Annotated in this window: 49 protein-coding genes (1 of these 49 running past the window's edge); 35 read left to right on the top strand and 14 right to left on the bottom strand. The window is 37.5% G+C overall.

Features of this window, described 5'->3' with window-relative positions:
- Positions 1–627: 627 nt before the first annotated feature.
- From gyrA to dnaA, 7 genes are all read right to left on the bottom strand, one after another.
- On the bottom strand, positions 628–3,156 hold the full coding sequence (gene gyrA / locus PQ479_RS20025; protein WP_047986600.1) for a DNA gyrase subunit A: 2,529 nt from the start codon (positions 3,154–3,156) through the stop codon (positions 628–630).
- A 15-nt stretch (positions 3,157–3,171) separates the two neighbouring features.
- Complete coding sequence (gene gyrB / locus PQ479_RS20030) at positions 3,172–5,112, bottom strand: DNA topoisomerase (ATP-hydrolyzing) subunit B (protein WP_047986601.1); 1,941 nt, start codon at positions 5,110–5,112, stop codon at positions 3,172–3,174.
- Between the two features lie 59 nt (positions 5,113–5,171).
- The gene (gene remB / locus PQ479_RS20035; RefSeq protein ID WP_047987016.1) at positions 5,172–5,444 is read right to left on the bottom strand and encodes an extracellular matrix regulator RemB; all 273 of its coding nucleotides are present in this window, start codon (positions 5,442–5,444) and stop codon (positions 5,172–5,174) included.
- A gap of 4 nt (positions 5,445–5,448) precedes the next feature.
- Positions 5,449–6,573, bottom strand: a complete 1,125-nt coding sequence (gene recF, locus PQ479_RS20040; protein WP_047986602.1) for a DNA replication/repair protein RecF — start codon at positions 6,571–6,573, stop codon at positions 5,449–5,451.
- A gap of 11 nt (positions 6,574–6,584) precedes the next feature.
- Positions 6,585–6,800: a S4 domain-containing protein YaaA gene (gene yaaA, locus PQ479_RS20045; RefSeq protein ID WP_047986603.1), complete on the bottom strand. Its 216-nt coding sequence runs from the start codon at positions 6,798–6,800 to the stop codon at positions 6,585–6,587.
- A gap of 164 nt (positions 6,801–6,964) precedes the next feature.
- Positions 6,965–8,107, bottom strand: coding sequence for a DNA polymerase III subunit beta (gene dnaN / locus PQ479_RS20050; RefSeq protein WP_047986604.1), 1,143 nt, complete (start codon positions 8,105–8,107; stop codon positions 6,965–6,967).
- 160 nt (positions 8,108–8,267) lie between these two features.
- Positions 8,268–9,620, bottom strand: a complete 1,353-nt coding sequence (gene dnaA / locus PQ479_RS20055) for a chromosomal replication initiator protein DnaA (protein WP_047986605.1) — start codon at positions 9,618–9,620, stop codon at positions 8,268–8,270.
- 677 nt (positions 9,621–10,297) lie between these two features.
- Here dnaA and rpmH point away from each other — a divergent pair.
- The 12 genes from rpmH to PQ479_RS20115 all read left to right on the top strand — a co-directional run bounded on the left by rpmH (position 10,298) and on the right by PQ479_RS20115 (position 22,544).
- Positions 10,298–10,435 carry a 50S ribosomal protein L34 gene (rpmH, locus tag PQ479_RS20060; protein ID WP_047986606.1) on the top strand — a complete coding sequence of 46 codons (138 nt, stop codon included), beginning with the start codon at positions 10,298–10,300 and terminating at the stop codon, positions 10,433–10,435.
- A gap of 65 nt (positions 10,436–10,500) precedes the next feature.
- On the top strand, positions 10,501–10,869 hold the full coding sequence (gene rnpA, locus PQ479_RS20065; RefSeq protein WP_047986607.1) for a ribonuclease P protein component: 369 nt from the start codon (positions 10,501–10,503) through the stop codon (positions 10,867–10,869).
- Between the two features lie 75 nt (positions 10,870–10,944).
- A complete protein-coding gene (spoIIIJ, locus tag PQ479_RS20070) occupies positions 10,945–11,709 on the top strand; it encodes a YidC family membrane integrase SpoIIIJ (RefSeq protein WP_047987017.1) in 765 nt (254 codons plus the stop codon).
- A complete protein-coding gene (jag, locus tag PQ479_RS20075; protein WP_047986608.1) occupies positions 11,710–12,342 on the top strand; it encodes an RNA-binding cell elongation regulator Jag/EloR in 633 nt (210 codons plus the stop codon). It abuts the gene before it with no gap.
- A 732-nt stretch (positions 12,343–13,074) separates the two neighbouring features.
- On the top strand, positions 13,075–14,451 hold the full coding sequence (gene mnmE, locus PQ479_RS20080) for a tRNA uridine-5-carboxymethylaminomethyl(34) synthesis GTPase MnmE (RefSeq protein WP_047986609.1): 1,377 nt from the start codon (positions 13,075–13,077) through the stop codon (positions 14,449–14,451).
- 22 nt (positions 14,452–14,473) lie between these two features.
- Positions 14,474–16,360: a tRNA uridine-5-carboxymethylaminomethyl(34) synthesis enzyme MnmG gene (gene mnmG, locus PQ479_RS20085; protein ID WP_047986610.1), complete on the top strand. Its 1,887-nt coding sequence runs from the start codon at positions 14,474–14,476 to the stop codon at positions 16,358–16,360.
- Positions 16,361–16,373: 13 nt separating this feature from the next.
- Positions 16,374–17,093, top strand: a complete 720-nt coding sequence (gene rsmG, locus PQ479_RS20090; RefSeq protein ID WP_047986611.1) for a 16S rRNA (guanine(527)-N(7))-methyltransferase RsmG — start codon at positions 16,374–16,376, stop codon at positions 17,091–17,093.
- Positions 17,094–17,312: 219 nt separating this feature from the next.
- Positions 17,313–18,170, top strand: coding sequence for a nucleoid occlusion protein (noc, locus tag PQ479_RS20095; protein WP_047986612.1), 858 nt, complete (start codon positions 17,313–17,315; stop codon positions 18,168–18,170).
- A 436-nt stretch (positions 18,171–18,606) separates the two neighbouring features.
- On the top strand, positions 18,607–19,380 hold the full coding sequence (locus PQ479_RS20100; RefSeq protein ID WP_047986613.1) for a ParA family protein: 774 nt from the start codon (positions 18,607–18,609) through the stop codon (positions 19,378–19,380).
- Entirely contained in the window at positions 19,361–20,215 is an 855-nt protein-coding gene (locus PQ479_RS20105; RefSeq protein WP_047986614.1) for a ParB/RepB/Spo0J family partition protein, read from the top strand. Before PQ479_RS20100 ends, PQ479_RS20105 begins: the two co-directional genes overlap by 20 nt.
- 126 nt (positions 20,216–20,341) lie before the next feature.
- Complete coding sequence (locus PQ479_RS20110; RefSeq protein ID WP_047986615.1) at positions 20,342–21,490, top strand: aminotransferase class V-fold PLP-dependent enzyme; 1,149 nt, start codon at positions 20,342–20,344, stop codon at positions 21,488–21,490.
- 346 nt (positions 21,491–21,836) lie between these two features.
- A complete protein-coding gene (locus tag PQ479_RS20115; RefSeq protein ID WP_047986616.1) occupies positions 21,837–22,544 on the top strand; it encodes a DUF554 domain-containing protein in 708 nt (235 codons plus the stop codon).
- A 374-nt stretch (positions 22,545–22,918) separates the two neighbouring features.
- Here PQ479_RS20115 and yyaC read toward each other — a convergent pair whose 3' ends face one another.
- Positions 22,919–23,587: a spore protease YyaC gene (gene yyaC / locus PQ479_RS20120; protein WP_047986617.1), complete on the bottom strand. Its 669-nt coding sequence runs from the start codon at positions 23,585–23,587 to the stop codon at positions 22,919–22,921.
- Between the two features lie 104 nt (positions 23,588–23,691).
- Between yyaC and PQ479_RS20125 the strand changes: the two genes are divergently transcribed.
- From PQ479_RS20125 to PQ479_RS20160, 8 genes are all read left to right on the top strand, one after another.
- Positions 23,692–24,723, top strand: coding sequence for a YkvI family membrane protein (locus tag PQ479_RS20125; RefSeq protein ID WP_047986618.1), 1,032 nt, complete (start codon positions 23,692–23,694; stop codon positions 24,721–24,723).
- A gap of 69 nt (positions 24,724–24,792) precedes the next feature.
- Positions 24,793–24,981 carry a DUF951 domain-containing protein gene (locus PQ479_RS20130; RefSeq protein WP_047986619.1) on the top strand — a complete coding sequence of 63 codons (189 nt, stop codon included), beginning with the start codon at positions 24,793–24,795 and terminating at the stop codon, positions 24,979–24,981.
- Positions 24,982–25,119: 138 nt separating this feature from the next.
- The gene (gene ychF / locus PQ479_RS20135; protein WP_047986620.1) at positions 25,120–26,220 is read left to right on the top strand and encodes a redox-regulated ATPase YchF; all 1,101 of its coding nucleotides are present in this window, start codon (positions 25,120–25,122) and stop codon (positions 26,218–26,220) included.
- 145 nt (positions 26,221–26,365) lie between these two features.
- A complete protein-coding gene (rpsF, locus tag PQ479_RS20140) occupies positions 26,366–26,653 on the top strand; it encodes a 30S ribosomal protein S6 (RefSeq protein ID WP_047986621.1) in 288 nt (95 codons plus the stop codon).
- Between the two features lie 23 nt (positions 26,654–26,676).
- Positions 26,677–27,186, top strand: a complete 510-nt coding sequence (gene ssb, locus PQ479_RS20145) for a single-stranded DNA-binding protein (protein ID WP_047986622.1) — start codon at positions 26,677–26,679, stop codon at positions 27,184–27,186.
- Between the two features lie 69 nt (positions 27,187–27,255).
- A complete protein-coding gene (gene rpsR / locus PQ479_RS20150) occupies positions 27,256–27,489 on the top strand; it encodes a 30S ribosomal protein S18 (RefSeq protein WP_003323774.1) in 234 nt (77 codons plus the stop codon).
- Between the two features lie 510 nt (positions 27,490–27,999).
- Positions 28,000–28,794, top strand: coding sequence for a MerR family transcriptional regulator (locus tag PQ479_RS20155; RefSeq protein WP_047986623.1), 795 nt, complete (start codon positions 28,000–28,002; stop codon positions 28,792–28,794).
- Between the two features lie 107 nt (positions 28,795–28,901).
- Entirely contained in the window at positions 28,902–29,732 is an 831-nt protein-coding gene (locus PQ479_RS20160; protein WP_047986624.1) for a CPBP family intramembrane glutamic endopeptidase, read from the top strand.
- Between the two features lie 293 nt (positions 29,733–30,025).
- Here PQ479_RS20160 and PQ479_RS20165 read toward each other — a convergent pair whose 3' ends face one another.
- On the bottom strand, positions 30,026–31,939 hold the full coding sequence (locus PQ479_RS20165; protein ID WP_047986625.1) for a right-handed parallel beta-helix repeat-containing protein: 1,914 nt from the start codon (positions 31,937–31,939) through the stop codon (positions 30,026–30,028).
- A gap of 427 nt (positions 31,940–32,366) precedes the next feature.
- Here PQ479_RS20165 and PQ479_RS20170 point away from each other — a divergent pair, with 427 nt between their 5' ends.
- On the top strand, positions 32,367–35,786 hold the full coding sequence (locus tag PQ479_RS20170) for a glycoside hydrolase family 2 TIM barrel-domain containing protein (RefSeq protein ID WP_047986626.1): 3,420 nt from the start codon (positions 32,367–32,369) through the stop codon (positions 35,784–35,786).
- Between the two features lie 51 nt (positions 35,787–35,837).
- Here PQ479_RS20170 and PQ479_RS20175 read toward each other — a convergent pair whose 3' ends face one another.
- Positions 35,838–37,700 (bottom strand): sialate O-acetylesterase, encoded by a 1,863-nt coding sequence (locus tag PQ479_RS20175; protein WP_047986627.1) that lies wholly within the window; start codon positions 37,698–37,700, stop codon positions 35,838–35,840.
- Positions 37,701–38,060: 360 nt separating this feature from the next.
- On the opposite strand from PQ479_RS20175, the gene PQ479_RS20180 reads away from it, so the two are divergent.
- Positions 38,061–40,067: an alpha-amylase family glycosyl hydrolase gene (locus tag PQ479_RS20180; protein WP_053070242.1), complete on the top strand. Its 2,007-nt coding sequence runs from the start codon at positions 38,061–38,063 to the stop codon at positions 40,065–40,067.
- Positions 40,068–40,221: 154 nt separating this feature from the next.
- Here PQ479_RS20180 and PQ479_RS20185 read toward each other — a convergent pair whose 3' ends face one another.
- Both PQ479_RS20185 and PQ479_RS20190 read right to left on the bottom strand, forming a co-directional pair.
- Positions 40,222–40,521 carry a hypothetical protein gene (locus tag PQ479_RS20185; protein WP_047986628.1) on the bottom strand — a complete coding sequence of 100 codons (300 nt, stop codon included), beginning with the start codon at positions 40,519–40,521 and terminating at the stop codon, positions 40,222–40,224.
- Positions 40,522–40,705: 184 nt separating this feature from the next.
- Positions 40,706–41,224 carry a hypothetical protein gene (locus PQ479_RS20190; RefSeq protein WP_047986629.1) on the bottom strand — a complete coding sequence of 173 codons (519 nt, stop codon included), beginning with the start codon at positions 41,222–41,224 and terminating at the stop codon, positions 40,706–40,708.
- Positions 41,225–41,466: 242 nt separating this feature from the next.
- On the opposite strand from PQ479_RS20190, the gene PQ479_RS20195 reads away from it, so the two are divergent.
- Complete coding sequence (locus PQ479_RS20195) at positions 41,467–41,655, top strand: hypothetical protein (protein WP_273717178.1); 189 nt, start codon at positions 41,467–41,469, stop codon at positions 41,653–41,655.
- A 126-nt stretch (positions 41,656–41,781) separates the two neighbouring features.
- Here the strand turns inward: PQ479_RS20195 and ku are convergent, their stop codons facing one another.
- A complete protein-coding gene (gene ku, locus PQ479_RS20200; protein ID WP_047986631.1) occupies positions 41,782–42,618 on the bottom strand; it encodes a non-homologous end joining protein Ku in 837 nt (278 codons plus the stop codon).
- A gap of 94 nt (positions 42,619–42,712) precedes the next feature.
- Between ku and PQ479_RS20205 the strand changes: the two genes are divergently transcribed.
- The 6 genes from PQ479_RS20205 to PQ479_RS20230 all read left to right on the top strand — a co-directional run bounded on the left by PQ479_RS20205 (position 42,713) and on the right by PQ479_RS20230 (position 49,881).
- Complete coding sequence (locus PQ479_RS20205) at positions 42,713–44,524, top strand: DNA ligase D (RefSeq protein ID WP_273717180.1); 1,812 nt, start codon at positions 42,713–42,715, stop codon at positions 44,522–44,524.
- 95 nt (positions 44,525–44,619) lie between these two features.
- On the top strand, positions 44,620–45,564 hold the full coding sequence (locus PQ479_RS20210) for an ABC transporter ATP-binding protein (protein WP_047986633.1): 945 nt from the start codon (positions 44,620–44,622) through the stop codon (positions 45,562–45,564).
- Entirely contained in the window at positions 45,564–46,295 is a 732-nt protein-coding gene (locus PQ479_RS20215) for an ABC transporter permease (protein WP_047986634.1), read from the top strand. Before PQ479_RS20210 ends, PQ479_RS20215 begins: the two co-directional genes overlap by 1 nt.
- Positions 46,292–46,981, top strand: a complete 690-nt coding sequence (locus PQ479_RS20220; RefSeq protein ID WP_047986635.1) for an ABC transporter permease — start codon at positions 46,292–46,294, stop codon at positions 46,979–46,981. The genes PQ479_RS20215 and PQ479_RS20220 overlap by 4 nt, the downstream gene beginning before the upstream one ends.
- Before the next feature lie 1,197 nt (positions 46,982–48,178).
- Positions 48,179–49,267, top strand: coding sequence for a sensor histidine kinase (locus PQ479_RS20225; RefSeq protein ID WP_047986636.1), 1,089 nt, complete (start codon positions 48,179–48,181; stop codon positions 49,265–49,267).
- Positions 49,264–49,881 (top strand): response regulator transcription factor, encoded by a 618-nt coding sequence (locus PQ479_RS20230; RefSeq protein ID WP_047986637.1) that lies wholly within the window; start codon positions 49,264–49,266, stop codon positions 49,879–49,881. The genes PQ479_RS20225 and PQ479_RS20230 overlap by 4 nt, the downstream gene beginning before the upstream one ends.
- A gap of 35 nt (positions 49,882–49,916) precedes the next feature.
- On the opposite strand, the gene ytvI is transcribed toward PQ479_RS20230, so the two are convergent.
- On the bottom strand, positions 49,917–51,044 hold the full coding sequence (gene ytvI, locus PQ479_RS20235) for a sporulation integral membrane protein YtvI (RefSeq protein WP_047986638.1): 1,128 nt from the start codon (positions 51,042–51,044) through the stop codon (positions 49,917–49,919).
- A 149-nt stretch (positions 51,045–51,193) separates the two neighbouring features.
- Here ytvI and PQ479_RS20240 point away from each other — a divergent pair, with 149 nt between their 5' ends.
- The 6 genes from PQ479_RS20240 to dnaB all read left to right on the top strand — a co-directional run.
- Entirely contained in the window at positions 51,194–51,517 is a 324-nt protein-coding gene (locus tag PQ479_RS20240) for an MGMT family protein (RefSeq protein WP_047986639.1), read from the top strand.
- 809 nt (positions 51,518–52,326) lie between these two features.
- The gene (locus PQ479_RS20245; protein WP_273717179.1) at positions 52,327–53,148 is read left to right on the top strand and encodes a DUF368 domain-containing protein; all 822 of its coding nucleotides are present in this window, start codon (positions 52,327–52,329) and stop codon (positions 53,146–53,148) included.
- 283 nt (positions 53,149–53,431) lie between these two features.
- Positions 53,432–54,367, top strand: coding sequence for a YybS family protein (locus tag PQ479_RS20250; protein ID WP_047986640.1), 936 nt, complete (start codon positions 53,432–53,434; stop codon positions 54,365–54,367).
- 11 nt (positions 54,368–54,378) lie between these two features.
- Positions 54,379–56,343 carry a DHH family phosphoesterase gene (locus PQ479_RS20255; RefSeq protein WP_047986641.1) on the top strand — a complete coding sequence of 655 codons (1,965 nt, stop codon included), beginning with the start codon at positions 54,379–54,381 and terminating at the stop codon, positions 56,341–56,343.
- 1 nt (position 56,344) lies between these two features.
- Positions 56,345–56,788 (top strand): 50S ribosomal protein L9, encoded by a 444-nt coding sequence (gene rplI, locus PQ479_RS20260; protein WP_047986642.1) that lies wholly within the window; start codon positions 56,345–56,347, stop codon positions 56,786–56,788.
- A 42-nt stretch (positions 56,789–56,830) separates the two neighbouring features.
- Positions 56,831–57,671: the 5' portion of a replicative DNA helicase gene (gene dnaB / locus PQ479_RS20265; RefSeq protein WP_047986643.1), read on the top strand. It continues 524 nt past the right edge of the window; the window shows 841 of its 1,365 coding nt (coding positions 1–841); it begins with the start codon at positions 56,831–56,833; its stop codon lies off the right edge, out of view.

Raw genomic sequence — 57,671 nt, forward strand, 5'->3', positions numbered from 1 at the left:
AAAATGTGACTAACAATTGACGAGATACCTTGTATCTCTTTAATTCGCTTGGCTTTTGTTCAGTTTTCAAAGAACTTTTTATCGCTCATTGGCGACTTATCTAATATATCATTTTCAGCATTCTGAGTCAATAACTTTTTTAAAAATTTTTTAACCGTTAGCTTCTTATAGTAAACTAAGAAGCTTCAATAGCTGATGTCTTAGCGACGTATATTAATATAACATTCTACTATCAGAAACGCAATGTTTTTTTAAAAATAATTTTATTTAAATTATATTATTATAGGTTTGCAAGTGATTCTTTAACTTTATTTACCCTTTAAAACTTTTATTCTCTATATAAATCACTTAGGTGCTGGATGATATGTTTCATTCCGGTTCGGTCTGATAACTACTTATAATTTCTTTTCCTCGTTCGAAAAATTTATAAACTAAATATGATCAATGTTTATAGCGAACTAGGCATTGCCCTCATGGCGGTGAACTTAAGAAAGTTCACCATTACACGTCACCAACTAAGTCCATTTGCACCTAAAATGAAACAAAAAACGAGTCTCCTGAACAACATTCTGTTCACACGACTCGTTTTTTTGTATTTAAAGAGGGTTATATCCCTCCCTCTTTGAGTTATTCCTCTTCTTCTGTATCTTCTTTCACCTGTTCTACTGGTGAAGCTTCATCAGCGTCTGTTGTATCGTTGACTTCCTCTAATTCCTCATCAACAACATCATCTTCATCGATATCTACTCTTGCCACGGTTGCAACCTCTTCGCCTTCTCCAATACGGATGACCTTTACCCCTTGAGTATTACGTCCAGTAATAGAAATACCTTCTACCTGCGTACGGATAATAACACCTGATACGGTAATAATCATAATATCATGATCATCTGAAACAATTTTAAGAGCGACTAAAGCTCCGTTTTTATCCGTAATATTTGAGGTTTTAATTCCTTTACCACCACGGTTTTGAATTCGATATTCTTCTATAGGTGTACGCTTTCCGTAACCTTTCTCCGTCACGATCAGTACTTGATGGCCATCTTCAATAATATCCATTCCAACAACGTAATCATCTTCTTTTAAGGAAATCCCTTTTACGCCACCTGCTGTACGTCCCATTAGACGAACATCATTTTCATGGAAACGAATGGCCATTCCATTTTTAGTACCAATGATGATCTCTTGTTCACCATTCGTAAGTCGAACACCATGTAATTCATCATCTTCTCTAATATTAATGGCAAATAGGCCACCTTTTCGAATATTAGCAAATGACGATAATTGCGTTCTCTTAGCAATACCTTTTTTCGTTAAGAAGAATAAGAACTCATCATCCTTAAACTCTTCAATGGGAATAACGGTACTAATAAATTCATCCGAATCTATTTGTAAAAGATTTATAATCGGAATGCCTTTTGCCGTTCTGCCTAACTCAGGAATCTCATAGCCTTTTAAACGATACACCTTACCCTTATTTGAGAAAAAGAGAATCGTATGGTGTGTATTCGTAGTAAAGAGCTGCGAAACGAAATCATTATCGTTTGTGCCCATACCTTGAATTCCTTTTCCACCTCTTCTTTGGCTACGATACGTCGAAATAGGTAAACGTTTAATATATCCATTATGAGTGAGCGTAATAACAATATTTTGACGTGGGATTAAATCCTCATCCTCAAATTGCTCCTCATTCATGGAAATAATCGTACGACGCTCATCATTAAATTTCGCTTTAATTTCAAGTAACTCTTCACGAATAATTTCAAGAACCTTCTGATCATCTGCTAAAATCGCTTGTAACTCAGCAATTCGAGCTAATAATTCTTGATATTCACCTTCGATTTTATCACGCTCTAAACCAGTTAAACGCTGTAATCGCATATCTAAAATCGCTTGCGCTTGCTCATAGCTTAATTGATAGTTTTCCATTAAACCATTTCGAGCTATATCTGTTGTCTGCGAAGCACGAATCAAACTAATAATCTCATCAATATGATCAAGAGCAATTCGTAACCCTTCTAAAATATGAGCACGTGCCTCTGCTTTACGCAATTCGAATGAGGTACGACGGCGAATAACCTCAACTTGATGCTTTAAGTATTGCTCTAAAGCTTCTTTCAAATTCAGTAGTTTCGGTCGTCCATCAACAAGAGCAAGTAGATTAATACCAAAGCTAGTTTGTAGAGAAGTTTGTTTATATAAATTATTTAATAAAACATTGGCATTTACATCACGACGTAACTCGATCACAACTCTTAATCCGTCACGATCAGACTCATCACGCAGATCCGTAATACCTTCTATTTTCTTTTCCCGAACAAGTTCAGCAATTTTTTCAATTAATTTTGCTTTATTCACCTGAAAAGGAATTTCAGATACAACAATCCTTGGTTTTCCATTATGTTCTAATATTTCTGTTTTGGCACGAAGAGTAATTGAACCTCGTCCCGTCTGGTAAGCTTTACGAATACCTGATCGACCAATAATCTCTGCCCCCGTAGGAAAATCAGGACCCGGGATGTATTCCATAAGCTCAGGGATATCAATATCGGGATTATTTGATAAAGCTAAAACTCCATCAATGACTTCACCTAATTGATGTGGTGGAATATTCGTAGCCATACCAACGGCAATCCCTGAAGCACCATTCACTAAAAGGTTAGGAAATCTCGCTGGTAATACAACAGGCTCTCTTTCTGAGCCATCGTAGTTATCCGTATAATCAATCGTGTCTTTATTAATATCACGGAGTAGCTCCATTGATATTTTCGACATTTTTGCCTCTGTATAACGCATCGCAGCAGCAGAATCGCCATCAATCGAACCAAAGTTACCATGCCCATTTACAAGCATATAACGGTAACTAAAATCTTGGGCCATCCTTACCATCGTTTCATAAACGGCCGAGTCACCATGTGGGTGATATTTACCAATAACTTCACCAACAATACGAGCAGACTTTTTATAAGCCTTATCCGCTGTCATACCTAGATCATTCATCGCATAAAGGATACGACGGTGCACCGGCTTTAAGCCATCACGGGCATCTGGTAAGGCACGACTCACAATAACACTCATCGCATAATCCATAAACGATGCTTTCATTTCATTGGCTATATTTATTTCTTTAACTCTTGATTGTTCCTGTTCAGCCATTCCTTAAACCTCCAACTAGATATCAAGATTCTCAACGTATTCCGCATTTTCTTGTATAAAATCACGACGCGGCTCGACTCGATCCCCCATCAGTACTTCAAAGATTTCATCCGCTTTTATCGCATCCTCTAAAGTTACTTGTAAAAGTGTACGATGTTCTGGGTCCATCGTCGTTTCCCAAAGCTGGCCAGGGTTCATCTCCCCTAAACCTTTGTAACGTTGAATCCCTAATTTTGCACCTTCTGGGAAAGACGCAATCAGTGGTTCTAGTTCTTTTTGTACATAAGCATAACGAATATCCTTGCCATGTGAGACTTTATACAATGGCGGTTGAGCAATATAAATATATCCGTAATCTAATAACGGCCTCATGTAACGATAGAAAAATGTCAAAAGTAATGTACGAATATGAGCACCATCAACATCTGCATCCGTCATAATAATAATTTTATGATATCTAGCTTTTTCTATATCAAAATCACCACCAACACCTGTACCAAATGCTGTGATCATCGCTCTAATTTCATTATTTGCTAAGATTTTATCTAAACGAGCTTTTTCGACATTAATAATTTTACCTCTTAAAGGCAGAATAGCTTGGAAATGTCGATCGCGACCTTGTTTAGCCGAACCTCCAGCTGAATCACCCTCTACGATATATATCTCACTAATGGACGCATCTTTTGAAGAACAGTCTGCTAGTTTCCCTGGTAAAGCACTTACCTCTAATGCACTTTTTCTTCTTGTTAATTCACGAGCTTTTTTAGCCGCTTCACGAGCTCTAGAAGCCATTAAACCTTTTTCGACAATCTTTCGTCCAACCTGTGGATTTTCAATTAAGAAACGAGCAAAATGCTCTGAAAATAGTGAATCCGTAATCGTACGAGCTTCACTGTTTCCTAGTTTTGTTTTCGTTTGCCCTTCAAATTGAGGATCAGGAATCTTAACAGAAATAATCGCTGTTAAGCCTTCACGAACATCGTCCCCTGTTAAATTAGGGTCATTTTCTTTCAATAAACTATTTTTTCTAGCATAATCATTAATAACACGAGTTAACCCCGTCTTAAAACCAGATTCATGCGTTCCACCTTCATGCGTACTAATATTATTAGCAAAAGAATATAAGTTGCCGACATACCCATCGTTATATTGAACAGCAACCTCAACCGTTAAACCATCCTTTTCACCTTCAATGTGGATGGGCTCTTCATGTAAAACTTCTTTTGAACGATTTAGATGCTTCACAAATGAAGCGATTCCGCCTTCGTAATAATACGTATCAGATTTTCCACCTTCACGTTTATCCGTAATCGTAATCGTTAAGCCTTTATTTAAAAATGCTAACTCTCGTAAACGTAAAGCTAATGTATCATAATCATAAACGATTGATTCTTGGAAAATCTCAGGATCCGGTTTAAAGTGTGTTTTTGTACCAGAATTTTCACTATCGCCAATAACCGCCAAATCAGCTGCAGGCACTCCACGATGATATTGCTGGTGATAGACTTTCCCATCTCTTTCAATTTCAACTTCAAGTAGTGTTGATAAGGCATTTACAACCGATGCACCAACACCGTGCAGTCCACCAGAAACCTTATAGCCTCCACCGCCAAACTTACCCCCTGCATGCAGCACCGTCATAATGACTTCAACTGCAGGTCTGCCCATCTTCTCATGAATTCCAACAGGGATACCTCGTCCATTATCCTGCACAGTGATACTATTATCTTCCTCAATTAAGACATCAATTTGGTCACAGTATCCCGCCATCGCTTCATCAATACTGTTGTCTACAATTTCCCAAACGAGATGATGTAGGCCTCGAACACTCGTAGAGCCAATGTACATACCAGGTCGTTTCCTAACGGCCTCAAGACCTTCTAAGACTTGTATTTGACTCGCATCATAGGATTGTTGTTCAGAAAGCTGTTCATTCGACAAGTTCTTCACCTTCATTCTCTATTCTTTCAAACATGAATTCATACTTCTATATGTGAACTCTATTCAAGCTAGAGCTAGTGCTTTTCTTCTAATTGTAAATCTAAATCAGACGTTGCTACCGCTCGTTTTTTTAACGTACCGGAAGAAACAGGTGAGTAGTATACAACATGGTCGGTTATAACAATAGATTTAATAAAATCCTCACTAATGACAACTGATTTCTTCCGTTTTTTCTCTTGCTGCAAATAAGCACTTGTCAAATTCGAGGATTCTTGCACATCTCGACTTAATATTGCAATCACTTCTTTTGCTCTTACAACCATATCGCCACCTAAATGGATAAACAATCTATCACTCACCCTCTCCTTGTAATTGTATCGTACCTTGATGAACGTCAAAAATCTTCGCTTGCTCCAACGCTTGTTTATGTACTCCAGCCAAATTTGTTGTTGTAACAAAAGTCTGCACCTTTTTTTGAATGGTATCGATTAAATGGGACTGACGATAATCATCTAATTCAGATAAAACGTCGTCTAATAAAAGGATCGGGTATTCACCAATTTCTTCATGAATTAATTCAATCTCTGCTAATTTTAAAGAAAGTGCTGTCGTTCTTTGTTGCCCTTGTGAGCCATAGGTTTGAACGTTTCGACCGTTGACCTCAAAACCTAAATCATCACGATGAGGTCCAAACAAAGTAACACCACGCTGAATTTCCTTTTGTTTTTTCTCCGTATATGTTTGATAGAGTATATCTTTTATTTTCGTCAAGTCTTGCTCTTCTGATACGTTAGTAGATGATAAATATGCGATTTCTAATTCTTCTTTATCACGGCTAATATCAGCATGAATTCCTTTTGCCCAAGCTTGTAGTTGCTTCAAAAAACGAAAACGTTTATGAATAATCTCGCCTGCTAAAGGAATCATTTGCTCAGTTAAAATATCAAGCATGTCCTTAGGGCCTTTATTTACTTGGAGCTGCTTCAATAATTGATTACGCTGCAACAATACTTTTTGATATAAACCTAAGTGATATAAATATAACGGATTTATTTGCCCAAGCTCTCTATCAAGAAATTTACGTCTACCTTGTGGGCTACCCTTTACGAGGTTTAAGTCCTCTGGTGCAAACATGACAACATTTACAGCCCCAATATATTCACTTAACTTTCTTTGCTCAAGTCCATTTATTTTTACTTTTTTCCCTTTGGTTGAGATAATGACATCTAATTTCACAGATGAATTTTTTCTCACGAATTCTCCTTCAATTCTAGCAAAATCCTCTCCCCAACCTATTAATTCCTTGTCATTAGACGTTCGATGTGACTTGGCTAGGGCAAGAACATAGATAGCTTCAATCATATTCGTTTTCCCTTGGGCATTTTCACCGATACAAACATTTACTTTAGGGTCAAATACAGCTTCAGCACTTCCATAATTCCGAAAGTGCTTAACGGATAGTGATTTAATATACATTCAACAACCCTCTATATCGATTGAATCTCATATTTGGCTCCATCATGAAGTCGTACGATATTCCCATGAACTAGTTTTTTTCCACGACGATTTTCAAGCTCATCGTTTACGTAGACGTCATATTCACTTAAATACCATTTGGCCATCCCACCTGTGTCAATGGCACCAACTTCTTTTAGTAATTGTCCTAAGGTGATATAAGGGCTAGAAATAGAAATCGTATCCATGTTCCCACTCTACTTTCTTTCTAAAATATTGAGTATCAAAGGCAAGACAGCAAATCAATTAGTGAAATGCTGTCTTTTCATTCGTCGCTTTTATCTTGTCTCTATTGTACTAAACGAAATGATTCTCGCCAAGTCTCATCTAAAAAATGTGAGTCTACCAACGATTAATACGTACGAACAGGCGAGAATAAGTGTAAATAATGCTCCTGTTCAATCGGTCTAATCACAAAAGGACTCATCGCTCCAGTAAATTCTACCTTCATCTCTTCACTATCAATTACTTTTAAAGCATCAATGACATTTTTTCCATTAAAGGAAATACGCATTTCCTCGCCTTCGAGTGATTGACTTTGAATTTTTTCTGTTACTTTACCTACCTCAGCAGAAACAGACGTAATTTCAATCATTCCATCTTCTAATGTTTTTAAAGTAATGACATTATTTTTGGCTTCTTTTGAAAGTAATAAAGCACGTTCCAACGCTTGTAACAACGGCTTCGTTTGTAAGAAAATCGTCGTTTTACTTTGGTTTGGAATCATATTTTTCGTTACAGGGTACTTTCCCTCTAATAATCGCGAGAAGAATAATAAATTATTTAACTTAAATAAAATTTGGTTTTCCGTTACAACAACATCGATCAACTCTTGACTATCTTCAATAATCTTATTTAATTCATTCATGCTTTTTCCTGGGATAACCACATTCTCAAAATTGAGTTCATCATCATTTCGTTCTATCTTCGTTTTCCTTAAAGCCAAACGATGACTATCTGTTGCAGTACAGACCAATTCCCCGTGAGTCGATTCTAAGTTTACACCTGTCAATACGGGGCGTGTTTCTTGAGTGGACACAGCGAACACAGTTTGACGAATCATATTTTTTAACATGTCTTGTGGTAGGCGAAATAATAAATCTTCTTCTAACTGCGGCAAGCGTGGATATTCTTCTGGATCTAAACCATTAAGATTAAAGACAGCCGATCCTGATTTGATTGTGGCTGCAAATTGATCTTGTACGATGATCTCAACTTCGTCACCAGGTAATTTCTTTACGATATCAGGGAAATATTTAGCTTGTAAAACAATACTACCTTCTTGTTTTAATGTGATGAATTGTTTGTCTCCATCTTCTAGGGGAATAAAGGTCTCAATAGAAATATCAGAGTCACTTCCTGTTAAAGTGACACCATCTGAATTGGCGACAATTTTAATACCCGTTAAGATAGGAATCGTTGTTCTTGATGAGACAGCTTTTGCCACATGCTGAATATCATGAACAAATCGTTCGCGGTCAATAAAAAAATGCATAGAAAAAAGCTCCTTTTAATATAATTCTTTTAAAAAAATATAGTAGTAATAGTAATAGGGCCTGTGATTATGTGGATAAGACCAAAAAACTGATAAATAGCAAGTTATCCAGATGTGGATATCCTGTGCGCGAATGAAAGGAAGTTATAAACAGTTTCCACTACGCTTTTAATCGTTCATTAATTTCTTGAACGGTCTTTTGTAGCTCATGATCAGCAGATAGTAGCTTAGAAATCTTTTCATGGGCATGAATGACCGTCGTATGATCGCGGCCACCGAATTCACTACCTATCTTAGGTAAAGAAGAATCGGTTAATTCTCTTGATAGATACATCGCAATTTGTCGTGGAAATGCGACAGATTTCGTTCTCTTCTTTGCTTTAAAATCTTCTAACTTCACTTGAAAATACTCACCAACGGCTTTTTGAATATCAATAATCGTGATCACTCTTGGTTTTGAATTAGGAATAATATCTTTTAATGCTTCAGCAGCTAGGTCAGCATTCATATCTTGATTAATGAGAGATGAATAGGCGACAACACGAATAAGTGCTCCTTCTAATTCACGGATATTTGTATCGATCTGATTAGCGATATATAACATCACTTCATTAGGGATATCTAAATTCTCTGCTTTAGCTTTTTTTCGGAGGATCGCAATACGCGTTTCTAAATCTGGTGGTGTAATATCTGTTATTAATCCCCATTCAAAACGAGAACGCAAACGGTCCTCTAGTGTTGGTATTTCTTTTGGTGGTCTGTCACTAGAAATGACAATTTGTTTCGATTCCTCATGTAAGGCATTAAATGTATGGAAAAATTCTTCCTGTGTTTGTTCTTTTCCCGCTAAAAACTGAATATCATCAATTAATAAAACATCAACATTTCTATATTTATTCCGGAAGTTGACTGCTTTATTATCTCGGATCGCATTAATGAACTCATTTGTGAATTTTTCAGAGGACAAATAAACAACTTTAGCATTTGGATTATGATCCATCACATAATGACCAATTGCATGCATTAAATGTGTTTTCCCTAAGCCCACTCCTCCATAAATAAATAAAGGATTATAGGCTTTCGCTGGTGCTTCTGCTACAGCGAGAGAAGCCGCATGGGCAAAACGGTTGCCAGAGCCAATAACAAAAGTATTAAAGGTATATTTATCATTTAGCATCGATTTCGTCGAGATTGACGTAGCATTGGCATCTGCTGCCGGTTGCTTTTTTGGAGTCGGCTCTAAAAAGAAATCTTCATCCGATTTATGCTCGGGAATAATGAACTTTGGGTTTAAACGTACACCCGTTAGTTCTTCGATTGTCTCAGAGGTTAGTTCAGAGTAATGATCTTCTAACCAATCCCTTGCAAATTCATTTGGTGCTTTAATTATAATAACTTCATTTTGGATATCACGTGCAGTTGTTGATTTTAACCATGTATCATAGCTGGGGCCTCTCACTTTTTTCTTCATTTCAGCTAAGACACGTTCCCATAAATCATGAATATTTTCCAACGGATGAACCTCCTTTTCTTCAAGTACTAATAGGTATAAAGGTTTGCAAATAAATTTAAAAATCTCTGTTATCGCACTTGCTACATGAAGGAATGACAGAGTTTATTTTCGGGTGTATAAGTTTTGTATAAGGTGCTGCATGACGGTGTATAAACATAAAAACACAGATTTTGTGGAGATATATATAATATAGTAGAAAAGTGTCAGTTTTAACATATCCACGTATGTTGTGGAAAAGAAGATACACACAATTAAAAACCTGTCCACAACCTTACCCACAGGCTGTGGACAGGTTTTTATGTTTATATAGTCGTCCACGAGTGAAAACATATTAATCATAGCAAAAAAAACCTTCTACCGCAACGGCTTTATTTATTTATCCACAAAGCACAGGATGTTGTGTTGAATCGTTGTCCACAACACAAGATATGTGAACAAGTTGTCGATAAATATGGGGATAGGGAGAATTTTGTCGGATGGAAATTATCCACAGGTAGGAATAGGTGAAAGTTTGCGCTACACTATACAACGTCATGATTGAAAAAGTAATTTTGATGGCAAGTGTTGAACAGATTAATAAGAGTTCTTGACAACATGCCCTTATGTTCCGTATAATTTACAAGAATGTCTTTTTATGAAGTTTAATTAGGAATATATCCTCGAGGGGGGTGTTATAAATGGGAAAACCAACATTTCAACCAAATAATCGTAAACGTAAAAAAGTACATGGTTTCCGTGCACGTATGAGCACTAAGAACGGACGTAAAGTACTTGCTCGTCGTCGTCAAAAAGGAAGAAAAGTGCTATCTGCATAGGCCACTGAAAATCAGTGGTCTTTTTCCAATTTATTTATAAAGTAGGCTAGTTTGAGGTGGATATAATGAAAAAAGAGCAACGAATAAAAAAGAACAAGGAATTTTCACTTGTTTTTAATAAAGGAACATCAGTTGCTAATCGTCAATTTGTTATTTATGCACTAGCAAAAGAGGAACAAAATCAATTTCGCCTTGGCTTGTCTGTCAGTAAAAAGGTTGGAAATGCCGTGACGAGAAATCGAGTGAAACGAATGATCCGTACTTTTTTTCAAACGTATAAAGAAAGGCTACATACTGAGTATGATTTTGTTGTAATAGCGAGAAAGCCAGTTGCGACGATGGAGTATGCAGAGGTAGAAGCAAGTCTTTTACACGTATTAAGAAAAGGGCGTTATTTAAAAAAACATAAAAAGCAACAGTTTAAAAATGATTAATGTTTTATTTCCCGTTTTGTCTATTTTTAAACGGTGATATAGATGAAAATGAATGATGGACAAGGAGGAGAGCTTGTGCTCAAGAAGTATAGCCTTGCAGCAGCGATGATTGCGGTGCTTCTTCTCTTAACAGGTTGTTTTGAGATAGATCAGCCGATTACTAGTGAGAGTGAAGGATTTTGGAATTCTTTCTTTGTTTATCCTTTATCATGGTTAATCATCCAACTTGCGGACTTTTTTAATGGAAGCTTTGGTTGGGCGATTGTAGTGGTAACGATTATGTTAAGAACGATTATGTTACCATTAATGATTAAACAAACAAGAAGTGCTAAAGCGATGCAGCAAATCCAGCCTGAAATTAAAAAGTTACAAGAGAAATACAGTGCAAAAGATCAGAAAACACAACAGAAACTTCAGCAAGAAATGATGGCTTTATGGCAAGAGAGAGGTGTAAACCCACTAGCAGGTTGTTTACCTATCTTAGTTCAAATGCCAATTTTACTTGCGTTATATCATGCGATTATGAGAACGGATATCGGTGATGGTAGCTTCTTATGGTTCGCTTTAGATCAGCCGGACTATATCCTACCGTTTATTGCTGGTATTACTACTTATATTCAACAGAAGATGATGATGGTACAAGACAATCCACAAATGAAGGTCTTATTAGTGGTGATGCCAGTTATGATCGCCGTATTTGCCTTCTTCTTCCCAGCGGCACTTACATTATACTGGGTTGTTGGTAACTTCTATATGATTGCCCAAACTTACTTTATTACTGGTCCTCAAGCGAGTAAAAGAAAAGATGAGAAAGCGGCAAAATCAGGAGGGAAGAAATAAATGACCGAATTAACTGTGTCAGGTAAGTCGATTGAAGAAGCGATTTCAAAAGCACTGATGGAATTGGGGACAACACAAGAACGTCTTCACTATGAAGTGATTGAACAACCGCAAAAGGGTTTCTTAGGAATTATAGGAGTAAAACCTGCAATAATTAAGGCTTATGTAAAACCTGATGCGGTCGATTTAGGTTATTCTTTTCTAAAAGAGGTTATTGAAGAAATGGGGATCTCAATTGAGATTGTCAAACATGAGAAAACCGATTTTATCTTATTTGAGATAAAGGGTCAGGACGATTTGGGTCGATTAATAGGTAAAAGAGGACAAACGCTCGATTCGTTAGAATATTTGACGAATCTAGTCGCTAATTCAGAGGATGATCACTATGTGAGAATTCAACTAGACACCGAAAATTATCGACAAAAACGAAGAAAAGCTCTTGAGCAGCTTGCTCACCGTGTGAGTCAAAAAGTGTTAAGGCAAAAACAAAGAGTTGTATTAGAACCTATGAGTGCTGGAGAAAGAAAAATCATTCATACATCATTACAACAAACGGTTGGTGTTGAAACATATTCACAAGGAAAAGGGATGAATCGACATATCGTCATTGCCCCTGAGAAATCAAAGAAATAAATCAAAAAGAGAGTCACAAAATGTGGCTCTTTTTTATATGCAAAAATAAAAATTCAATTGTAATAAAAAAATACAAACATCATCTATAATACAAATTAAACGCTTAGTAGCAAAACAAATAATAATAGGTAATAACAAATGTTAACACCAAAAAATGGATGAGCAAAAGAGGAAGAAAAAAATCAAATTCTGTTGAATAGACGAGAATACTGCCAAAGCAGACTTGGCATATGAGCTGGAGGCACTTTGTTCATATGCCTTTGTTTTGTTAGCTTTTATTACTCTTCATTCATTGTATGAAAGTTAGTGCGAATGATTATAAGCTTAAACTCTAGCGGAGGGAATAGGGGCCGACTCCTGCAGGAGGGAAGGGCAGGCTGAGATCCACTTGCGTTAGCAAGTTAGCTCAGCGCCCGCCTGCGGAAAGCGTGCCCCCATTCCCGGAGCGATCTTTGAAGAAGAGTATATCGCTTTTAGGGTATCTTTCATACAAAACTACCATCTTTAATTTACATGTTACTTATGCTATGCTTAAAAATTGGAGCTTTGTTATTCACATGTGGATAAACGCTTAAGTTTTACACGAATAGGTTAAACTAAATGAATGTGGATAATCAAACATAAAAGAAGAAATTTTTACGATAATCGGTTAAAATAGAAGGATATAGATGAACGGTCATGTGACAATAACAAGACTATGTATAGAAGAGTGAATAGAGGAAAGGTGTTATTATGGAATTCGATACAATTGCAGCCGTATCAACGGCACTTGGAGAAGGAGCAATAGGCATCGTTCGATTAAGTGGAGACGAAGCCATTCAAATTGCAGATAAAATATATATAGGAAAGAAATCTCTACAAGAGGTTCCATCTCATACAATTGTGTATGGTCATCTTATTGATCCTAAAACACAAGAGCGTGTGGAAGAGGCAATGGTATCTGTCCTGAGAGCACCGAAAACGTTCACTCGTGAAGATGTTATAGAAATTAATTGTCATGGTGGAATTATGTCAGTTAATCGTGTACTTCAGCTCGTATTAAAGAATGGGGCACGATTAGCTGAACCAGGTGAATTTACAAAGCGTGCGTTTTTAAATGGAAGAATCGATTTATCACAAGCTGAAGGCGTAATGGATTTAATCAGAGCTAAAACTGATAAAGCAATGAATATAGCTTTAAACCAAGTAGAAGGTCGCTTATCTAAAAAAATACAAACATTAAGACAAGCTCTGCTCGAGACGGTTGCAAATGTAGAAGTAAATATTGATTATCCCGAATATGATGCGGAAACGATGACTCATGATTTGCTAAAAACAAAGGCAAGTTTTGTTATTTCTGAAATTGAGAAATTACTTCAGACCGCTGAGCAAGGTAAAATTGTTAGAGAGGGCCTATCAACAGTTATTATTGGACGACCTAATGTCGGAAAGTCTTCTTTATTAAATAGTTTAGTACATGAAAATAAAGCGATTGTAACTGACATACCGGGTACAACAAGAGACGTTATTGAAGAGTACGTCAATGTACGAGGTGTTCCGTTACGTTTAGTTGATACTGCTGGAATTAGAGAGACCGAAGATATCGTCGAGAGAATTGGCGTTGAGCGTTCAAGGCAAGTTCTCAAGGAAGCAGAGCTTATTTTACTTGTATTAAATAACGGTGATGATTTAACAGATGAAGATGTTGCTTTGTTTAAAGCTGTAGAAAAGATGAACGTCATTGTGATTGTTAATAAAACCGACCAAGAGAGAAAAATTGATATAGAGCGTGTAAAGCATCTAAATGAGGGACGACCATTAGTAACAACATCCCTTATTGAGGACAGCGGTGTTGAAGATTTAGAGCAAGCGATAGCAAGTCTATTTTTCTCGGGTGGATTAGAAGCGGAAGATGTGACCTATGTCTCAAATTCACGCCATATCGCTTTACTTGAGCAATCAAAATCAACCATTGAAGATGCAATGGCTGCAATAGATATGGGAGTTCCTATTGATCTTGTTCAAATTGATGTCACGAGAACGTGGGAACTCTTAGGAGAGATTATTGGGGATAGTGTGCAGGATAGTTTATTAGATCAGTTATTCTCACAATTTTGTTTAGGGAAATAGAAAGGTAAAGGAGGTTATTTAAATGAATTATCAAGGTGGAGAATTTGATGTTATTGTTATTGGTGCAGGGCATGCAGGAGTAGAGGCTGGCCTTGCAGCAGCCCGCATGGGTGCCAATACATTAATGTTAACTCTTAATTTAGATGCTGTTGCTTTTATGCCGTGTAACCCATCGGTCGGTGGACCTGCGAAAGGAATTGTTGTACGGGAAATTGACGCTCTCGGTGGAGAGATGGGTCGTAATATTGATAAAACACATATTCAGATGAGAATGTTAAATACGGGCAAGGGGCCAGCTGTCCGTGCATTAAGAGCACAAGCGGATAAATTTTTATATCAGCATGAAATGAAAAAAACGATTGAGGAACAAGAAAACCTTTTGTTACGTCAAGGAATGGTCGATCGTTTAATTATTGAGGATGGTATTTGTAAGGGAGTTATTACGAACACGGGGGCGGAATATCGCAGTAAGTCAGTAGTGATTACGACAGGTACTTATTTGCGTGGTCGAATTATACTTGGTGAACTTTCTTATGAAAGTGGACCTAATAATATGCAACCCTCCATTAAACTATCTGAGCATTTAAAAGAGCTTGGTTTTGACCTAGTTCGTTTCAAAACAGGTACACCACCACGTGTTAATGGTAGCTCTATTGATTACGATAAAACGGAAATACAGCCAGGGGACGACAAACCTCGAGCATTCTCGTATGAGACCACGAAGTATATTACCGATCAATTGCCTTGTTGGTTAACTTATACAAGTTCCGAAACACATGAAATTATTAACTCGAATTTAACTCGTTCTCCTATGTATTCAGGAATGATTGAAGGAACAGGTCCACGTTATTGTCCGTCTATTGAGGATAAGATTGTTCGATTTAATGATAAACCTAGACATCAGATTTTCCTTGAGCCTGAAGGTCGTAATACAACGGAAGTATATGTTCAAGGCTTATCAACAAGTTTACCAGAGGATGTTCAATTGAAAATGCTAAAATCCATTCCTGGCCTTGAAGAAGTAAGAATGATGCGCCCAGGTTATGCGATAGAGTATGATGCAATGGTACCTACTCAGCTTTGGCCAACTTTAGAAACGAAAAAAATTGAGAATCTCTTCACGGCTGGTCAAATCAATGGAACTTCTGGTTATGAAGAAGCGGCAGGTCAAGGCATCATGGCAGGTATTAATGCAGCAAGGAAGTCCCAAGGAAAAGATGGTGTGATTCTCGATCGCTCTCAAGCTTATATTGGCGTATTAATTGATGACTTAGTAACAAAAGGGACAAGTGAACCTTATCGATTATTAACATCAAGAGCAGAGTACCGATTACTTCTTCGCCACGATAATGCGGATTTGCGCTTAACAGATCTTGGCCATGAGATTGGTATGATTTCTAAAGAACGTTATAATCGTTTCCAAGAGAAAAAGGCTCAAATAGAAGAGGAAAAACTAAGACTTGAAGGAATTATTGTCAAGCCATCAAAAGAAGTAGCTGCTTTATTAGAAAAAGTAAATTCTACACCTTTACAAGAGGCTGTAAGAGCATCAGCTTTCTTAAAGCGTCCTGAGTTAAGTTATGAGGATATTGCTTCAGTCATTCCTGCACCAGAAAAACCATTAGGTGAGGATGTATCAGAACAAGTAGAAATTCAAGTTAAATACGAAGGTTATATTGAGAAACAGTTACAACAAGTAGAACGAGCAAAAAAAATGGATAATAAAAAGATTCCAGAGAATCTCGATTATTTTGCGATTAATGGTCTAGCAACTGAAGCAAAGCAAAAGCTAAGTCAAGTAAGACCATTATCTGTAGGGCAAGCATCTCGTGTTTCAGGAGTAAACCCTGCTGATATTTCCATTTTACTTGTGTATATTGAACAAGGAAGACTCGCGAAAATCGACTAAGCTGGAGGCTTTTATGAATAAAGAGTTATTTGTTAAGACGTTAAAAGAAAAGGGTATAGAGTTATCTGAACATCAGATCTGGCAATTCCAACGCTATTTTGAAGTACTTGTAGAATGGAATGAAAAAATGAATCTCACAGCTTTGACTGCCGAGGAAGATGTTTATTTGAAACATTTTTTTGATTCAATTACAGCAAGTTTTCATTATTCATTCAAGCCAGGTCAAAAGCTATTAGATGTTGGAGCAGGGGCAGGATTCCCAAGTTTACCAATCAAAATTCTATTTCCAGATTTAGAAGTGCATATTGTTGATTCATTAAATAAACGAATTGGTTTCCTTAACCATTTAGCAAAAGAACTTCAGCTTAAACACGTGCATTTTTTCCATGACCGTGCAGAAACTTTTGCTAAAAATCCTAATCATAGAGAGCAGTATGATGTGGTAACAGCAAGAGCAGTAGCAAGGATGTCTGTACTATCAGAACTATGTTTACCATTTGTTAAAGTTGGTGGTGATTTTGTCGCTTTAAAAGGTGCAAGCTCTAATGAGGAATTAGCTGATGGAAAACATGCCATTCAAACATTAGGCGGAAAGCTGATTGAAGATTGTTCTCTAACGTTACCAGAGGAAGATAGTGAAAGACATATTATCATCATAAAGAAGGAAAAGAAGACACCGAAGAAGTATCCACGAAAACCAGGAACACCAAATAAGCAGCCTCTCGTTAAGTAGAGGCTGTGTTAAAATGGTGAGGTGTACATATGTTACTCTTTATCAAATAGTAGAGTTATAGATTAGATGTTTCACGTGAAACATATCTTTGATTAGTGGAGGGGTCTACTTGAAAAGAATTTTTTTGCAAAAAAGTGAAAAAGGGATTGGGAAAGCAGGAAAGAAATTAATCATGTCGAATATAGAAGAGATGGTTAATATTAAAGGTGGTGTTAGGCGATGAAGCAGCCGTTCTCACGCCTATTTGGCTTTAATGATAAGCAAAGTGAAGAAGCTGACGAATTAATTGAACGTGGCGAAGAAGTTAAGGAAATCAACATCTCAGAAATCGTTCCCAATCGATTTCAACCGCGTACAATTTTTGATGAGGAAAGAATTGATGAATTAGCACAAACGATAAAAACACACGGTGTTATTCAACCAATTGTTGTGCGCAAAAGAGACGGTAAATATGAAATTATCGCAGGTGAACGTCGCTGGAGAGCGGTCACTTCTTTAGGGTGGGATAAAATTCCGGCTATTGTTAAAGAATTTAATGATTCGCAGACTGCTTCTATCGCTTTAATTGAAAATTTACAACGGGAAGGCTTAACCGCTATTGAAGAAGCTATTGCATACGCGAAACTAATAGAAATTCACCAATTAACTCAAGAGAGCTTAGCTCAGAGGTTAGGTAAGGGTCAATCAACCATTGCCAATAAATTGCGTTTATTACATTTACCAGAACGTGTACAGCATGCTATTCTAACTAAGGAAATCTCGGAAAGACACGCACGTTCATTATTAGCTTTAAAGGACGAAGCTTTACAAAATCAAGTACTCGAAAAAGTACTTGAAGAAGGTTTAAATGTTAAGCAAACGGAAGAGCAAGTTAAGTTAATATTAGCTGGCCCAGAAGAAAAAGAACCTAAGAAAAAAGCAACTAGGAAATCCTATTCAAAAGATATGAGAATTGCTATGAATACGATTCGCCAATCTTTAGATATGGTTGCAAAGAGCGGACTTCATGTCGACACAGATGAAGAAGAACACGATGAATACTACCAATTCACAATTCGTATACCCAAAAACAAATAAGCTACCGTAACGATAAGTAAGCCAACCATTACTTATCGTTTTTTTGTACACTTTCATACAAACTTTCATGATGACTTGCCATGCAACTCATCACCAACAAAAATGAAAGTAGGGTTTTGCGTTTTAGCTCGTTAACTGATGGCCTTTTGTTCATATGGCTTTGCTTCTTGGAACCAAGAAGCCTGCACCAACCCAAGTGGATCTCAGCGCCCGCCTGCGGAAAGCGTGCCCCTCATTCCCGTAGCGATCTTCGAAGAAGAGCACTTGAGCTTTAGTCCACTTCCATACAAAATTCCAGTAAAAACACAAATATGTAAAACTATCTTCTATATTTTTTAAATACAAGATAACTTTATAAAACGATTTTTATAAAACTGTGTTAAAATGAAAACGTACATGAAATTTTTGAATGTTAGGATGGAAAGAGGGTGACAGCATGGCTAAAATCATCGCTGTAGCAAATCAAAAAGGCGGCGTAGGTAAAACCACAACATCTGTTAACCTTAGTGCTTGTTTAGCATATATAGGAAAGCGTGTATTACTCGTTGATATTGACCCTCAAGGCAATGCAACAAGTGGGACAGGCGTTGAAAAAGGCGATGTTGAAGAATGTGTGTATGACGTTTTAGTAGAAGATGTTGAAGCAAAGCAAGTGATTAAAAAAACGACAGTTGAAAACCTTGATATTATCCCATCTACAATCCAACTATCAGGGGCAGAAATTGAGTTAGTCCCAACGATTTCAAGAGAAGTGCGGTTAAAAAGAGCTTTATCTACTGTTTCAAAAGATTATGATTACATTTTTATTGATTGTCCTCCTTCATTAGGTTTGTTAACAATTAATGCTTTAACAGCAGCTGATTCGGTTTTAATTCCTGTTCAATGTGAATATTACGCGTTAGAAGGATTAAGCCAATTATTAAATACAGTGCGTCTCGTTCAAAAGCATTTAAATACAGAACTAGCCATAGAAGGTGTTTTATTAACGATGCTTGATGCAAGAACGAATCTTGGTATTCAAGTTATAGATGAAGTTAAGAAATACTTTAGAGAGAAAGTTTTCGATTCCATTATTCCGCGTAATGTCCGTTTAGGGGAAGCTCCAAGTCATGGAAAACCTATTATTATCTATGATCCTAAGTCGCGTGGTGCTGAAGTCTATTTAGAATTAGCAAAGGAAGTGGTGGCTAGTGGCGAAAAGGTTGGGTAAAGGGTTACAAGCTTTCTTTCCGGAACACGAAGAGGAAAAAGAATCACGTATTGAGGAAGTAGAGTTACAAGATTTAAGGCCAAATCCATATCAACCACGTAAAACATTTTCAGATGAAGCAATTGAAGAGTTATCTATTTCAATTAAAGAAAATGGTATTTTACAGCCAATTACGGTTAGGCAGAGTCTTAAAGGTTTCGAAATCGTCGTTGGTGAGCGTCGTTTCCGTGCAGCCCAATTAGCAGGTTTAGAGAGAATTCCTGTTATTGTTAAAGAGTTATCAGAAGATAAAATGATGGAGCTCGCCTTAATTGAAAATCTTCAGCGAGAAGATTTAAATCCAATTGAAGAAGCTAGGGCATATCAAAGATTAATGGAGCACCTAAAAGTTACACAAGAACAATTGTCAAAAAAACTTGGAAAAAGTAGACCTCATATTGCTAATCATTTAAGATTATTACAATTACCTCAAGTTGTTCAACAATTTATTTCGGACGGTAAATTGTCAATGGGGCACGGACGAGCTTTACTAGGATTAAAAGATAAGAATAAAATCTCATTGTTATTAGAGAAAATACTTCAAGAAAAATTAAGTGTTCGTGAAGTTGAACAAATGGTTCAGCGTTTAAATGAAGATGTTTCACGTGAAACAAAGCAAAAAAAGGTTTCACTATCTCCTTTTCTGAGGGAAAGACAAGATTTATTAAAAGCACATTTTGGAACTTCAGTTACAATTAAACCTGGAAAGAAAAAAGGTAAAATTGAAATTGATTATTTCTCAGAAGAAGATTTAGAAAGAATTTTACACCTTATGGGAAATGATACAAACGAATAAATAATAGAAGGGTTATCCATTTGGTTTTCTAACTAAATAGGTAACTCTTTTTTGTTACTAGTTTGAGTTATGAAGTAAATTTGATATGATAGGAGAGATATTGGAACTGATGAAAGGAAGACGATAATGATATATTTTGATCATGCGGCTACCTCTTTTCCAAAGCCAAAAGAGGTAGGCGAGGCTATGCTCGCGGCGGTTAATGAGTATGGAGCTAACCCGGGAAGGGGAGGGCATGCCCTTTCTGAAAGAGCAGCTGCAACTATAACAAAAACTAGAAATGAACTAGCAGCATTCTTTTACGCACCAGCAGGTAAGCATGTTTGGTTTTACCAAAATGCAACCATGGCTCTTAATCAAGCTATTTTAGGGTTTCCATTTGAAGAAGGCCAACATGTAGTAACGACTGCTTTTGAACATAATTCCGTATTGAGACCATTAAATCGATTAGTAGAAGAAAAGCGTATTGATGTTACATATGTTGAACCAAATGAAGAAGGATTTATTTCTGTAAACGACCTGAAAATGGTTATGACAGAGCAGACCAAAATGTTGGTGGTAACACACGCATCAAATGTTACAGGGGCAATGATAGACTTAAAAAAAGTAGCTGAAATGGCCAAGCAGTATGGAGCTATTCTATTAGTTGATGCCTCTCAAACAGCGGGGACTGTACCTATAAATATGGAAGAGCTAGGGATCGATTTATTAGCTTTTGCTGGACACAAAAGCATGTTAGGTCCACAAGGAATCGCTGTGTTAATGAGTCGTGAAGACTATCAGTTAAAGCCGCTTATTACTGGAGGTACGGGTCGTGATTCAGAGTTACCAGGCCAACCTGTTACATGGCCGGAAAGATATGAAGCGGGAACTTTAAATACACCAGGAGTAGCTGGGTTATTAGCTGGATTAGAGTTTATTAAACAAGAAAGTCTAAAAAAAATATATACACATGAACAAAACTTGTTACGAATTTGCTTAGAAGGATTAGCAGCAATTTCTAATATCACCATTTATAGTCCGAAACAGGGAAATGAGCAAATGGCCGTTGTTTCTTTTCGTATTGAAAATATTGGCAGCCATGAAGTTGCTATGATACTTGACCAGCATTATCAAATTTGTGTGCGAGCAGGCTTACATTGTGCTCCAAGAACACACCATTCACTAGCATCTATAGATACAGGCTTAATAAGAGCAAGCTTTGGACCTTATAATACAGAAGATGAAGTGTATACATTCATCGATGCTATCAAACAAATCGCATCAGCATTCTAAATAACGAGAAGTAGATCCACTAGCCATTTCATTTTGCCCTATAACTGGTTGAATTTTGTTAAATTTGATTTTGCTTCTTTAACGGGTGTCATTTTATTCACTTTGATTTTTATTGTTATTTATTTTAAAGAATGTTATTTGTACTTGAGAATGAGCAGTCAACCAGCGGATGACCTTGCGGAGACTCCCTTGGGACATAGTGGCAGAGCTGAGAACCAGCGGTGTAGCCGATGAGCTCAGCTCTGCCACATGATTGTCTCGGAGCATGATTTTCGGTACAGATGAGTAGAACTCCGCATATGAGTATCAGCACTAACTTTCATAAAAAAGAGGAGAAGTAAATGAAATGGTATTAATTGGAACTTTAGTGAATGGAGCTGCCATTATTATTGCTGCTCTTATCGGCTTACAAATTAAACAAATATCAGACAATTTAAAAACTACCGTCATGCAAGCATTATCACTAGCGATCATCGTGTTAGGGATCACGATGGCGATAAAAACAGAACAATTTATTATCGTTATCTCTAGCTTAGTCATAGGTGCAATCTTGGGGGAAAAACTCAATGTGGATGGTTGGCTTAATCGAATTGGTTTTTGGGTCGAAAAAAGGTTAGGAGCATCACAAGACGGTAAAGTAGCCAAAGCCTTTGTAACAACAACCCTTATTTATGTAGTAGGTGCTATGGCAATTTTAGGTGCACTTGATAGTGGACTTAGGGGCGATCATTCGGTGTTGTTTACTAAATCCTTGCTAGATGGTGTTTCATCATTGATCTTTGCTTCAACTATGGGTATAGGAGTAGCTCTTTCAGCCATTCCTGTTATACTTTATCAAGGTGGAATTGCGTTATTTGCGGGTCAGATTAACACATGGGTACCTGATATACTGATGGACACCTTCATTATAGAAATGACTTCCGTTGGAGGCATCTTAATAATCGCAATTGGTCTGAACTTACTTGGACTTACGCAAATTAAAGTGGCCAATTTATTAATGAGTATCCCAGTTGTTGCTTGTATCGTAACCATCTTATATATTATTCCATTATAATATTATCATAAGTTTATTAATGATAGAAAAGCTACTACTAACTGTTGAAGAGATTGATACTTATAGGTGAAGTAAATCAGAACATAAATAATTATGGTGCTACTAATCATTTGCACTATGACGCTACCTCAATTAGTTGAAGGAGGCGTTTTTTTTCGCTCAGCACCAACTTTCATCTAAAACCCACATAGCGAGGCCAAAACCAGCTCCGCCACCAACAAAAATGAACGTTGTTTTTGTACAGCAATGAAACGAAAAAAAGAGCCTCCAATGCGGAGCAAATCAAAATCATGGTAGCGACGAGCAGAACTCCGCATATCGCACCTAACTAACTTTCATACAAAAAAGTACCCAATCATGAGTACTTTCCTTTGTTAAAGCTTAAATTTATCCGTTTTCATAAAAGCAAAGGCATTACTGAATGGACTTTTCCTGTTTGAAAATGCAAGAGGAGTGACAGAATACGGCTTTGACTCAGATAGTTTCTTATCAACTTGATAAAAGGCACGAGAGATAATGTCTGCCATTGTCATTACCGTGTAAAGGCGTGTATTTTGTAACACAAAATATTCCATCATCCCCCCTACATTAACGATGCCAGTTAAATGGATATCACCCACAGCTGGTAGCTCCTTTTTAACAGCGGCTCCTGGAGACACAGGTCCTTTTGCTACTGTAATATCACCAATACTTTTTGTTTTTCCTAAACAAGCGTCAATCGCAATAATAAAAGGTTGCTCAAAGGTTTGTTCAATGAGGTTGATTTTTTCAAGTAAATTTACAGCATGAACCGGGTCCTTTAATGTGCCAAACACATGGAAGTTTTCCAGATTCAGAGATTCGAGGTTAGAGCCAATGATGGGTCCTAGCGAATCACCGGTCGAGCGATCTGTTCCTATACAAACGATTACTGTTGGAATCGAAGTTTTATCTGGAAGGTATTCATATAGGGCAGTTGCTAAATCATCTGTAATGGTCGGCTCATCCATATGCTTTCGAAAGGGATTTGTTTTTTTACTGAAAAGACGATAGTTTGTACTCATATTTTCGACTCCTTCGCCATAGTAGTAACAGTATACGGTTATCTGTTCGTTTCTATACATATATACAAGAGAAAAAGATAACGATGTTGAAGGGAGCCATAGATATGGTACGAAATGGGCTTATGTGGATGTTCTTAATAGTTGGGACGATGATTGGTGCTGGCTATGCTTCTGGAAGAGAAATTTGGGAATTTTTTGGCTCTGAAAGTGGACTAGCCATTTTTTTATTTATGATCTTATTTATTATTTGCAGTTATGTCGTCATGCATATTAGCTATAAACATCAATCAGCTCATTATCTACCTGTTTTACATATTCTTATGGGAAAGAGAATATCAAAGCTCTATGATGTGATGATAATTCTTTACTTATTCACAACAACGGTTATTATGCTTGCTGGTGGGGGAGCTACATTAGAAGTTGTCCATTTTCCATTTTGGGCCGGTGTAGTTATTGTAGCAGCATTTGTTGTTGTTTTATTTATTTGGGATACCGATGGGATTACAACAATCCATACAGTGATTACACCTATTCTTATTTTTGCCCTCGTTTCTGTGTTGTTTGCTTTTCAATCATTACATGGCTTTCCCTTAACATTTTGGGAGGAGAAACAAGGTAATTGGCCAACAGCTCTTACTTTTACTGCCTTAAATATTTTACCGCTCATATCGGTTTTAGGAGCGATTGGACAAAAAATAAAAGGCAAAGGGGAAATCGTGATTGCTGCCGTTGGTAGTGGTACCATACTTGGAGGGCTAACCTTTTTATATAATAGCTCACTCATTGAAGTGGCTAGTGAATTAGTTGTGTATGAAATACCACTTTTTGCGATTTTGCAGCATTACCCGTATTATATGGTGCTTGTCATGTCAGGGATATTATGGGTGGCTATTTATACGACAGCAGCTTCAGGTGTTTTTGGACTCATTTCGAGAATACGTGAATATATTCAAGCACCAGCGTGGGTACTTGCTTTGATGCTTGTAGCCATTATGGCTCCTTTAACAATGTTTGGTTTTTCCAATTTAATTAGTTTCTTATATCCTTTATATGGCGTATTAAATTTATACTTATTCTCATCCATTATGTTATATCCTATCTTACATCATAAAGCGATTCGACCTAAAATAGAATAATTCTAAAGTTTCACTCCTTTGGACAATCGTGTATAATGGATATAGATTGAGTTGAAAGGGGCGAAGCAGTTGGCTGAGAAGGAGTTTGCTCTTCATGATGTTGTTGAAATGAAAAAGCAGCATCCATGTGGTGAAAATCGGTGGAAGATTATTCGAATGGGTATGGATGTTCGGATAAAATGCCTTGGATGTCAGCATAGCGTGATGCTACCTCGAAAAGAATTTACGAAAAAGCTGAAGAAGGTTCTTGAAGCTTAGAATTAAGACGATACATTGACAGAATGGGGCGTCTCCTCCAATCTGTCTTGTTTTTGTATGAGCTTATTTCTATAATTGAGAGGACTTATAGGCGTATGTTGATAAATTAATATTTTGATAAAAGGAAGTGAATGGTCTATGGCTTTAACAACTGGGATTGTCGGTTTACCTAACGTAGGGAAGTCGACACTATTTAATGCAATAACACAAGCTGGAGCTGAATCTGCTAACTATCCATTCTGTACGATTGATCCGAACGTAGGAATTGTAGAAGTTCCTGATCATCGTTTACAAAAATTAACGGAACTTGTAGACCCGAAAAAGACGGTACCAACAGCTTTTGAATTCACTGATATCGCTGGTATTGTTGAAGGAGCAAGTAAAGGTGAGGGATTAGGAAATAAGTTCTTATCTCATATTCGCCAAGTTGATGCGATTTCTCATGTTGTACGTTGTTTTGCTGATGATAATATTACGCATGTTTCTGGTAGTGTTAATCCTATTCGTGATATTGAAGTTATTAACCTAGAATTAATTTTAGCTGATTTAGAAAGTATTGAAAAAAGAATTGCCCGCGTTGCAAAGTTGGCAAAAACAAAGGATAAAGAAGCTGTAGCAGAGCTTGAAGTACTAGAAATCCTACAACATACGTTTGAAGAGGAAAAGCCTGCTCGTAGTGTTGAATTTACGGAGGAGCAACAAAAAATTGTTAAGCAGCTTCACCTATTAACAAGTAAACCGGTCCTTTATGTAGCAAACGTAAGTGAAGAAGATTTACTTGGTGAAGATGATAATGAGTATGTGCAAAAAGTGAAGGAATTTGCTAGCTCTGAAAACAGTGAAGTAATTGTTGTTTGTGCCAAAATTGAGTCTGAAATTGCTGAGCTTGATGGTGATGAAAAGCAAATGTTCCTTGAGGAGTTAGGGATTGAAGAATCTGGATTAGACCAGCTTATCCGCGCCGCTTACCAACTTTTAGGGTTACAAACTTATTTTACGGCAGGTGTACAAGAAGTTCGTGCGTGGACATTCCGTAAAGGGACAAAAGCACCTCAAGCCGCTGGTATCATCCATACAGATTTTGAGCGTGGTTTCATTCGTGCAGAAATTGTTTCTTATGATGATTTAATCGAAGCAGGTTCGATGACAGTGGCAAAAGAAAAAGGAAAAGTTCGACTTGAAGGTAAAGAGTATATTGTCCAAGATGGAGATGTCATTCATTTTAGATTTAATGTTTAATACGTATTGACAATAACTGCAAATGCCTTGCTTAGGACAAGCGTTTCTGATATAATCTAATAATGCGAGTAAAATGACTCAAGAGAGTAATTTTTTGCTCCTTGCTCCGTGTAGGGGCCGTTTAGACCAAAAGGAGGTGAATGGAATGCGTAAGTATGAAATCATGTACATTATCGCTCCAAACCTAGAAGAATCAGCTACTAAAGAGTTAATCGAACGTTTTAATGGCGTTTTAACTACAAATGGTGCTGAGCTTGATAAGGTTGAGGAGATGGGTAAGCGTCGTTTAGCGTATGAAATCAATGATTTCCGTGAAGGTTTCTACGTGTTATTAAACGTAACAGCTAACTCTGATGCAATTAACGAATTTAACCGTCTTGTGAAAATCAACGAGAACATTATTCGTGTACTTGTGACTAAAGACGAACAGTAATAGATTTTTAGGGAGGGGTACGGATGCTAAACCGTGTCGTATTAGTTGGTCGCTTAACACGTGATCCAGAATTACGTTATACACCAAATGGAGTAGCGGTAGCGAACTTTACCTTAGCGGTAAACCGTCCGTTTTCCAATCAGCAAGGTGATCGTGAAGCTGACTTCATCAATTGTGTCATTTGGCGCAAACAAGCTGAGAATGTGGCGAACTATTTAAAAAAAGGTAGCTTAGCAGGTGTGGATGGTCGTGTCCAAACACGTAGCTACGATAATAATGAAGGTCGTCGTGTTTTTATAACAGAGATTGTTGCCGAAAGCGTTCAGTTCTTAGAGCCGCGTGGTTCAAACCAAGGTGGTAACCAAGGGCAGAATGACTTCTACGGAGGAGCTCCAGCTGGTGGAGGCGGAAATGATTTCGCAAGACAAGGAAATCAACAACAGCCTAACCGTCAGTCCAATAGCTTCAATGATGACCCATTTGCAAACGATGGTAAACCAATTGATATTTCAGATGACGATTTACCTTTCTAAACCGTACTTCTCAAGATGAAATATAGCAGAACGTATATAAATTATTTAAATTGAAAGGAGTGCTGCAACATGGCTCGTCGTGGTCGTCCAAAACGTCGTAAGGTTTGTTTCTTCACTGTAAACAAAATTACACACATCGATTACAAAGATACGGATCTTTTAAAACGTTTCATTTCTGAGCGTGGTAAAATCTTACCTCGTCGTGTAACTGGAACTTCAGCTAAATATCAACGTCAATTAACTGCTGCAATCAAGCGTTCTCGTCAAATCGCTTTATTACCGTATGTGAATGATGTTAACTAATTAGCAACTAAGGCATGTTAGGGTTAAACCTAACATGTCTTTTTTTATTTAGTGTGAAGTGGTTAGGTGAGTAAACGTATATTGTCGAGGTACTTTCTTTAGGTATAAGGACACGTGTTAAAGAGGAAAAAGAAAAGGAAATAGTAGTCATGTTGAATAAAGGGATTATAAACTAAATCTCGAAAATATACTAAGTAAGTTCTAAATGAAGGGGACGAGGATAATTAATATAAGAAAAATTGTAGCTAATGGAGACTTTCTCAATTAAGGGAAGCTCTTTTTCTTATAGAAGTAAAGGGGCAGGATATTTCAAGAAGAAAACCATCATTAGTGATAGAATGCGTGTCTAATAGTTGAAATGGTTTTAGAAGAATTAACTACGAGGGTTCTTATGAAATTATTTATCATTGATACTTAACTTAACTATTATAATAAAGTCTATATTATTTTTTTCGGCATACTGAAATATAAAAACATAAAGAATATGTAGAAATGGTAAAGGAGAGAATAATGTACACAATTGGACAAGTAGCCAAATTTTTAAATGTATCTAGAGACACATTAAAGTTTTATGAAGAAAAGGAATTAGTAAAGCCTAAGCAAAATATTGAGAATGGGTATAGAAAATATAATCATTTTGATATATATGATATAACAACAGTAAATTTCTATAGAGATATGGATATTGAAATTAAAAAAATCCAGGAATTGAGAAAAAGTAAGAGTGTAGAGGGAATCCTATCATTATTAGAAGAGAAAGAACAAGATATTTTAGATGAAATTGAATATAAAAAGCTTCTTTTAAAAAAACTTCAGATAGTAAAAGAAGATTGCGAAAAGATTAATAAATACTTAGGGGAATACACAATAAAAGAAATGAATTCTCTCGAAATAAAAGGGGAAATAGAGCATTTTACTAAGTATGAGAAATATGATTCTTTAAAAAAGAACACAGACAGCTTAAAAAAAGCGGTGACTCTAACATCTTTAAGAAGAGTCATAAGTTTCAATGAAAAAGGATTTAAAGAAGATAAGTTTATAATTGTAAGAAATGTAGAAGACATTGATAAAGAAATTGAAGGTGAAATAATATATCATCCAAAATGTATATATACAGTTATCGAAGATGGAAGATGGTCAACTGGTGGAAAAAACATTGATCATAACGTGGAAGCTAATTTAAGAAAAGTAGTGATAGAAAATGGGTATGAACTATTGGGACTAGTTTATATAAATATATTACTTACCACTTATGAAGATGGGCTTGAACGTGTATTTTTAGAAATTTATGCACCTATAAAATAATTAAATTTTATTGACCTGGGACTTACTCATAGGTTTAAACTCATTTTATAACAACTATTAAACTTATAGTGTAGTTGTTAAATATTATTTTAAAATGAGGATTGTTGATGAGAAAAGAAAGCGAATTAAAAAGACCAATAGTAAGTTTTATTATTCTAACAAATCTAATTTTTTGGCCACTTTTTTTATTAGTGGGAACCACTCTAATGTTAGGACTTCCAAAAATAGTATTTGATATTATGTTGTGTATAGCGTCGTGGTCTTCAACTTTTGCGTTTATTTTACTATTCAGAAAAATATATCCAGGACAAAGCTTTACTACTTATGTAAAAGAGCGTTTTAAAAATCGACTTAATTTTTCCATAGTAACCGTAGTTGTTTGTATACAAGTTCTACTAGCTATAGTAGTACTAGTTATAATCACATCTAAAAACGATGGTACAAGCTCTAGTTTGACCATTTCATCATTTGGAATGCTTCTATATTTATTTTTTACAACCTTATTTGCAGGTCCGTTAGGTGAAGAATTAGGTTGGAGAGGATTTGCCCTAAATGAACTTCAAAAGAAGTATTCGCCTTTGAGAGCATCAGTAACACTAGGTTTTTGGTGGGGGATATGGCATTTACCAGTCTGGTTTACTACAGGATTTATAGGTGTCACTCTAATAGAATATATCGTATTTTTTATGATTGCAATTATATCGATTAGTATTATCATTACAGCATTTTATAATTTAAATAAGAATTTACTTATCCCAATTATAATACATCAATTATTTAATTTTCTTATGGTTATTATTAATGGAAATGTCATAGAACTTTTAAAATACTATGCTATCTTATATTTTGTAGTGGCAATTATGCTAATCGTTTTAAATCCAAAGAAAGTACTGTTTGGAAAAGAAGCTACAAAAATGATTAATGGCCATCTTCATTAAGAAATTAATGGAACAATATTCCTACAAAGAATAAAATTAATTATTTTTAAGGAAGATTACTTTGTGAAAGAATGTACTTAAACGATCGGGGCTTTATATAAGTGTAATCCCTTGATACTCTCGTCAAATCGCTTTATTACCATACGTTAATGATGTTAACTAATTAACTGCTAAAAGGCATGTTAGAGCGAATTCTCTTACATGCCTTTTTAATGATTAGAGGACTTATAGGTTGAATGAGCTTATGATTTTATTGTTAATGTTCGTATTACAGTTAGGCCAGTTATAAAGCTCTAAAGACGATTTTTCCGTATAGTTTGCATAATTCTTTCCAATTGGCACTTGTTTAATCTAGTTCCTGGTGGTAGTAAGAACGGCAGTAGAATAATAGGTGGGTCTGGTGGTATTGGCGGTTGAGGTGGTATCGGCATTGGGCGGTAGATGAGTACCACTTGATTATTTAAAAGCTCCACCACCCAGCCCTCGAACCTAAGAGGTGGTTTGAGGAAGCGACTCGCATCTTCTTCTGTCAAAATCGGATAAGAAGTGGTTGGTATCCCTACAACAATGGGGCTGTTTGCAGGATCAGGAAACACATAGGGGGTTAAATCAAGTTGAATAATTGATCCAGGTAATAAGGGTCCCGTAATTTGGACAACGTTATCACGACTAGGGATAAAGACCCCGTTAGGAACCGTAGCTATATCTTCCACATTTAACACCCCTCCATTAAATATACCTGGTGCCACGTCTGCTGTATTTGTAATTGGTACGCCAATTGTTGTGGTTTCCGAAAGGTTTAACGTACCTAGGTTATTAATAGCACCACCTATTTGACCAGAAGAGTTGTTTGAAAAAATGGTGTCTTCTACATTAAACGTCGCTGTCGGATTTACTTGTACCGCACCGGCGTCCTCTCTACTTGAATTGCCAATAAATTGCGTATTACCAGAAGAATTTAAGGTAGAGTTATTATTTATAAAAATGGCTCCTCCTACCGAAGATGTATTCTGAATAAAATTAGAGGATATGCTATTTGAAGTAGAGTTAGCATTTACAAAAGTAGCTCCCCCTCCACCAGTAGTGGAATTATGTTCAAAGGTCGAATTTGTGTAGTCGGCCACAGAGTTAGAGTTCTGAAATATAGCACCCCCACCAGCAGGACCAGATTGATTTTCTTGAAAAGCACTGGCAGTCACAGATACATTAGAAAAATCATTAATAAATAGCCCACCCGCTGCTTGATTACTAGAATTACGGATAAAGGATGAATCTTCAAATGTTGCATCACATCGATTAATAAACAAACCTCCACCATTACCTGATACATTGCCAATAAATGAACAAGAAGAGATGAGAGTTGTTCCTACTAACTCATTTAAATACAGTCCGCCTCCATCCCTTCCGCTAGAATTAGATTGAAAGTCGGTATTATCGAGTGTTGCACTGCCTCCGCCATTAAGAAAAGCCCCTCCTCCATCAACTGTACAGTTATTTCCAGTAAATGTTGAGTTACTTACCGTTGTTGTAACAGTATTATTTGAAAAGAGCCCTCCACCAAAACCATTTGTAACCGTGTTATCGGAAAAGGTACAACCGGTAATACTTCCTGATGAATTGGTATTAAGAAAGACACCACCCCCATTTAGTATAGCCATATTACTAGTATATTGACAGTTGGTGGTCGTTAAAGTACCACCAACATTCACGTACACCGCCCCACCTTCATTAGCGGTATTATCCGTGAAAATACAATTGGTAAAAGACGTTGTCGTATTGACATTTGAAAAAGTGGCCCCACCTTCAGTCGTTGTTGTATTCGCCGTAAATACTGTATTTGAACAAGTCAAACTAGCCCCAATGTTTGCAAAAACAGCACTACCTACGGACGAAGAATGATTATTTTGTAGTAATGCATGAGTAATCGTGAGGTTTCCATTTGAGAAAATCAGTGGACTGGCAGTTACTTCTTCTCCGTCCATTGTTAGGTTATTAAGTGTGACAACTCCAGCAGACTGGATGGTAAATAATGAGCCTGTAAACACAGCAGTCCGAGTTAACGTAATGGCTTGGCTACTACCACTTATGACCGTGGTATAGTTAATTGATATTGTCGCAGGAAATGCAATATCAGCATCAATCATAATAGTAGGATCTTGAGCAGCTACAGCTGCTTGAAGTTGTGTAAAAGTTGATACTGTAGCCATAAAAAATACCTCCTTTCTGATTTTTTAATTTTCTACTTATTATATGAAAAAACTGTGCCTTTCTCTTGTGCGAATATCTTATTTACTACTTGTTGCTTTCAATTATTGAACACGACCTTAAAAAGACTAGGTATTAGAGAAGCAAAAGATATATTGATAGAGGATGATGAAGGGTTTTAATTAATTTTATAAGTCTAAACAGTATCAAGAAAATACACATAGTGACTATTGAAAAGTGATTTAATAATAATTTAGTGAGTGTATTATATGCACATGTTATTGTATTAGATTACTCATGTTTTTAAGATTAGAAAGGGATGCAACCATTTTTCTCGAATGTATAGGGGTATGAAAGGAGCAGCCTAAGAGATAGTTTGTACATAAAGGAAGATTCAAAGATAAGAACCATTGAAATGGAGTTGATCAGATGAATCATACGCAGCTATTTAATGATGGTTGGGAATTTGCCAAGAGTACTTTAGAAGAAAATGATATGGAGATGTTATCTTTTGAGAAGGTTGCTATTCCTCATGATTGGCAAATCTATAATACGTTACAATTATATGAGGATTCAAAAGGTTGGTACCGAAAGATATTCAATTATACGTCAGTAGATAAGCAAGCAGTGCTTCTATATTTCGGTGGCGTTTATATGGATTCGACCGTTTATGTTAATAATGATTATGTCGGTGAATGGAAATACGGTTATTCTTCCTTTGAACATGAGATTACCGAGTATTTGCAAGATGGAGCGAATGAAATCATCGTCAAGGTCCATTTCGAAGCCCCAAATAGTAGATGGTATTCTGGTGCCGGTATTTACCGTAATGTCTGGTTAAAATATCGAGCTCAAAATTATATTGAAACAGACGGTGTCTATGTAACGATATCTGAAGGTGAAGAGGAAGAATGGCAAGTTGAAATTGATACTGATATTTGGATAGAAGAAGATTTTGAATTAGTTCACGAGTTGATAAATAACGACGAAGTGATCGCAAGTACACGTGAATTTATGACAAGGGCACAAGTAGCGGCTCATAAAAATACACAGAAGCTAAAGCTACGCTCACCGAAACGCTGGAGTCCAGAAACACCCAATTTATATCAGCTTCAAACACTGTTAATTAATAAAGATAAACAAGTTTACGATACGGTCGTTCAACAAATTGGATTTAGAAAGATTCTATTAGACCCACAAAAGGGTTTCTATTTGAATGGAGAAAAAATGAAGTTACATGGTGTTTGTGAACATCATGATCTAGGTGCATTAGGAGCCGCTTTTAATCGCGTTGCCTTAAAAAGAAGGTTAGATATTTTAAAAGAAATGGGTGTCAATGCGATTCGTACGGCTCATAATATGCCTGCTAAAGATTTAATGGAGCTCGCAGATGAAATGGGTTTTCTAATTGTATCAGAAGCCTTTGATATGTGGGAGCAAACAAAAACCAAATATGATTATGGGAGGTTCTTTCTCAATTGGTATCAAGCTGATGTGAAAAGCTGGGTATTACGTGACAGGAATCATCCGAGTCTCATGATGTGGAGTATTGGTAACGAAATTTATGATACACATGCAGGTGAACGAGGAGCAGAGCTTACTCAAATACTACTAGATGAAGTGCGTAAGTATGATCCAAAGGGCAATGGATATGTGACGATAGGGTCGAATTATATGCCGTGGGAAAATGCCCAAAAATGTGCCGATCTCGTCAAAGTAGTTGGCTATAACTATGCGGAGAAATATTATCACAATCACCACACGGAACATCCTGATTGGGTGATTTATGGTAGTGAGACATCATCTATTGTACAAAGCCGTGGGATTTATCATTTTCCATTGGAACAATCAATTCTGGCCGACGATGATGAGCAATGCTCGGCTTTAGGAAATAGTTCAACGAGTTGGGGAGCTGAATCAGTTGAATTTTGCATCATGGCAGAAAGAGAAGCACCTTATTCACTTGGTCAATTTATATGGACTGGTTTTGATTATATAGGTGAGCCTACCCCGTATCATACAAAGAACTCTTATTTTGGACAAATAGATACGGCCACTTTTAAGAAAGACGCTTATTATATTTACCAGGCTGCTTGGACTAATTATCAGCTGCAGCCGATGGTTCACCTTTTCCCTTATTGGGATTTTAATAACGACCAAATGATTGACGTCCGTATTTGCTCAAATGCACCAAAGGTTGAGTTATTTCTAAATGGAAAATCAAAAGGTTCTCATACTATTGACAGAAACCAAAAATCGGAGCTTGTCGGACATTGGAAACTGCCTTATGAAAAAGGGGAGTTAAAGGCCGTCGCTTATAATGATCAAGGGAAGGTCATTGCGACCAAGCGACGTCATTCTTTTGGTGATGCTAGTAAAATCGAATTAAAGACCGATCAATTCGTATTAAAAGCAAATGGTTATGATTTGTTATTTGTGGAAATTACGATGTCTGATCGCGAAGGTTATTCGGTTGAAAATGCTAATAATCGTGTGGTTGTCGAAGTATCAGGGGTCGGCCACTTAGTTGGTTTAGATAATGGTGATAGTACTGATTATGACCAGTATAAAGGGAAAAGTCGACGTCTCTTTAGCGGGAAACTGATGGCTATCATAGCCCCAACTTTTGAAGCAGGAACGATTGAAATCGCCGTCGCGTCTCCGGGAATGAAAACAGAAACACTAGTAGTACAAACAGAAAAACAAAAAAGAGAATCATTAATAGGTCTTTCCGTACCAGATGCTAATCAACATAGTGCGGTTGTGATGGGAAAAGAAATGGAAATTCCTGTTCGTAAACTTGAGATTGTTAGTCATTCAGGGCAATTACTAACAGCAGAAAATTCAACGTTACAGGTTAAAGCTGCTCTGCATCCAGAAAATACAACCTATCAAGATGTGGAGTGGAGTGTTGTACATGATGGTGGTATACTGTCCAACTGTGCTCAAATTGAAGGAGATGGTACAAATATTAAGCTAATTGCCAAAGGTGATGGCGATTTCCGGCTTCGTTGTACGAGTAAAAATGGAACAGATAAGATTAAAATCATTTCGGAGCTTGAATTTACCGTTAACGGTCTTGGTATGATTTTTAAAAATCCTTATGAAATGGTTTCAGCAGGGCTTTATGACTTTAGCAAAGGTAATCTAACGAATGGAAATGAAAGAGGCGTAGCGACAAGTCGTGACGGGGAGACGATTATAGGTTTTCATGATATTGATTTTGGATTAGTTGGATCAGACGAAATTACCTTACCGATATTTGCTTTGACTAATGAAGAGTACGAGATTCAAATTTGGGAAGGGATAGCCGGTGATGACAGTAGTGAACTAATCGGTGATGTCATTTATCAAAAACCATCGAGATGGAATGTATATCAAGAAGCAACCTATCAGCTTTCTAAAAGATTGCAAGGACTAACGTCGATTTCTTTCGTCTTACATAAAAAAGTCCATATGAAAGGCTTTATTTTCAAAAAGAGGGAGCGTGCATTTGAAGTAAATATCGCAAGTGAGCATGATTATATTTATGGTGATTCTTTTGTTGTAAAAAACGATAAAGTTGTCGATATCGGCAATAATGTCTCCATTGAGTTTGAGCATTTCGATTTTGGTCAAGATGGAGCGACAAAGCTCGTTCTTAACGGTCGTGCAGCCATTAATAACACGATTCATATCCAATTAATTGGCGAAGAGCAACAAACGAATCAAATTATTGAATTCACTCGGACCAATACGTACGAAGGTCAAGTATTTGATATCGAGAAAGTAACGGGTAAAAAAAAGCTTGTCTTTGTTTTCTTACCTGGTAGTCAATTTGACTTTGCTACATTTCAATTTATGAAGTAATAACCAAAGGAGAGAACGTCCTTTCTAGCTTTGAAAAGGACGTTTTTTCATTTATAAGGATTCTGTCGTAAATGGTGACGCTGGAAGTCCTTCACTATTATAAAGGTTTGCACTTTCAGGATTGTCACTCCAACCATAACGAACATGGAGAGGGTGGCGGATATGCTCGTGAAAAACTACGACGCAATCGCCATCAATGAAAGCCTTAGCAGGTAAAAAATGTTCATCCTTCCCACAAATCATAAATGTTTGGAGAGAATCACCCATACATACAAGTCCATGTGCAATATGCTCAAACCATAGATGTAGAGCACCATTTTTACGTTGTACTTCTTTGATAAGAGGTCCGCTATAAATGATGCTATTCTCTTGATAAGCTAGAAATTGGGCACATAGGGCCAGACGCTCACCGACCGTTTTTTTATTTTGTGGATGGAGATCGTTAGCTTCACCAACATCAATTGTGACTGCCATCGCTGTGTTTGGGTTACGGAGGGCTAGACGTTGCTCATTACGTAGTAGAGCCCAAGCACTGTTACTTTGATATCTGTGACCTGGATTAAAGTTAGCTAGTTGAGTAAAAATAAAGGGTAGGTTTGGTTGCTTCCAACGTTCACGCCAATTTTGTATAAGCTTTGTTAGGAGCTGATGATAACCGATTGGTTTATTTGTGTTGGATTCACCTTGATACCAAAGAATAGCTTTGATGTTGACCGAATGCAGTGGAGCGATCATAGCATTGTAGACACCAGATGGTTTATATTGAAAAAAAGTAGTAGAAGGTGCAGCCTCTGTAACAGTACCAATTTGGTATTGCCATTCACCTGTCAAAGGGAGTACCATTTCTTTTTGTATGAGCATATAAGGCATACCCTTTATAAACCCACCAGTAGAATGCGTACTAATAATTCTAACAGTAAGCAGGTTTTCCCCTTTTTTGAGAAGACCTTGTGGAATTTTATACCTTCTAGGAGGGTAACGATAGCTTGTCTGACCAATAAGCACGCCATTTAGATACGTTTCATCACCATCAATTATTGTACCTAATTTTAAAAGGAGTTCATTAGTTAATGGTTCTTCAGGTAGATTAAATACTTTCTGAAACCAAACCGAACCTCTTATATGCTCTAGCTCCGTCTCTTCCCATGTATTAGGAACGGCAAATGCCCTTGATTCTATTCCTTTGAATTTGGTTTTAAACCACTTCTCTTTAATTCCTCTATCGTTTTTATCCAAGTACTTATACCATTGTAATTGCTGTTTTCCTTCTGTTTCTTGTGTAAGTTGAATATAGGAATCCTCTTTGCATCGGTCTAATTCATACCGATACCCACCAATTTTACGTAGTGTCTGTTCAGGCAGCCAGGCTTCAATAGGTGTACCCCCTACTGCTGTTTGAATGAGCCCAATAGGTATTTGGTAAAGATCGTATAACTTCTTGGCAAAAAAGAAGCCGACTGCACTGAAGTCTAGAAGATCATCTTGCTGAGCCAATTTCCAATGGCCATCTTCAATGATGTGCCCAGGTTCGTCAAATCGATATGTAATTGGATAAGAAAACTGGCGAATCTTTGGTTCGTGAATCATTTTTAAATCTTCTGAAAATAAGTCTAAAGTACGGCGGAGGGGAAGTTCCATGTTGGATTGACCACCTAGAATAAATACATCACCTATTAAAATGTCAAAGAAACTTACTTCATGATGCTCTGTACGAATATTCATGGAAAAAGGTCCACCAGCTTGCTGTGGGTCAAGCTTAATTTGCCAATTGCCTGTGGCATCAGTCAATGTTTGCAGACGTATATCGGCAAAAGAAACGAAAATCTTTTCATGTGGCTCGCTTATTCCAGATAAGGTAATAACTTGTTCTCTTTGTAAAACCATACCATGATTAAAGATACTCGACATTTTCATGTAAGTGATTTTCTCCTTTCAAAAAGACGGCTTAATCCGATAATAAATGATAGATTCAGAAAAATAAATTATAAATTGATATGTATGGTCAAATCATCAATAAGAAACAATTGAAAATGACTAAAATCAAAAAATAATTGTGCAAGTTTGTGCAAACGTAGGGACATTTTATGGAATGATTAATATTTAATTAAATAACATTTACAATGATATGAAATAGTACGTATAATTAAAATGAAAGCGTTTACTTGAGAAAGCGATTGCACAAAAATGGGGTTGATTTCAAAGAGGTTTGAACAGCTTATAGGAGAGGCTGTGAGGAAATTTAAAACAATACTTACAGTTAGGAGGCAAAATAAAATGTTAGAAAAATGGAGTAAGTACATGCTTGTGTTACTAGTAAGTATTGTTTTTATCACAGCATGTTCACCAGCTGATGAAACAGATTCAGAGCTTGAGGATGATGATACAGAAGAAGTTGACACAGTCATTGATGATAGCAATGAGATGGTTGATCTTGCAGATATCGATCAGCAATATAACTGGGCGTTAGAGTCGATTTTTTATCAAATCTTTGTAAGAAGCTTTTATGATGCAGATGGTGATGGTGTCGGTGACTTCGCAGGGATTGAGCAAAATTTAGATTATATTCAAGAATTAGGAGCTAATGCTCTTTGGTTAATGCCGATGAAAGAGTCGAAATCCTATCATGGTTATGATGTTATGGATTATTATGAAGTCGAAGGGCAGTATGGAACAATGGAAGAATTCGAGAGCTTACTTTCAGCTGCCCATGAGCGTGATATGAAAGTGATCATTGATTTTGTTGTTAACCATACATCAGATGAACACTCATGGTTCCAAGAGGCCATAGCTGATGAAAATAGTGAATATCGAGATTACTATATTTGGGATGACCATGAGTCTTATGCTGGTCAAGAACCAAATGGAGAGCAGGGCTGGCATGAGGTTGAGGGAAAAATTTATTCAGGACACTTTAATGTCGACATGCCAGATTTAAACTATGATAATCCTGAAGTTCGTCAAGAAGTGAAAGATATCGCAAGCTTTTGGTTAGAAAAAGGTGTAGATGGATTCCGAATTGATGCTGTTGCTGATATTTATGAGGATCGGAACGAAACAATCGAATGGTGGAGGGAGTTTAATACCCATGTAAAATCAGTCAATCCTGAAGCTTTTATCGTTGGAGAAACTTGGTATCACGCTTGGGATGATATTAGTTATTATTATAGTGCTTTAGAATCAAACTTTAACTTCGTCTTAACAGAGGAGATTATCGGGATGGCGAATGGTATGAACGTCGATATTGTATCTGCATTAAACGATGTCAAAGACCGCTATCAAAGATTCTCAGGAGCTCGTGGTAATGCTCTAGTTATTGATTCAACGATGATTGGTAACCACGATATGGATCGTGTTCATACAAGGCTTGGAAGTGAGGGACAAGCGAAGTTAGCAGCTAGTATCTTATTCACTTTACCTGGAACACCATTTATCTATTATGGAGATGAGTTAGGTCAAGAGGGACAACGCCCAGATGACAATCGTCGTGAGCCATTCCAATGGTATGCAGCTGCAGAAGGCGCGGGCATGACAACGATGGATGAACATTTCTTTAATCCGAGTCAATATACACATCCAAATGATGGTACATCACTAGAAGAGCAGCAAGGCACAGAAGGTAGTATGTATGAACATTACAAAAAAATGATTGAAATCCGTCAATCACATCCGATGTTTTTTGCCGGAACGTATACAGCTATTGGTACAGACCTCGGATTATATGGCTATACGGTTGAAGGGGATGAAGATTATCAGTTAACCGTTATTCATAATCAACGAAAAGAAGCAAAAACAGTCCAAGTCGTATTAAATGATAGCGAAGAATTAGTTCATGGTCATGTTTATCAAGATGGAGAATTAATCGAAATAGCCCCATACGAAACAATTATCGTTCGTTCTCCTATTGGGCAGCTCCCGATTGAAGAAGTAGAAGTGGAGATTCCTGAAGAGGATTTTGCCGTCACATTTAGAGTGACATTACCAGAAACTACGCCAGATGGTGAGGAAATTTATTTGGTTGGTGAATTTAATAATTGGAATGAAGCTGATCCTGAGATGGTCATGGAACAAATAGATGACGATACGTATGAAAAAACGATAGAAGGTCGTGCTTTTGAGATGGTCGAATTTAAGTTCACTCGTGGCGATTGGTCGAAACGTGAACAAAACAGTGAGGGGCAAGATCTCGTAGGTGACCGCCAAACACAAAATCGCGTTTATACCTTTGAAGAAGAAGAAAAAGTGGAAGAATTAATCGTTGAGAAATGGTCAGATATAGAATAACTCATGTATTAAGTTTTTTGAGTTCGGTGGCATGGAGAAATCTAAGGGTAAACAGAAAAATCAACTGAGTAAAGTTTATAATTATTTGAGACATGTTAAAGTATAGTCCAATAAGATGTACCAACTTCCATAACAATGGCCTATAGAAGCTGTATTAAAAAAGAGGAGTAACCTTAGTAAACGTTTGAAAATCCTTTTTTTCACACTCGTCTTTAAAGAAGGTCATGATATCTAGGAAGGAGTCGATTTTCGTAAGTTCAGACAAAGTCACTTCTTCTATGCTCTGATCTTCAAGAGAAGCAATTAAGGTGATATTTAAATAAAACCACTCAAAGGCTTTTGTTTGAAATTGATGTTTGTCATTCCAATCGAAAAATAAAGGAACGCTGGCATTAACTTCTCCATTTTCAACGATTACCTTTTGAAGTAACTTTTGCATCTCTTGTCTATCCATCACATTTCACCCTTTTAACCTTATAATCTCTTAAGTATAAATGAGATAAAGAGTATGTGCTATCGGAGAGTGGAGGGAGTCAAGGTACTTTTTGTTAATGATTAGTTTAAAAAGGAGAAAATTCAAAATGAATCAGAAGAGTCTACGATGTAAACTCTTCTTTTATTATTTTAAAAGATTCAGATTAATTTTCTGTTTTTATTCGTTCTAATCTGAAAAGAGCAGATTCTATATACGTCTCCGCTTCGGCAAACTTATCCTCTGCTTGGTCACGTAGAACCGAATCCTGAGTTTCTATATATTCCATTAATAATAGAAAAGCTTCAGTATTAACGGCATATGCAACCGATAAATCACTAGTAGCGGCTTCAAATAAAGACATAATATGTTCGGGTAAGTCTGATGGAATTGAGTAACTAGCATAAAGGATTTCCAAACGTTTTGACTCCTCAGAAGCTTGTTCGGCATAATCAAAGGCGGCTTCAAAATCTTCGTTATTTAAGGACGTAAAGGTTTGTTCATAAAGTTCATTGTAATGATGAGTTTCCGCTAGTAGTTGTCCATCAATGAACTCAGTCAAATCATTAGGGTCAGAGGTACTTGAATCATTAAAAAATAAAAGAGCAATGAATCCAGTTAAGAGTACGACAAATAGCCCTATAACGATAAAAGAACCAATAGAAAAACGATTAAATTTTGGCAAATGAATCACCTTCCATTGTGATGTGGTTGTATACTAGTTTTCTAGAATATTATTCCCATTTAAATTACGATATGCCATAAATAAAATCCTGCTTGTTACTATATCACGATGTAAATATAAAAGGGTTCGGAATAGTGAAATGAAGCTAGAAGATACGCGGCAATGAAGAAGGGAAAAGAGTAGTCAATGCTGCGCAAATGAAAATACGCGGCACTGGGGATAGAAAAAGAGTAGTCAATGCCGTGCAAATGAAAATACGCGGCACTAGGGATAGAAAAAGAGTAGTTAATGCTGTGCAAATGAAAATACGCGGCACTAGGGATAGAAAAAGAGTAGTTAATGCTGTGCAAATAGAAATACGAGGCAATCTGGGAGAAAAGCACGCAGCCATTGCGGCGAACCCATCTCCACCTCACCCCGTACAGCAGTAAAAAGAAAGTTGAAACAAAGGACTTCGGAGCACTCCAGCCAAATGTCACAGATAACGTTCTCCCCTCTCACACGGTTGCGTTTTTTGAATAGACGATGAGAGGGGGAAGTTGTCATTAATAAAAAGACTATGCATTTTTTTTCGTTTTAGTTGATGAAGTAGCCTTTCTTTTGGCAGGTGCTTTTTTCTTTTTGGTTTTATCAATAGACGCTTGAAGGGCTGACATAATATCTGTTACATTCGATTCTTTCTTTCCTTGATTTGTCGAGGTAACCGTCTTTTTGCCTGACTTTTTCTCTTCAATTAATTCCATTAAAGCGTTGCGATATTCGTCATGGTATTGTGTCGGATCAAAGGTGGTCGTTAGTTGGTCAATTAACATGAGGGCCGCATCTAATTCCTTTTTCACAATCTTTTGATCCTCAGGTAAATTCGGTACGTCCTCAATTTGTCGAACTTCATCGGGGAAATGAATCGTCTCCATCATTAAGCCATGCTGGTAGACGCGTACAATGGCCAATTGCTCTTTGGACCGAATGATAATTTTAGCAATACCGATTTTTCCAGATTGAGCTAAAGCCTCTTTTAATAAGCCATATGCTTTATTTCCACCGGTATCTGGTGCCAGGAAATAGCTTTTCTCAAAGTAAATAGGGTCAATTTCTTCTAATTTCACAAAATCGATAATTTCCACCGATTTATCTTCCTGCTCACGCTTTAACTGCTCTAAATCTTCGGCATCTAATACAACAAACTTATTTTTGGCATATTCATAAGCTTTCACAATGTCTTCATTTTTTACTTCTTCCTCACAGTCAGGGCAGACTTTCTGGTAATTAATGGGAGTATGGCATTTTTTATGAAGTTGTCTTAAGCGGATATCCTTATTTTCCGTGGCTGTATGTAGCTTGACTGGTATATTAACTAAACCAAAGCTAATGCTTCCTTTCCAAACCGTATGCATAATGTCACCTTCCTTTTACATTAATATGATACGTAAGCTGATATTTTATGTAGGTGGGGTAAAAGCTAATCATGAGGTGAATGAATTGAAACCGATGTTACTTACGAGTGCTGTAGACATTCCAGAAGGCGATAATTGGTTATATGAAGTTAAATATGATGGGTTCCGCTGTCTTCTTCACTGGGATGAAGACGGACCGCGTTTATTTAGTCGAAATCAAAAGGAATTGACTGATTATTTTCCAGAAATTATAGCAGGATGTCTGGAGATAGAAGCGAAATTGAAGAAGTACCTGCCTTTAATCCTAGATGGTGAAATTGTTTATTTACTGAATCCATATCAAAGTGATTTCGCGACGGTACAAAGAAGAGGTAAGCTGAGGGCGAAGAACCAAATTGAAAAGTATGCAAAGAGATTACCGACTAATTTAATGGTTTTTGATCTGCTGATGCTTAAAGGAGTCAATTTGTTAGAGCAGACTTTGGTTGAGAGGAAAAAAGGATTACAAACCCTTCAGCAACAATGGGCAAACTCTCGGTTTTTACAAGTGGTTGAGTCGTTTGAAAAGGTAGCAACGATTGAAGCAATTGTGAAAGAAAACCACAGTGAAGGAGTTGTCGCTAAACGTAAGAAGAGTACATATACAGCGCAGCGTTCTAAAGATTGGCTAAAAATGAAGCAGTATCGTTATGTCGATGTGATTGTAACGAAATATGAGAAAAGTAATGGTTACTTTCAAGGCTCTGTTTATAAGGGGAAAACACTGATCGATGTGGTTCATTTTACGCATGGAATGTCTGACCAGGATAAAGACATGTTAGCACAGCTTTTTGAGAAAAATGGCGAGCTCATTCAGCGAGAGGTATGGGTCTTGCCGCCATCGATTTGTGCCAAAATTGGATGTATTCATTTTGATGGAGAATACCTCCGAGAACCGATGTTTCATTCATTCGTTGTTGATAAAGACATAGAAAGCTGTACCTGGCAAGCCTTGAAGGTGCAAGTGGCACCTTTCCCTGAGCAGGTCGAGATAACTAGTGTGGACAAGCCCATTTGGCCAAGGATTGATTATCAGAAGAGTGATTATTTACACTATTTGCAAGCGATTGCACCTTATATGCTCCCTTTTCTAAAGGACAGATTACTGACGACGATTCGATATCCGCATGGTGCAGGTGGGGAAGCCTTTTATCAGAAAAACTGCCCCGATTATGCACCCGCTTTTATTAAAACGTATCGAGAGGAAGACGTGAACTATATGGTTTGTAATGATAGCCAAACCTTGATTTGGCTTGGCAATCAGCTTGCTTTGGAATTTCATCTCCCTTTTCAGAAGAAGAAGCATCATCATCCTATGGAGATTGTTTTTGATCTCGATCCCCCTGATCGAAATCATTTTTCTCTAGCGATAAAAGCCGCTTTGGAAATCAAACAAATCGTTGATCAGTTTCGTTTACAATCTTTTGTTAAGACGTCGGGCAATAAAGGCTTGCAAATCTATTTACCATTACCTGATGAGACATTTACATATAAGGAGACACGGATGTTCTGTGAATTTGTGAGTACTTATATCGTGGAGCAGTATGACGAATTATTTACGTTAGAACGTTTAAAAAAGAACCGCAATGGGCGCCTTTATATTGACTATTTGCAGCATGATCAAGGAAAAACAATGATTGCCCCTTATTCAGCACGTGGTCATGAACGAGGACTTGTCGCAACCCCTTTATATTGGGAGGAAGTGAATGATAAGTTAACTCCGGAATTTTTTACATTATCACAGGTGCTAGAGCGTGTGCGGTATGAGGGCGATCCTTTTCGAGCTTTTCGGGACGATTTAGAAGAACAGAAGCAAAATTTTCAAAAGGTGATTGAACAGCTTGGCTCATTACTTAAACGATCATGAAGAATCTATTTACATAGATTTGATGACAAATGTAACTATGATGGCTAGACATTTGTTGCGATACTTAAAGCAATAAAACAAAAAAGGGTGATGAAGTGATGGTTGCATCGTTAACAGGTATCGTCAAGCGTTATGGGAAAAAGCTTGTTTTAGATTATACTGATTTAGATATTAGGCAAGGAGAAATTCTTGGGTTACTCGGTCCAAATGGAGCTGGAAAGACCACCTTAATCAAATGCTTAACAGGTATGGAAAACGTTGACCAAGGAACGATTGAATTATTTGATGATCAAAAGAACCCCTTTCACACTCGTAATAAAGAGAGAATCGGCCTGGTAACCCAGGAGATTTCCGTTTTTGTAGAACTAACTGCAAAGGAAAACATTAATTTTTTTGCAGGGATTTACGGTTTAAAAGGAGAAAAGCGTAAGCAACGTGTTCAAGAGGCATTAGAATTTGTTGGATTAACCGAGCATGCTAAGGAAAGAGCGGCAAAATTCTCTGGAGGCATGTTGAGGAGATTGAACATTGCTTGTTCGATTGTTCATGAGCCAAAGCTCCTTATTATGGATGAGCCAACCGTAGGTATTGATCCGCAATCACGCAATCATATTTTAGAAGCGGTTAAAAAATTGAATCAGAGGGGAACGACGATTCTTTACACGACACATTATATGGAAGAAGTAGAGGCGATTGCTTCAGAGGTTGTGATTATCGACCAAGGGCAAGTGATGACAAGAGGTACGGTGCAAGAGCTCGTGCGAAATATTCAGCATGAAGAAAAGATTAAAATTGAAGTGAGTCATCCTGAGATGATTTCATTAGATCAAATTGAAAAGCTAGTTGATGTCAAACAGGTAACGAAAATAGGCAATGAAATTGTGGTTATTGCGATTGCTGGTTCAGGACATCTGGACCGTATTTTATCCATCATTAAAGAAGGCTCTGGTATTATTAGTATGAATGTCGAAAAGCCGGATTTAGAAGATGTTTTCTTAACGTTAACAGGTCGCACCTTAAGGGATGGGGGTGAGAAGTAATGCGAGTCCTTCAAACTATTCCCTTTACTTTTTTAAGAATGAGTCGAGATTTCGTGACTTTGCTATTACTGCTTGCTATGCCGATCGTTTTGATAACTGTCTTTTATTTTATATTAGGTGGGGTCACAAATGAGGCTGGTTACCCTGCTTTTTACGATACCGCCATTATCATGACGCTTGTGTTTCAATTGTTCGGTGGGTCGGTCGTGATGCATTTTATCCAAGAAGATTTGCTAACTTTGAGAAAGCAGCGTTTTCAGATTTCACCGCTCAATCGAACGATGTACGCTTTTTCATTAGCTTTATGTGGCACGTTGTTTTCCATGATATTAGGTTTTCTTTTATTGGTTTATACGAGTATGGTCCTAAATGTGGAATGGGGGAATTGGCTATGGGTGATGTTTGTCGTTTCGCTTATGGCGATATTATCAACGATTGTTAGTTTGATCTGTTTATTTGTCGTTACTAATTTCAAAGTATCGGAGCGATTAACTGAAGTGTATGGGGTCGGCTTTGTGATCCTTGCTGGTCTGTTTTTCCCAATGCCTGATCACGCTTTCTTTACTTTTATCAATGAGTATGTGAATCCATTAATGCTATCTGTAGATGCGGTTCTTTATGCGATGCAAAATCAAATGACTCTTGCTTGGCAGTCCCTTGGAATATTAGGAGCTTGGCTTGTGGTTATGTTTGCGGTGATGTATGTACTTGGTAGGAGGAGGTTAACATGACCGTCTTCTATTATGCCTTTAAAAGAAGCATAGCCAATAAAACCAATTTATTTTTTTTATTTTTGTTTCCGGTGATTTTAATTTTCTTTCCTTCAGCTGAGTATTGGCCCCATTTACCTTATGGTTATCAATATTTTGGTTTGTTTCTGATGTTTATTAGTCTTAAGTTAACCGGCCTTATTTTAGAGGATAGAATGCGAGGGGTTGTTAAACGGTTAGCGGTTGCCCCGATATCACATTTACGTTATCTCACGCAAAATTTAATTGCTTATTTTATCATTCTTGTTATTCAATGTGGCATTCTAATTGGTGGAGGAGTCTTGATAGGGCTTGAATTGTATCAGCCTTTTTGGTTGTTTATTTTGTTTGTGTGCTTTAGTTTATCGGCGATTGGTTTTTCGTTAATGTGGATATCTTTTTTCCGAAGCAGGGAAATGTCGATGATCATCTTTGTGTCGGTTATTAGTTTAATTGCGGTATTGGGTGGTGTGATGATTCCAATTGAGTTGATGCCTGATGTTTTGCAGAAGGTTGCGATAGTGTTTCCGACGTATTGGTTAGCGGCTGGTCTTGATTGGGTTGTATTTGGTGATCAAGGTGTAAAGGATTTTCTCGCGATCAATGGTATGCTTATTTTATTTACGATTTTGTTCTTAATCATTGGTAGTGCGAGGAAGTTGAGATAAGAGTTATTCACATGTGGATAATTTTTGTGTGGAATTTCGTAGCAATGGAGCCGGAAATAGGACTGCCAATGTGGAGCAAATCAAAATACGCAGCAATGGAGCCGGAAAATGACCAACAGTGATGAAAGTTGGGTTTGGCTCTTTGACTATTGGCTTTTCGTTCAATTTGGTTTCGTTCTTTTTCATTTTAATAAAAGTGTTAGATTGTATTGTGAACATGAGAATTAGAAGTACCCAACGGGCGAGTCATGCGGAGACTGCCTTGGGACGTAGTGCCAGAGCTGAGCTCCGCTGGCTGTACCGATTACTCAGTGCCCCTCACAGGACGCGGAGCAAGCATTTCTGTACCGACCCAGCAACGCTCTATGTTCGCACTAACTTTCATATAAAACTCGCATGGTGAAGCCAAAACCGCTCCACCACCAACAAACATGAAAGTCATCTATCGCCACTTTAAGGTTCATAAGGAATCGTGCAGATACTGAGTCCAAACCTTGGAGTACCTGCACAAAGAGGCGGTTAATGTGAAGATAAGGAGTCCAAACCTTGGAGTATCTGCACAAAGAGGCGGTTAATGTGAAGATAAGGAGTCCAAACCTTGGAGTATCTGCACAAAGAGAGAGTTAATGTGAAGATAAGGAGTCCAAACCTTGGAGTATCTGCACAAAGAGAGGGTTAATGTGAAGATAAGGAGTCCAAACCTTGGAGTATCTGCACAAAGAGGCGGTTAATGTGAAGGTACCGAGACCAAACCTCGTAGTAACTGCACAAAGAGAGGGTTAATGTGAAGATACCGAGACCAAACCTTGGAGTATCTGCACAAAGAGAGGGTTAATGTGAAGATACCGAGACTAAACCTTGGAGTAACTGCACAAAGAGAGGGTTAATGTGAAGATACCGAGACCAAACCTTGGAGTATCTGCACAAGGAGAGGGTTAATGTGAAGATAAGGAGACCAAACCTTGGAGTAACTGCACAAAGTGGTCATTCATATGTAGTGGCGACTTTTTAAACATTTGGCCCGGTTACAACTCGCTCACCATTAGGAGTCGGATGAACAAAAAGGGCCGCACTGTCCTGCTAAGGTCATTTTCGCGAGATGGATAACGAGCTAACTGCACTGCACAAACTAACGCCCATAAGTAACTTTCATATAAAAACAATGTTGCATATCTGTCGAAGTAGGAGGGGAATAGCATGAAGGTTGTGGAGAATCCGAATAGATTTGTGCTAATATGGCGTGTTGTTCAATTATTGATTCTTTCACACCTTTGGTTATTAAGTGAGGTAGGCGTAGAAGGTTTTATCTTTTTATTATTATTAATGATCGTGACGAGCTTGCGGGTTCGTTTTGCGTTACCTGCTTGGAGCTTTGTTTTGGATTTGATCGTGTGTTTGGCCTTTATGCCATTTTACTCTTTTGCTCAATTCGGTTTAACGATTCCAATATTTGAGGCATTATTAAAATCCAAATGGGTCGTTGTTATTCCTTATTTTGTTTTTCTTATCCTATATCCTGACATAACAGAAGTGTTTTTTTGGTATAGTATAATCTCTATTTTTATAGGATACTTCTTATTTTCCTTGCTGACCCAGCAGAAGCGAGCAACGGCAGAAGCGGATAAGGAAAGAAAAGCTCGTTATGAATTAGAGCAAGTGAGAATGGAATTATTAATCGCTTATAGTGAAGTTGAAAAAGCCGCTGAATTAAAAGAAAGAAACAGGATATCGAGAGAATTACATGATTATTTAGGTCATGATCTAACTGGCGCTTTGTTAGCGATCCAAGCCTATGAGCATCTCGAGGACCAAGCAGAGGGAAAGAAGTTATTAGAGCAGATTAAAGAAAGATTAGTAAGAAGTACAACAAGGTTAAGAGAAACCGCCCATAATTTAATGCCTGTTTCACTAATGGGGATTGAACATCTTGAGAAAATTGTTCAGGAATCGGAACCGTTGACCGTATCATTTCGTCATAGAGGTCATTATGAACGAATTACTTCACCAGTGTGGGTTTTATTAGAAGCTTGTATAAAGGAAGCTTTAACCAATGTTCGAAAGCACAGTAACTCAAAAGAAGTGGATATTGAGTTAGTTGTGACAGACCATCTCATCCGTTTAAAAATCCAAGATTATGGCAACGTTCAAAAGCATTCACAGCATGGTACAGGGATTAGGAGCTTACAATTAAGAGCTAGAACTTTAAAGGGTACTTTATCTGTTGATCGAACAGATGGTTATCGGCTTGTTTGTGTTTTACCGATAGATAGAGAGGTGGACGGATGAAGATATTAATTGTTGATGATGATCCGTTAGTTGGACAAAGTTTGCAGCTTTTATTAAATAAGGAAAAAGATTTGACCGTGATTGGAAATGTTACAAATGGTCAGGAAGCTATCGACTTCTGTAAGGAGAAAACCCCAGACCTGATTTTGATGGACATACAAATGCCGGTATTAAATGGGATTGAAAGTACGAAAATCATTAAGCGAACTTATCCAATTATACAAATCATGATGCTGACTACATTTAAGGACGCAAGGAATATTCGTTTAGCTCTAAAAGCAGGGGCCGAGGGGTACTTAATTAAGTCAAATTCAATTGAAAAAATGGCTGAGCAAATTCGTGCTTTACAATCGGGGGCAACTGTACTAACACCGGATGTATTACAAACACTCATGCAACAAGGTAAAAAGGGGTTAGAGCAATTAACGGATCGCGAGGTTGAGATTACAACACTTGTAGGTGAGGGATTATCCAATAAGGAAATTGCTAAGCAGTTATATTTAGGGGAAGGAACCATTCGGAATGTGATTTCAACGATTCTAGATAAGTTAGAAATTCGTGACCGAACACAACTCGCCATTTTTTATTGGCAAAAAAAGCATAACGACACATAAAAAGAGTTGCCCTCTTATAAGGACAACTCTTATTTTTATTTAGATTTTGGTTGTTCGGTCATTAAAGCTTTCTCTTTTTGCTCTTCTTCTTTTTCTTCGATCTTTTTATCGACTAAATTAAATAACCCGGCCTCAATTGCTGATTTAATCGCGATATAAACAAACGGTCCTGCAATTAAACCCATGACGCCTCCAAAGATAAAACCAAAGTACATCGATAGGACCGTAGGAAGAGCGGCAAGACCGATGGAATCTCCAAGTACTTTTGGTTCGATAATCCGACGTATGACAAGCAGCACAAGTGCGAGCACCATCAATTGAATTCCTTGATTCATAGAGCCGAGAATCATCGCCAGAATACCCCAAGGCACTAAGATTAATGCGGGACCCACATAGAGTGGGATAATATCAACTACCCAAATCGCAAAGGACATAAATAACGCTAAATCCGGTGCAATAAAATAAAGAGCAATATAGGTAACGATAAATACCCCTACGGAAAGGATAAACTGGGCTTTCCAATAACCGAGAAAAACTTTTCCCATCTTTTGAGATATGTATTGTAGTTTCGTTGATGTTTCTGGTTTAAATAATTGAAAGAACATTCTTTTTAATCGTGGTAAATCAAGACTTATTAAGAAGAATGTAATTAAGAAAATTAAAGAAACGAAAAGTAAGTTTGGTACAGCTTGCAGCCAGCTTCCAATCATGGTGACGAGCTCTGATGTTAGGCGAACAGCTGTATTAAAAATTCCTTCTGTTTGATTTTCAAGCTCTGAAATGATCACATTGGCTTGTGGAAATTCTTCAATAAGTGTATTAAACTCAATGATAATCCCGTCAATGAATCGTTGTAATTCAAGAGCATAGACAGGAATTTGGAGAGACCATTCGTAAAAGGAACGGTACACTCTAGCAATCGTGAAATATAAAATTCCCGTGCTAATTAATAGAAAAGATAAAAAAACGATCGTAACAGGGAGTATCCTTTTTTCTGTCTTCATCCATTTCATGAGTATTCTAACAAATGGTTCTGCGATTAAAGCGGCTAATATGGCAAATAAAATCGGCATCAGGGCCGAGAAATAAATAATAGCTAAAACTGCAAAAGCGATTATCCCGATAATTGTAAGGATTTTCTTAATAGGTAATGCCTTTTTCAAAGGATAACCTCCTCTAGTTTATCTAAAAAAACCTATATAAATATATAATACCGTTTCTAGAGTCAGAAAGAAAGGATCGCGATTAGAAACTTTCAAACGCTTTTTCTGAGTAGAGTTTCAACAAGTATGAAAGAAAGCGAGGAGAAAAAATGAGTGATTTTAACGAAAAAGTTTACATGGCAGTTAGACAAATCCCTGCTGGTCAAGTAGCCTCATACGGACAAATTGCTGACTTCTTAGATGCACCCCGCCATGCAAGAATGGTAGGAAGAGCTTTAAGCCACTCACCTAAAAATGTCCCCGCCCATCGCGTCATCAAAAAAAGCGGAGAGCTCCCTCCCGAAAATGTCTTTGGCGGCACACGACAGAGAACTTTATTAGAACAAGAAGGAGTCCCATTTAAAGCCAATGGTCAAGTAGACATGGCGACGTGTATGTGGAAAAGCCCATTCTATTATCATAGCTCCGAATAAAATCCATAGATGCAGACCAAGGCGCGAGGTCGACATGATCAGAGTGAAAAAAGAGCAAGAAGGTGCCGACCAGGGCGTGAGGTCGACATGATCAGAGAGGAAAAAGAGCAAGAAGGTGCCGATCAAAGCGTGAGGTCGACATGATCAGAGTGAAAAAAGAGCAAGAAGGTGTCGACAAGGGCGTGAGGTCGACATGATCAGAGTGAAAAAAGAGCAAGAAGGTGTCGACAAGGGCGTGAGGTCGACTGATCAGAGTGAAAAAAGAGCAAGAAGGTGCCGATCAAAGCGTGAGGTCGACATGATCAGAGTGAAAAAAGAGCAAGAAGGTGCCGACCAGGACGTGAGGTCGACATGATCAGAGAGGAAAAAGAGCAAGAAGGTGCCGACCAGGACGTGAGGTCGACATGATCAGAGAGGAAAAAGAGCAAGAAGGTGTCGATTAGGGCGTGAGGTCGACATGATCAGAGTGAAAAAAGAGCAAGAAGGTGCCGATCAGGGCGTGAGGTCGACATGATCAGAGTGAAAAAAGAGCAAGAAGGTGCCGACCAAAACATTAGGTCGACATGATATAAACAAGATCAAGAAGATGACTTCTAAATCATAAATACAAGAAGCCATTTTAAATTTGTGATACTAAAAAGCTCACAATCCATTCCCCCTAAGTACACTTCCATACAAAAAGTATCACCATATAAATTTTATAAAAAAAATGATACTATAATGAAGATACGAGAAAATTGAAAAACACTAGGTAAATGCATAGTGTTGTAATAGTTCTTGCACTTTAGACAAAGAAAGGGTTTGAGTTTGTGAAGCTGGAACGTTTTTTTAAGGGGATGCTAATCGGATTAACTGAAGTCATTCCTGGTGTAAGTGGTGGTACAGTAGCCTTGTTGATTGGTTTATATGAGCGTTTAATTGAAGCGATAAATGGTATAACAACAAAAGAATGGAAAAAGCATGCACTCTTTTTAATAAATGTAGGAATTGGAATGGGTGTTGCCATACTAGTTGCTGCAAGAGCAATTGGTTGGTTGATTGCCAATCAGCCTTATCCGACGTTTTATTTTATTATGGGGCTTGTCATCGCCATTATTCCAACATTATTAAGAGATGTTAATTATCGCAAAGAGTTTCATGTGAAACATTATCTATTATTTACCATTGCAGTAGTGTTAGTTGCCTTAACCGCTCTAGCGGGTGAAGATAAAGGGGCTATCATCGTAGATTTTACGTGGCAAACCTATGCCTTTTTATTTCTATCTGGTTGGTTAGCAAGTACAGCTTTAATCTTGCCAGGGATAAGTGGATCATTAATCTTTCTTATTTTAGGCGTGTATGCGACCATTATTCAAGCGGTATCTGATTTTAACTTACCAATCCTTTTTGCGGTAGGATTTGGCGTATTAATTGGATTAGTGATTACGAGTAAAATTGTACGTTACTTCTTCTATTATCATCGAAGTTTAACGTATGCGGTTATGATTGGAGCTGTAAGTGGCTCGATTTTTGTTATTTTCCCAGGTATTCCAGTTGGGTTTGAGATTTTTATTTGTATCATTTCACTTATACTTGGCTTTTTAGTTGCCTATCAGCTTGGTAAAATTAAGAAAGAACCAGTCGAAAACTAATCTTGGTTAGGACAAGCTAAGTAGTATTGGGAAGCAAATGAAAACATTTACGAGCAAGTTGAATAAAAGACGCGTCCTTTAGGGCGTTTCTTTTTTTTGAGCGGTGATTGCTTTCCCTTCGAAGGTAAATGAGCTAAAATAGACAAAGATATGGAAAACTTTCAAAGAGCATTCGATATTTTTGAAAGGAATCGCGTACTTTAATTAATACGTATATAAATGAGAGCTTGAAAAGGAAAGGAGCTTTTTGTCATCAGACAAAGAAGCTCAATGAGGTGAACAAGTGGATCAAAGGAAGATCGTTGTAGAAGGAGCACTAATGGTTGCTCTCTTTATCGCTGTTTTATTGATGACTTTATTTATACCATTACTGAGTGTATTTTTGATTTGGTTTTTAGCATTCCCTTTTATCATATTTGGTAGGCGTTATCACTTACGGGCCAACGGGGTGGCTGGAGCTACGGCCCTGTTACTATCATTTATATTGACGGGTCTGATTGGGTTTATTGTGGCGTTGTTTTTTGTGGCAAGTGGTGTTGCGATTGGAGAAATTTATAAAAGGCACCAAGGTGGTTTCCCGGTTCTAATTGGAGCAGGACTTACATTTACCACGGCACTTGTCCTTTCATTTGTGGCGAGTACACTCATAGCAGGGGTAGACCCGATGACGACAATTAAGGAATCGATGTTGAATCAAATTGATTTTATTGAGTCGACATTAGGTTCTTTAGCCAATGAAGCTGTTTCTGAGCAGATGATGCAAGTAGCAGAATTTATTGTTTACTTGGGGCCGGTTATCCTTGTTACAACCGCTGTCGCTTTTGCTGTCATTACAGTAGGTTTCAGTCAGTTAATTCTTAGACGCCTTGGACTTGAGGTTACAAAAATACCACCATTCCGTGAGTGGAAATTTCCAAGAGCTTTTTTCTGGTATTACTTTATTGTTTTAATATTATCCTTTTTTAGCTTTGAAGAAGGAACCACGATGTTTTTAGTTGTGACGAACCTTTTCTTGATTTTAGGGTTTGTCATGATGGTTCAAGGCTTTAGTTTAATTTTTTACTACTTCCATGTGGTTCATCGAACAAAAGTATGGCCTTTTATTATATTAATTGTCTGTATCTTATTTTCTCCGTTATTAGAGTTAGTAAGAATTTTAGGTATTGTTGATTTAGGATTTGAGATTCGAGCGTGGATTGATAATAAGAAGAAAAAGTAGGAGCTGACAATATGCCGAAGTTTTTAATTAGACACTTGTCCGGATATCATGTTATCGGCTTGTTTATTTTCACCTTGCTACTCGTGGTACTCATCACATACTTTCATTGGCAGGTCGGAATTGCTGCATTTATTGGGTTTCTTGCCTTTGCGTTTTTCACATGGCGAGTAAGGAGTGCTTTTAAAAAGCAATTTGAAGAGTACGTCTCTACTTTATCTTATCGTGTGCAAAAAGCGGGGGAGGAGGCCGTTCTTCATATACCGATAGGCATGCTTCTTTATAATGAGCACTTAAGTGTTCAATGGATGAATCCTTTTATGAACAAAGTGTTTTCAAAAGAATCATTAGGGGAAGATTTACAAAGCATTCATGATAAGCTTTTTGAGATGATGGAGGATGACTTAGAAGAGGACACTATTGAAGTCGACGGCAGCTTTTATCATGTTCAGTTAAAAAAGGATGAGCGACTCTTTTATTTTATTGACGTCACTGAAATGGAAGAAACAAAGAAATTATATAGAGATACGCAAACCGTGGTCGCTTTTCTGTTGCTTGATAATTATGATGATGTCACGCAAGGGCTTGAAGAACAAGTGCGAAGTCGTCTCGTAAGCCAGGTAACACAAGCGATTAATAATTGGGCACAAGAGAATGATATTTTTATACGTAGAAATGCATCGGATCGATTTGTCGCGATTATGAATTTTGGTGTGTTAAAAAAATTAGAAGACCATAAATTTGCCCTGATGGATCAAATAAGAGAAATTTCTGGGAAAGAACGAGTTCCTTTAACATTAAGTATTGGAATTGGGGCCGGCGATCGTTCTGTTCGCGAACTAGGGCAGCTTGCTCAATCAAGCTTGGACTTAGCATTAGGTCGCGGTGGCGATCAGGTAGCAATCAAGCAGAAGAACGGTAAATTCCGCTTTTATGGTGGAAAATCAAATGCGGTGGAAAAAAGAACTCGAGTTCGGGCTCGTGTCATTTCGCACTCCCTTCGTGATTTTGTTTTAGATAGCGATCAAGTCATGGTGATGGGCCATAAGCATCCTGATATGGATTCGATCGGTGCCGGTATTGGTGTACTAAAAATCGCTGAGGTTAATGAGCGAGAGGGCTATGTGATTTTGGATCCGAATGATTTAAACCCGAATGTAAGCCGGCTTATGGATGAAGTCGAAAATCACGATCATCTTTGGTCGCAGTTCATTTCCCCAGATGAAGCCTTACAGGAAGTAACGAAAAAGACATTACTTGTCATTGTTGATACCCATCGCCCGAGTATGGTCGTTGAACAGCAACTGTTGGAAAAGGTTGACCGTATCGTTGTCCTTGACCATCATCGTCGCGGTGAGGAGTTTATCGATGATCCAGTTCTTGTCTATATGGAGCCTTATGCTTCCTCAACAGCCGAGCTTGTGACCGAGCTTTTAGAATATCAACCGAAAAAATTAAAGCTTGATCGTTTGGAAGCAACAGCGTTACTTGCGGGAATTGTTGTCGATACGAAAAGTTTTGCGAACCGAACGGGAGCGAGAACCTTTGATGCAGCTTCCTATTTACGCTCAAATGGGGCAGATACGACTCTCGTCCAAAACCTGCTGAAGGAAGAGCTGGACCATTATGTTAAACGAGCTCAGCTTGTTGAAAATACCGAGTATTATCGTGAAGGCTATGCGATTGCAGCTGCTGATGAAGGGGATGCTTTTACACAAATCACGATTGCCCAAGCAGCCGATACTTTACTTACAATGAAAGGTGTCGATGCTTCGTTCGTTATTTCAAATCGGACGGATGGATGTGTGTCGATCAGTGCACGCTCCTTAGGTAAAGTAAATGTGCAAGTCATTATGGAAAGGCTTGGCGGTGGTGGACATTTAACAAATGCTGCAACACAGTTAGAAGATGTTACAATAGAAGAAGCCAAACATCAACTACAAGCAGTAATTGATGAATCAATAGAAGGAGGAAATTAAAGTGAAAGTCATATTCTTAGAAGATGTAAAAGGAAAAGGAAAAAAAGGCGAAGTTAAAAACGTATCAGAAGGGTATGCACGTAACTTCTTATTTCCAAAAAATTTAGCGGTAGAAGCTAATAACTCTAATATCAAGGATTTGGAAGCGAAAAAGAAAAGTGCAAACAAGAAAGTGCAAGAGGAACTAGAAGAGGCAAAAGCATATAAAGAAAAATTAGAAGCACAGGAAGTAACGATTAAGGCAAAAGCTGGAGAAGGTGGCCGCTTATTTGGGGCTGTCTCAACGAAACAAATTGCTGAAACATTAGCGAGTCTAAAGTTAAAAGTCGATAAACGTAAGATCTTATTAAATGATCCAATTCGTTCATTAGGTTATACAAATGTACCAATTAAGATTCACCCAGAGGTTATTGCCACGGTAAAAGTACACGTTGTCGAGCAGTAATCGAATTGGAAGAATAAACCGATTGAGAAAGGGAAGTTCAGAATGAGTGATTTATTTGCCGACCGTACACCGCCACAAAATATAGAAGCTGAACAAGCGGTTCTAGGAGCTATTTTCTTAGAAGATTCTGCTTTAGTAACTGCGACGGAACGCTTGCAGCCTGAGGATTTTTATCGTGCCTCACATCAACGAATCTATGAAATTATGTTGGACTTGGCTGAAAAAGGGGAGCCGGTAGATTTAGTCACGATTACAGCTGAACTTCAAGATCGTCAATGGTTAGATGATGTCGGTGGCGTCTCCTATTTAGCTGATTTATCGAATGCCGTACCGACGGCAGCCAATGTCGAGTACTATAGCCGAATTGTTGAGGAAAAATCAGTGCTGCGCCGTTTAATTAAAGTGGCGACACATATCGCAGCAGAAGGCTATCAAAGTGATGATGAAGTCGATGCGATTTTAGACGATGCCGAGAAAACGATTCTTGACGTAGCTCAGCGTAAAAATACGAGTGCGTTCGTTACGATTAAAGATGTTTTAGTGGAAACATATGAAAATATTGAGATGCTCCAAAATCAAAAAGGTGATATTACCGGTATTCCAACCGGTTTCCTTGAGCTTGATAAAATGACAGCTGGTTTCCAGCGCAATGATTTAATTATCGTTGCCGCCCGTCCATCCGTAGGTAAAACCGCCTTTGCTTTAAATATCGCTCAAAACGTGGCCACAAAAACGAGTGAGAACGTGGCGATATTTAGTTTAGAGATGGGGGCCAGTCAACTCGTGCAGCGTATGCTATGTGCCGAAGGAAATATTGACGCTCAACGAATGAGAACGGGTGCACTAACGTCAGAGGATTGGCAAAAGCTGACGATGGCGATGG

This window comes from Alkalihalobacillus pseudalcaliphilus (genome assembly GCF_028610675.1).
Taxonomy (GTDB): Bacteria; Bacillota; Bacilli; order Bacillales; family Bacillaceae_D; genus Alkalihalobacillus; species Alkalihalobacillus pseudalcaliphilus.

Coding starts and splice junctions, on each gene's coding strand:
- yaaA (WP_047986603.1), bottom strand. CDS start 6,800: ATGGATACGATTTCTATTTCTAGCCCTTATATCACCTTAGGACAATTA.
- yyaC (WP_047986617.1), bottom strand. CDS start 23,587: ATGAGTACAAACTATCGTCTTTTCAGTAAAAAAACAAATCCCTTTCGA.
- gyrA (WP_047986600.1), bottom strand. CDS start 3,156: ATGGCTGAACAGGAACAATCAAGAGTTAAAGAAATAAATATAGCCAAT.
- PQ479_RS20125 (WP_047986618.1), top strand. CDS start 23,692: ATGGTACGAAATGGGCTTATGTGGATGTTCTTAATAGTTGGGACGATG.
- mnmE (WP_047986609.1), top strand. CDS start 13,075: ATGGAATTCGATACAATTGCAGCCGTATCAACGGCACTTGGAGAAGGA.
- PQ479_RS20215 (WP_047986634.1), top strand. CDS start 45,564: ATGCGAGTCCTTCAAACTATTCCCTTTACTTTTTTAAGAATGAGTCGA.
- dnaN (WP_047986604.1), bottom strand. CDS start 8,107: ATGCATTTTTTTATTGACCGCGAACGATTTGTTCATGATATTCAGCAT.
- PQ479_RS20180 (WP_053070242.1), top strand. CDS start 38,061: ATGTTAGAAAAATGGAGTAAGTACATGCTTGTGTTACTAGTAAGTATT.
- PQ479_RS20165 (WP_047986625.1), bottom strand. CDS start 31,939: ATGGCTACAGTATCAACTTTTACACAACTTCAAGCAGCTGTAGCTGCT.
- PQ479_RS20115 (WP_047986616.1), top strand. CDS start 21,837: ATGGTATTAATTGGAACTTTAGTGAATGGAGCTGCCATTATTATTGCT.
- PQ479_RS20205 (WP_273717180.1), top strand. CDS start 42,713: ATGTTACTTACGAGTGCTGTAGACATTCCAGAAGGCGATAATTGGTTA.
- ssb (WP_047986622.1), top strand. CDS start 26,677: ATGCTAAACCGTGTCGTATTAGTTGGTCGCTTAACACGTGATCCAGAA.
- ku (WP_047986631.1), bottom strand. CDS start 42,618: ATGCATACGGTTTGGAAAGGAAGCATTAGCTTTGGTTTAGTTAATATA.
- jag (WP_047986608.1), top strand. CDS start 11,710: ATGACCGAATTAACTGTGTCAGGTAAGTCGATTGAAGAAGCGATTTCA.
- PQ479_RS20110 (WP_047986615.1), top strand. CDS start 20,342: ATGATATATTTTGATCATGCGGCTACCTCTTTTCCAAAGCCAAAAGAG.
- PQ479_RS20155 (WP_047986623.1), top strand. CDS start 28,000: ATGTACACAATTGGACAAGTAGCCAAATTTTTAAATGTATCTAGAGAC.
- PQ479_RS20220 (WP_047986635.1), top strand. CDS start 46,292: ATGACCGTCTTCTATTATGCCTTTAAAAGAAGCATAGCCAATAAAACC.
- rpsR (WP_003323774.1), top strand. CDS start 27,256: ATGGCTCGTCGTGGTCGTCCAAAACGTCGTAAGGTTTGTTTCTTCACT.
- rpsF (WP_047986621.1), top strand. CDS start 26,366: ATGCGTAAGTATGAAATCATGTACATTATCGCTCCAAACCTAGAAGAA.
- PQ479_RS20240 (WP_047986639.1), top strand. CDS start 51,194: ATGAGTGATTTTAACGAAAAAGTTTACATGGCAGTTAGACAAATCCCT.
- gyrB (WP_047986601.1), bottom strand. CDS start 5,112: ATGAAGGTGAAGAACTTGTCGAATGAACAGCTTTCTGAACAACAATCC.
- rsmG (WP_047986611.1), top strand. CDS start 16,374: ATGAATAAAGAGTTATTTGTTAAGACGTTAAAAGAAAAGGGTATAGAG.
- PQ479_RS20230 (WP_047986637.1), top strand. CDS start 49,264: ATGAAGATATTAATTGTTGATGATGATCCGTTAGTTGGACAAAGTTTG.
- rpmH (WP_047986606.1), top strand. CDS start 10,298: ATGGGAAAACCAACATTTCAACCAAATAATCGTAAACGTAAAAAAGTA.
- mnmG (WP_047986610.1), top strand. CDS start 14,474: ATGAATTATCAAGGTGGAGAATTTGATGTTATTGTTATTGGTGCAGGG.
- PQ479_RS20185 (WP_047986628.1), bottom strand. CDS start 40,521: ATGGATAGACAAGAGATGCAAAAGTTACTTCAAAAGGTAATCGTTGAA.
- PQ479_RS20100 (WP_047986613.1), top strand. CDS start 18,607: ATGGCTAAAATCATCGCTGTAGCAAATCAAAAAGGCGGCGTAGGTAAA.
- PQ479_RS20225 (WP_047986636.1), top strand. CDS start 48,179: ATGAAGGTTGTGGAGAATCCGAATAGATTTGTGCTAATATGGCGTGTT.
- ychF (WP_047986620.1), top strand. CDS start 25,120: ATGGCTTTAACAACTGGGATTGTCGGTTTACCTAACGTAGGGAAGTCG.
- PQ479_RS20175 (WP_047986627.1), bottom strand. CDS start 37,700: ATGAAAATGTCGAGTATCTTTAATCATGGTATGGTTTTACAAAGAGAA.
- recF (WP_047986602.1), bottom strand. CDS start 6,573: ATGTATATTAAATCACTATCCGTTAAGCACTTTCGGAATTATGGAAGT.
- PQ479_RS20255 (WP_047986641.1), top strand. CDS start 54,379: ATGCCGAAGTTTTTAATTAGACACTTGTCCGGATATCATGTTATCGGC.
- PQ479_RS20170 (WP_047986626.1), top strand. CDS start 32,367: ATGAATCATACGCAGCTATTTAATGATGGTTGGGAATTTGCCAAGAGT.
- PQ479_RS20160 (WP_047986624.1), top strand. CDS start 28,902: ATGAGAAAAGAAAGCGAATTAAAAAGACCAATAGTAAGTTTTATTATT.
- rnpA (WP_047986607.1), top strand. CDS start 10,501: ATGAAAAAAGAGCAACGAATAAAAAAGAACAAGGAATTTTCACTTGTT.
- noc (WP_047986612.1), top strand. CDS start 17,313: ATGAAGCAGCCGTTCTCACGCCTATTTGGCTTTAATGATAAGCAAAGT.